The following is a 56,540-nucleotide window of genomic DNA, read 5'->3' on the forward strand; positions in this document are numbered from 1 at the left end:
CGCACCTGGACCGGGATGCCCTGCTGGGTGACGCAGTTGACCTGCAGGTTGGTGGCGCGGCTGTCCAGCCGGAGCCGCCGCGCGGTCTGGAATCCCGGCAGGACGGCGGTGCCCTTACCCGTGACGATCTTGAAGCCGAGACTCTCGGCCAGCTCGTTCCTGGAGCGCGCGCCGAGACCCGAGATGATCAGCGCCTCGTTGGGCTCGGCGACCCTCCAGACGGCCTTGAACAGCAGGACGACGACAAAGAACAGGACCAGGATTCCGCCGGCCCAGAAGACCAGCTCCGTGGTGGTCAATGAGACCTCCGAGATGAGGGGGGAGAGAAGTCAGACGATCGCGCGAGCCACGTAGACCGTGCGTGGCGGCGAATATTCGACGACGACGATGATCGTCCCTACCGGGATCTCCTCGTCGGGAACAGAAGGATGAGCATAGAACGCCTCAACGCCCCCGCGTATCGGCACGAAAACCTCACCCACGAGCCCCGGCCCGATCCTGCCGGTCACCCTGCCTTGTTTCCCGACCACCCTTACACCCCGTCGCCTTACATAGGCCGCGAACGCGAACGTTACCCCGTTTGCCCCGTCACATCAGCAGCCGACGATGACTTGTTATCGTCCGTCGTCAGGTCTCTGATGTCCACACGATTCGCCATCATCCCGGCCAACGACCGAACCGGGCACCGCGTTCCCCGCCTCCCACCCCACTCCATCGGACCGTCCCCGGGGGAAGCTCGAGCCCGCGTGACGCTCCGGTCCTCCCGTGCCGGGACGGGCCTGCCTCCGTCGGCGCGCGAAGTCAATCCGTCGGCGCCGGATGTGAATGACTCTCCGTCTCTCCCGTCCCAGCATTTATCACGGGACGCCGGCCGCGAAAGGCGCGGCGAAACGGTGGAGGCCCATCAATGACGGGAGAGAGAAATGCGTGCATCCGTTAAGGCGGCGACCGCCGTCGCGGCGGCGGCGCTGGGCGTGACGATGCTGACCGCTTTGGCGCCGTCCGCGTTCGCCGCGCGGGCCGGGAATGCCGGTCCCGGAGCGGCGCCCACGTTCACACCGAAAGGTGACCGGGCCGGTGTCCGGGGGAGCGAGAACGCCGCGCCGCTGAACGACACCCCGCTTCCCGTCGCCTGCTGGAACGAGACGGCCCGCTGGTGGTGCGTCAACGCCTACGGGGCGCCGGTCTACCTTCCGGGGGCCGCCTACCCGACCGCGTCGCTGACCGCCACCAAGACCGCGTTCGTCTGCCGGGTGGAGGGGAGCAGGAACAACACCGGCCGCCACCCGTACCGCTGGGAATGGACCCAGGCGGGCAACGGTCAGTGGGGATGGGTGCGGGACGGCGACATCGCCAGCGAGACCGACACGCTGCCCGTCTGCCTGTGACGACGCCGTCCGGCGAGCGCCCGCCCGGCGAGGGCACGGACGGACCCGCCGGCGACGCCGGGCGGCGCCCCTGACCGGGGCGCCGCCCGGTGAACCCCGCTCATATGACGCGGGACGAAAGGATTTCGATTCTCCGCGCGCCGCCCGCCACGGCGCGGCGTCGGTTATCGTGAAATTCCCCCCGGCCATGAAGGGATTCTCTTTTCGGCGGCCCGGTAATATGCGGGCGACTCGCGCCGAAACATGATGACCGAGAGGGGGCTCACGGTGCGCACATTACTGACCACGGACGACGTCCCGGCGACCGAACGCGTCGAATCGTTCCGCGCGGCGATCCTGAAGGAATCGGCGCCCGCGGAGTTGTACACGCAGAACGACACCGATTTCTGGGGACGAATGGACCGCGGTTCCCTGGGATCGCTCTTATTGACGCGAATGGACAGCGGAAGCGCGGGAGGCCGCCGGGGACTGCGCAGGGACGCCGGGCTGATCCGGCGCTCCGACCCTTCGCAGTACCAGTTCCTGCTCCTCCAGCAGGGGTCCACGTCGCTGTCGCACAACGGCCGCCAGGTGGACCTCTTCCCCGGCGACATGACGCTGATCGACAGCTCTCGCCCCTACGACGGATGGCACGAGGCGGGCGCGGGCCGGTACCTGACCGTCCAGTTCCCGCGGGAGCTGCTCCCCGCGCCGAGGGCCGCCGCCGACCGGCTCGTCGGCGGGCGGCTGCGCGGGCAGGCCGGCATGGGGGCGCTGGTGTTCACCTTCGCGACGCGGGCGGCCGGGGAGCTGGACCGCTACAGCCCCGCCGACACCGCCCGCGTCACCACCACGCTGCTCGACCTGCTCGGCGGCCTCATCTCCCACGAGCTGGAGGCCGGGGACGTCCTGCCCGCCGAGTCCCACCGGCGGGTGCTCCTCCAGCGGATCCAGGCGTACATCGTGCGGCACCTGGGCGACCGGGACCTGACGCCTGCCGCGATCGCGCAGGCGCACCACATCTCCACGCGGACGTTGCACCGGCTGTTCGAGGGCCACGGCCAGGGCGTCGCCGCGTGGATCCGCGCGCTGCGCCTGGAGCACTGCCGCCGCGACCTGGTGACCAGCGTCCACGACGGCCGGCCCGTCCACGCCGTCGCCGCCCGCTGGGGTTTCCACGCGCCCGCCCACTTCACCCGGGCCTTCCGCGGCGCGTTCGGCGTGAGCCCGCTGGAGTTCCGCCGCCGTGCCGCCGCGTCGGCGCCGTCCCCATGAGCCCGCCGTGAGCCCGCCGCCGTCGCCCGGGCCAACGGGCCGCCAATAAGGGCAAAAGACTCGGCCCGCGCTGTGCGACACGGCCCGGCCCGATTTCCCCGCGGGTGATGATCGCGGAATGATGGCTCATTTCCCGCGTGACGCGCCCGGAAGACGGGCCCGTGATCCCGTCTCAGGGGACGGCGCCGGCGAACACGGGGCCGCGCGCCCGGACGACCACCCGCCGGAAACCGGGCGCCTCGGCATGGACCGGCGGATCAGCAGGCGTCACTTCATCGACGGCGTGGCGGTGGCCGCCGCCGGCGCGGCCCTCGGCCCCCGGCACGCCGTCCCTCCGGCCGCCGGCCAGGCCGCCGCGCCGGGTCGTGCCGCGTCGCCGGGGCGCGCCGTCCCGCATGCCCTCCCCCACGCCGGACACGTCCCCTCGGCCCGGCACGCCGCGAGCCGGGCGCGGCGGCCGTCCCGTGCCAGGAACCTCCAGGGGGACACCCCCGACGCGGTGGGCGTGCCGCACGCGCTGCGCGACGGCAGGTTCTGGGAGCGGGCGGGCGCGCCGCGCCCCACCGGGGAGACCTACGACCTGGTCGTGGTCGGCGCGGGGATCAGCGGCGTCACCGCCGCCTACGCCTGGGCCGAGCGCGACCGCGGGGCCCGCGTCCTGGTCCTGGACAACTACGACGACATCGGCGGGCACGCGCGCCGCAACGAGTTCCGCCCCGCCGGAAGGTCAGGGCCCCTGGTCGGGCACGGCGGGGCGCGCTCGCTGTACGCGCCGTCGGCGTGGTCGCCCGAGGGCAGGGGGCTGCTCGCCTCGCTCGGCGTCGAGGTGCGCGGCCGGCGGCCCGACCTCTACCGGTCGCTCGGCATGCGCGAGGGCGTGTTCTGCGACCGGGAGACCTTCTCCGCCGACCGGCTCGTGGTGCCGGACGGCCCGGCGCGGCGGTGGGTGGCCGAGCTGCCCGTCGCCGCGCGGGCGCGCGAGGACCTTATCCGGCTGCTGGAGGACCCTCCCGACTGGTTCCCCGGCCTCACCGACGCGCGCAAGAAGGAGGTGCTCGCCGGGCTCACCTACACGGGTTTCCTGCGCGAGGTGTGCCGGGCCCACCCCGACGTCATCGCCTTCTGCCGGACGATGCCCAGCGCCGCGTGGGGGTACGGCGCCGACGCGCTCGGCGCGCTCGACGCCTGGGCGGAGTCGGGGCCTCACGCCTATCCCGGATTCGCGGGCCTGCGCCTGGACCGGTCGCGGCCCTCGCCGTACAACGCCGCGCGGGTGGCCAGGCGGTGGGCGGCCGAGGACGGCGACGTGCCGTGCTTCCCCGAGGGAAACCAGGCGCTGGTGCGGATGATGGTCGCGCGCCTGGTGCCCGGCTTCGCCGGGTCCGCCGCCGTGGAGGACATCACGACCACGTGGTTCGACTACGGCGCGCTGGACCGGCCCGCCAACCGGGTGCGGTTCCGCCTGTCCAGCCCGGTGGTGCTCGTGCGCAACGACGGGCCCGCGGAGACGGCGTCGTCCGCGACCGTGGGCTACTACGACGGCGGGCGGGTGCGGACGGTGCGGGCGGGCGCGGTGGTCATGGCGTGCTGGAACATGGTCATCCCCTACCTGCTGGAGGACCTGCCCGCCGAGCAGAAGGAGGCGATGCGGCAGGCGGTGAAGATGCCCTTGGTGCACGCGACGGCGCAGCTGCGCGGCTGGCGCGCGTTCCGCGAGGCGGGCGTCCACCGGGTGCGGTTCACGGGGGCGTACTGGGTGACCGCCGAGCTGGCGCCCCCGGTCAGCGCCGGGGCGTACCGATGTCCGAGCCACCCGGACGAGCCGATCGCCGTCCACCTGCTGCACACCCCGGCGCGACGGGGGCTCGCGCCGCGGGAGGCGGCGGTCGCGGGCCGCCGCGAGCTGCTCCGCACGCCGTACGCGCCGCTGGAGTTCGGCGTCAGGGAACAACTGACGCGGCTTCTCGGGCCGTTCGGGTTCGACCCGGCGCGCGACATCGAAGGGCTCACGATCAACCGCTGGGGTCACGGGTACGCCCCCGAGTACGTGCGCCCGTGGGACGCCTTCCATCCGGGCGGGCCGTTCCCCGCCGAGCTGGCGCGGCGCCGGTTCGGGCGCGTCGCGATCGCCAACTCCGACTCGGTCCCGGGGGCGGACGTCGACTCGGCCGTCCGCGCGGCCTACCGGGCGGTGGACGAGCTGGCACCGCTCAGCGGGCCCCTCGGGGCCGCCTGATCAACGTGAACGCCCACGAGGTGTCGGGTTCGACGGCCCAGCGGAAGAGCCGCCGCACCGGCGGCGTGCACAGCACGGTGGCGAGGACCACGCCGAACAGCGACATCAGCGCCACGCCGAGCGGGGTGGCGAGCTTGTGGTCGAAGGGTTCGAAGATCTTCACCACGAAGCCGTGCAGCAGGTAGGCGTACATCGTGGCCATGCCGAGGCCGGAGTACCAGGTGCGGCGGGAGGGCGTCACGGCGACGAAGGCGGCCACCAGCAGGGCCCCGGCGGCCAGCATGCCGAGGCGGATGAGGCTGCCCGTGAGGTCGCCCACGCCGATCTTGGCGTTGCCGTGCCGCCAGCGGATCCACTCGGTGGCGATGTCGGTGTGGAACGCGAGCGCGGCGAGCAGCCCGGCGAGGAGGACCGCCGCGCCGGCCACGCGCGCCCACGGCCGTTTGAGGAGCTCGAAGTGCTCGGGGCGCAGCAGCAGGCCGAGGACGTAGAACGGCAGCAGGCCGAGCGTGCGGTTCATCGACAGCTCGTCCGGCAGGTCGCTCATGCCGGACATCAGCGACAGGCCGACCGCGACGGCGAGCGGCCACCGGAGCTGCTGCCAGACCGGGGTGGACAGCCGCCACATGAACAGCGACATGAGGAACCACGTCAGGTAGTACGGGTCGAGCAGGCTGATGTCGAGCTTGCCGTACAGCACCAGGCGCGGCAGCGAGTACGCCAGCTCGAAGATCACGTACGGCACGGCGAGCCCGCTGATCAGCTTTCTGGCCTTGCCCGGTGAGAAGGTGAAGTTCCGCGACAGGTAGCCGCTCAGCGTGATGAACAGCGGCATGTGGAACGTGTAGACGTAGAAGTACGCGGCGTGCGCGAACGGGACGTCCCGCAACCCCTCGATGAGGTGTCCCGACACCACCAGGATGATCGCCAGGAACTTGGCGTTGTCCAGGTACGGGTCCCGGACGCGGCCCGTGGGCGCCGGTTCGGCCGCCTTCGTACCGGTGGCGCCGTCCCTCGGGTGCGGAGCCTCCTGGACGGCGGCGGCCTCGTAGGGCGCGGGGGTGTCGAAACCGGGAATGAAGGACGGATCCGGACGGGAGGCGGCGGTCACATCCCCCGGACCCTAGCCATGTCCCCTGGGAGCCGGGGGAACACCGGATGGCCCCCAGGCGAACACCACCCGGCCGCGACCTGAAGCACGGCTGTCCGGAAGCGCGCCTATCCCACCTCACCCTCCTTTCCGGAATTCACCTGGCAAATCACGCCGAAGGATGAGGTGAACGACATGACGGACGCCCCGCCGCCACGTTCCCGTGCCTTTCGGTGAATCGCCGGACGGGCCTCGCCACACATATCGGCGCCACGGAAAGACCTCCGTCCGGCGCGGCCGCGGGGCCTCCGCCGATACGGACCGGCCTAGGGCACCTCGTCGGCGGACAGGCCCGTCACCGCCCGGCTCGTGTCCCAGAGGGCGGCGGCGAGGGCGGCGTCGGTCATGCGGGGCGAGGCCGAGGCGGGCAGCCCGTTGGCGAAGTAGCGACCGGGGTGCTTGACGCCGTCCGGCGTGGTGGCCAGGTGGACGAGCGTGCCCGCGCCCTGCTCGGGGGAACGCGCGACGCCGGGGATCGCCATCAGCAGCTTCATGTAGAGGCTGTCCGGCGCGAACCCGGTCCTGACGATGCCCGGGTGGAAGCACGTGGCCGCGACCCCGCGCCGCGCCAGCGCGACCGTGAACAGGGCGTTGGCCTGCTTGGTGTCGCCGTACTGCAGCCAGGCGCTCCAGCGGCGCCGCGCCCGGTCCAGGTCGGCGGGGTCGAGGCGGCCGGACTTGGCCGCGCCCGAGGACGTGGTCACGACCCTGCCCCCTGAGGCGGTGACGCGGGGCAGCAGCAGGTTCGTGAGCAGGAACGGCGACAGGTGGTTGACCTGCATCATCAGCTCGTGCCCGTCACGGGTGAGCCGCCGCTCCGCGGCCATGACGCCGGCGTTGTTGGCGAGCACGTCGATGCGCTCGTAGCGGTCGAGGAGGTCGGCGGCGAGCCGGGTGACCTCTTCGAACGAGGCGAAGTCGGCCACGGCGGTGTCAGGGCGGCGTCCGGCGGCCTGGGCGACATGGCCGGCCACGGAGGTGAGGCGGGCGCGGGAGCGGCCGACCAGGACGACGTCGTGCCCGGCGCGCGCGAGGGCCTCGGCGGCGGCGGCCCCGATGCCCGCGCTGGCCCCGGTGATCACACTAATCATCTCAGCCTCCCGTACGCCGGAACTCTATCGGTGCTAGCCTTCAGACCGATCTTCCGGAGGTGCATTTCCCCATAAAACGGCAACCCTCCGAGGCAAGCAGGAGTGACCATGGGTTCTGGAAAGCGGTCCATCCGCTTCAAGATCTTTTCATTGTTGCTGCTAACCCTGCTGTCACTCAGCGCTTTATGGGGATTCGTCCTTAATCTGACGATGGGGGACGGCGTCTCGCTGGCCCGGGCCAACGCCGTCTACCAGAGCATCGGCGTCACCTCCACCGACCTCGGCCTCCAGATCCAGGCCGAGCGCCTCCTCTCCGTCGCCAAGCTCAGCGGCGCCTCCGGGAACGCCGACCGGCTCGCCGCCCAGCGCCACGCCACCGACCTGTCGCTGGCCAAGTTCCAGGCCGAGACCGTCGCCGACTCCGAGGACGCCTCGGACGCGATGCGGTCCGCGCTGGTCAGCCTCAGGGACGAGCTGCGGCGGCTCCCGTCGATCCGCTCCGGCGTCGACACCGGGCGCACCACCCGCCTGGAGATCCTCCAGTCGTACAACCGCCTCATGGACGTGCTGTTCCACCTGTACGACCGCATGGTGTCGGTGCCCGACCTCGCCATCTACGAGCAGGCCGGCGCGATGCAGGCGATGGGCAACGCGCGCGAGTACATCGCCCGCGAGAACGCGCTGCTCACCGGAGCCCTGATCGCCGGGCGCCTGTCCGACACCGAGTACGTGGCGTTCGCCGACTGGGCCGCCAACCGCCGCGCGCAGTTCGCCAAGGGCCTGGTCTCGCTGGACCCCGAGCTGCGCACGCCGTACCAGGAGGTCGCCGCCTCCCCCACGTTCAAGCGCTACGTCACCATGGAGCAGGAGGTCGTGCTGCGGGCGCGCTCCGGCGCCCCCCTGCCGTCCTCGCTGGGCCAGTGGCGGCCGATCACCGACAACCTGTCGGCGATGCTCGACCAGGTCGGCGTCAAGGCGTCCCGCACCCTCGCCGACCGCGCCGGCGAGGTCGCGACCGGCATCCTCATCCGCATCGCGATCGCCGGCGGCGTCGGCCTGATCGCCCTGATGACGTCCGTCCTCTTCTCCGTGCGCTTCGGCCGCGGCCTCGTCCGCGAGCTGGCCGCGCTGCGCAACTCCGCCCGCGAGCTCGCCGACGTACGCCTGCCGCACGTCGTCGACCGCCTGCGCCGCGGCGAGGAGGTCGACGTGGAGATCGAGGCGCCCGGCCTCATGGAGGGCGACTCCGCCGAGGTCACCGACGTCGCCCGCGCCTTCGGCTCGGTGCGGCGCACCGCCGTGGAGGCCGCGGTCGAGCAGGCCAACCTGCGCCGCGGCGTCAGCCAGGTCTTCCTCAACCTCGCCCGGCGCAAGCAGGGCCTGCTGCACCGCCAGCTCACCCTGCTGGACGCCATGCAGCGCCGCGCCACCGAGCCCGAGGTCCTGGCCGACCTGTTCCACCTCGACCACCTCACCACCCGCATGCGCCGCCACGCCGAGAGCCTCATCATCCTGTCCGGCGCGGCGCCCGGCCGCGCGTGGCGCAAGCCCGTCCCCCTCGTGGACGTCGTGCGCGCCGCCGTCTCCGAGGTCGAGAACTACACCCGGGTCAGCGTCATGGGCCTCCCCGGCGCCCACGTCAGCGGCACCGCGGTCGCCGACCTCATCCACCTGATCGCCGAGCTGATCGAGAACGCGACCATCTTCTCGCCGCCGCAGACGCGGGTGCTGGTGCGCGGCGAGGCGGTGGCCAACGGCTTCGCCGTCGAGATCGAGGATCGGGGCCTCGGGCTGAGCCCCGTGGAGTACGACGCGGTCAACGAGCGGCTCGCCCACCCGCCGGAGTTCGACCTGGCCGACAGCGACCGGCTCGGCCTGTTCGTGGTCGGGCAGCTCGCGGCGCGCCACGGCGTCAGCGTGACGCTGCGCGCCTCGCCGTACGGCGGCACGATGGCCATCGTGCTCCTGCCCAAGTCGCTGGTCGCCGACGAGGGCACGCCGATGACCATCCCCGGCGCCGAGATCGTCGCCGAGCCCGTCTTCCTGGACCAGCCGCCGCGCCACGCCGCCCCGGCGCTGGCCGCGGCCCCCGAGCCGCCGCCGTCGCCGTTCTTCACCGCGCCCGCCTCTCGCGGCTCCGACCCGTCCCTCGCCAGGCCCTCCGCCTCCGAACCGTCCCCAGTGGGCTACTCCCGTATCGAGCCGGCCGCCCCCGCGCCCTCTCCCGTCGCGAAGGACGAGAGGCCCGGCGCCCGCGCGTCCGTCTCCGCGGGCACCCACCGGGGCCTGCCGCGCCGGGTGCGCCAGGCCAACATCGCGCCCCAGCTCCGCCAGACCACCGGCCCGCTGTCCGCCCCCACCCCCGCCGACACGGCTCCCCCCGCCCCCGAGCCGGAAGAACGCTCACCCGAGCAGGCCCGCGCCCTGTTCACCGCCTTCCAGCAGGGCGGCCGCCGCGGACGCCTCGAAGCCGAAGACGACGCCGACGGCGCAGATGACGCCACGCGCCCCCTGCGCCCGGGGGATGAGCCGCTGAGCAGCGACGACGCCATCAACCCCTGGCCTGACAGAAGTTCCGGGCATGACGCACCCGTCAGCATCCGACCGGACGAGCGTGACCAACTGCGCGACCTGCGCGACCATAGTGATGGTTACGTACACCAGACGACTGGCGAGAAGGGCGACGAATGACCGGCAAAGTATCGTCGAACGGCGAACTCAACTGGCTCCTCGACGATCTGATCAGCAGGGTCGCGGCCGTGCGCCAGGCGGTCATCCTCTCCACCGACGGCCTCGTCGTGGGCGCCTCCTCCGGGTTCAGCCGCGAGGACGCCGAACACCTGTCGGCGGTGGCGTCCGGCTTCCAGAGCCTCGCCCGGGGCGCGGGCCGCCACTTCGGCGGCGGTGACGTGCGTCAGACCATCGTCGAGATGGAGTCGGCCTTCCTGTTCGTCACCGCCGCGGGCACCGGCACCTGCCTCGCCGTGCTGAGCAGCTCCGACGCCGACGTGGGCCACATCGCCTACGAGATGGCCATGCTCGTCAAGCGCGTCGGCCAGCACATCTCCACCAATCCCCGGCGGACGTTGTCATGACGACGCGGGGAGAGCAGTGGCTCGACGAGGAGGCCGGGCCGATCGTCCGGCCCTACGCGCTCATCCGCGGGCGCACGCGGTCCTCCGCGGACAATCTCGACCTGATCGCTATGGTCACCGCGACCGGTGCTCCGTACACTGGCGAGGCCGCTCTAGGCCCCGAGGAGACTCGCATCCTCGAAATGGCCGAGCGGCCGATGTCGGTGGCGGACATCGCCTCCGAGATCGACCTCCCGCTCGGCGTGGTCCGCGTCCTCCTCGGCGACCTGCACGATCAGGATCTGATCAGCGTACGGGCCCCCGCCCATAAGGGACCGCGCCCCAACGAGCGCATTCTCAAGGAAGTGATCAATGGCCTACGAGCCCTCTGAGGAGCCCGTCGCCCTCAAGATCCTGGTGGCGGGCGGGTTCGGCGTGGGCAAGACCACGCTGGTCGGGGCGATCAGCGAGATCCGCCCGCTGCGCACCGAAGAGGTCCTGTCCGACCGGGGCGTCGGCGTGGACGACCTCGACGGCGTCGAAGGCAAGACGACCACCACGGTCGCCATGGACTTCGGGCGCATCACCATCCGCGAGGGCCTGGTCGTCTACCTGTTCGGCACGCCCGGCCAGGAGCGCTTCTGGTTCATGTGGGACGAGCTGTCCTACGGCGCGCTCGGCGCCGTCGTGCTGGCCGACACGCGCCGCCTCACCGACTGCTTCCCCTCGATCGACTACTTCGAGCAGCGGGGCACGCCGTTCATCGTCGCGGTCAACTGCTTCGACGGCGCGGAACGCCACGAGGCCGAGGACGTCCGCATCGCCCTCGACCTGGACCCGGACATCCCGGTCATCATGTGTGACGTCCGCCGCCGCGCCTCCGCGAAGGTCGTGCTGGTCACCCTGGTCGAGCACGCCCTGCGCACGCTGACCCCCGCCGCCGGATAGCGGCCCCACGCGACGACCGCCCTCCCGGAACCGCTCGCCGGGAGGGCCGCGCCGTTCCCGGGTCTTCTAGGGCTCCGTGGTCCATGGGCGGAGCTTGTGGGGGTTGCGTACCGCCCAGATGTGCTTGATCCGGTCACCGGCGATCTCGAAGGCGTACACCGACACGGTGACGCCGTCCTGCTGGGCGATCAGGCCGGGCTGTCCGTTGACCGTGCGCTCCAGGATCGTCTGCTCGCGGACCCTGCCCGCCAGGAGCCTCAGGGAGCGCACGATCTGCTCGATGCCCTCGATCGGGCGCAGCGTGGTGCTGACCAGGCCGCCGCCGTCGCTGAACGCCGTGACGTCGGGGGCCAGCAGGCTGATGAGCCCCTCGACGTCCCCGGCCTCCAGGGCCTGCTTGAAGTCCCTGACGATGCGGGCCTGCCTGGCCGGCGGGGTCGGGGGCGCCTGGGTGGCGCGGATGCGGCGGCGGGCCGAGGAGGCGAGCTGGCGGCAGGCGGCCGGGGTGCGGCCGACGATCTCGGCCACTTCGGCGAAGGAGTACCGGAAGACGTCGTGCAGGATGAACGCCACCCGCTCGGCCGGGGTCATCGACTCCAGCACGACCAGGAACGCCATGTTGACTGATTCGTCCAGGGTGATCCGGTCGGCCGGGTCGGCGGCCATGCCGCCCGGCCGTCCGCCGATCCATTCGGAGGGTTCCGGCAACGGTTCGGGGATCCATTCGCCGACGTAGGTCTCTCGCCGGGCCCGTGCCGAGGACAGCACGTTGAGGCAGAGGCGGCCGGCGACCTTGGTCAGCCAGGCGCCGGGAGACTCGATGGCGTCCTGCTGCCGCCGGGACATGGCGTACCAGCGGGCGTAGGTCTCCTGGACGACGTCCTCGGCGTCGGCCAGCGAGCCCAGGAGCCGGTAGGCCAGGTTGATCAGCCCGCGCCGCTCGCTCATGATCGCGCTCAGGCTCGGGTCGAGCCGTCCGTCTCCTCGCTGCTCAGCGTCGTCGGTCATGGTGTCACCGGCCCCCCTCGGTCGCATTGTGCCCTCACTCGGTTCGACAAGGCAGCACGGCGAACTGTGAGGCCGGCGCGTCGCCTGACATTCGGATGGGCTGTTTTGTCGGTCTGGTGGGACACCATCCCGCACCGCTGAGAATCGAGAAGGGAACCTCACCATGTCCCCTACCGGACGCCACACGGCTAGCACCCTAGGCCCGATCAGCAAGGTCGTCGTCATCGGCGGCGGTTACGCCGGCACGCTGGCGGCCAACCATCTGCGGATGCGCGCCGACGTCGAGATCACGCTGGTCAATCCCCGCCCGCAGTTCGTCGAACGGATCCGGCTGCACCAACTGGTCGCCGGCACCGGCCAGGCCACCCTCGACTACGGCACGCTGCTCGGCGAAGGCATCCGGCTCGTCGTCGACAGCGCCACGCGCATCGACACCGCCGCCCGCACGGTGCGCCTGGCCTCAGGACGCACGCTGGACTACGACTACCTCGTCTACGCGGTCGGCAGCACCGGGGCCCTGCCGTCCTCGGTGCCCGGCGCCGTCGAACACGCGTGGGCCATCGCCGAACTTGAGTCCGCGCGGCGGCTGCGTGCCAGGCTGGAGGATCTGCCCCTCGACGCTCCGGTCACGGTGGTCGGCGGCGGGCTGACCGGCATCGAGACGGCCGCCGAGCTGACCGAGCAAGGACGCCGGCCCACGCTGGTGTGCGGCGGGATCCTGGCGCCGTCCCTGAGCGCGCCGGCGCGCCGGTCGACGGCCAAGTGGCTGTCCCGGCACGGTGTCACGGTGCTGCAGGAGGTCATGGTGCGCGAGGTCGGGCCGGACGCGGTCGTGTTGGGGGACGGCACGGTGCGCGACAGCGCGCTGACCATCTGGGCGGGCGGTTTCGCGGTGCCGGAGTTGGCCGCCGCCAGTGGGCTGCGCACCGACGCGGTGGGCCGGCTGCTCACCGACGAGACGCTGACCAGCCTTGACGACGAGCGCATCGTCGCGGCCGGGGACGCCGCCGCGCCGTCGGACCAGCCGCTGCGGATGAGCTCCTACGCCGCAGGGCCGCTCGGCGCACAGGCCGCCGCCACCGTGCTGAGCCGCATCGCCGGGACGGCCCCCGCGGTGATCGACCTGGGCTTCACCGGGTCGTGTGTCAGCCTCGGCCGGCGCGCCGGCCTGCGGCAGTTCGCGCGCAAGGACGACAGCACGACGAATATCTACTTCGACGGCCGCCTGGGCGCGGCCTACAAGGAGATGGTCCTCAAGTGGTCGGTGTCCAAGATCCGCCGCGAGGCCCGCAAGCCGGGCTCCATCAGCTGGATCAAGGGCGGCCCGCGCCCCGAGCAGCCGGCCTCCGCCACGCGAGTGATCACGTCCCCGTGATCGGCGGTGTGCGGCACCGCCACGACGCCGCGACATGGGAATGATGGCCGACCTCGAAATCATCTGAAACGGCGCATGTACGCCGTACTTACGTCAGGGGCGCGCCAAAGATATGCAGAAAGAGGGACGCGGGGGCGGTGTGGCCACGGCCATCCTTCCGGCATGAACTTCGTCGTATCGCTCGTCATCGGCGCGGTCACCGCCCTCGCTCCGGTCACGACCACTCCACTGTCGTGGCAGGACTGCGGGGACGGCCTGCAGTGCGCGCAGATCAAGGTGCCGGCCGACTGGACCCGCCGGTCAGGGCCGGAGGTGGCGATCGGTCTCGCCAAGCTGCCCGCCCAGGATCAGGCTCGCAAGAAGGGCGTGGTCCTGGTCGACACCGGCGGGCCCGGCGAGCAGATCGCGCTGCTCCGCCAGGCCAGGCGGTCCTTCGCCGATCTGACCCGATGGTTCGACGTGGTGATCTTCGACCCGCGCGGGTTCGGCGAATCCACCCCCATCAAGTGCCCGGTTCCGGCGCCGTTCGCCACCGAATGGGTGTTCCCCGACAAGGCGGCCTACGAGGCGTACGCCGCGAAGAACCGCGCGTTCGGGGAAGCATGCGCCGAAGAAGCCGGCGTGCTGTCGGGCAACCTCAACTCCTGGCAGATCGCGCACGACATGGAGGCGATCAGAAAGGCGCTCGGCCCAGCCAAGCTGACCTATCTGGGCAACTCGTACGGCACCGTGCTCGGACAGGCGTATGCCGAGTTGTTCCCCCGGCGGGTCGGCCGCATGTACCTCGACAGCGTCTTCGACCACACCACCCCCGACCTGCGCACGTGGCTGCGACCGCGGGCCACGGCCCTGGAGGGGGCCTTCGAACGCTTCGCCGCCTGGTGCCGCCGCACCAGCGCCTGCGCGCTGCACGACAAGGATCCGGTGGCCGTCTGGGACGAGGTGATGGCCAAGGCCCGCAGCGAGCCCATCCCCGCTCCCGAGGCCGGTCCCGAGGTCCGTATCAGCGACACCCAGATCGCCTCCCGTGCCTTCTTCACCTACGAGGACACCTGGGAGGGCCTGGCCGCCGGGCTGGCGCGCGCACAAGCCGGTGACGCCTCGTTCTTCGCCAGGGTGGAAGGCGCTCCGGACCCGGACCTGTCCCGCGTCGTCCTCTGCGCGGACCTCCCCTACCCCGGCTACGACAAGCTCAAGAAGCTGGAGGGCGAGCTGCGCCGCGACACGCCCCACATCGGCTGGCGAGCCGTCTGGCCGATCGCCAACCACTGCGCCGGCCTGCCACCGACGAGAACGTACGCGCCCCACCCCATCAAGGCGCCAGGCCTGCCGCCGGTGCTCATCGCGGGCGGCGAGTACGACGACACCACCCCGACCGCCGACGGCCGCCGCCTGGCCGCCCAACTCCCCCACGCCCGCTTCCTCCCGGCCACCGGCGGCCACGCCCTCTACCTCACCGGCCACCCCTGCGTACGCGAACACGTGCACCACTACCTGACCACAGGCAAGATGCCTCCCCAGGGCACCTCCTGCGGCCCCGCGAAGTAGCACAGCCACGTGTACGGGCCAAGCAGCGCAGCCACGTCTACGAACGAAATAGCACAGCCACCCTGCACCAGGGACGTAGCGTAACCACCGTGCACCGGAGACGTAGCGGAACCGCCGTGTACGAGCAAAGGAACGGAGCCACCGTGCACCGGGGACGTAGCGGAACGGCCGTGTATTGGCGAAAGAGCCTAACTGCCATGTCCGAGCGAAGGAGCAAAGCCGCCGTGCACCGGGCACATGGCGTCACCACAGTGTGCGGGCGAAGGAACGGAGCCGCTGTGCACGAGGGCCGTGGCGGAGTCGCTGTGCATGGGGGTCGTGGCGGAGTCGCTGTGCATGGGGGCCGTGGCGGAGCCGCTCTGTATGCCAGAGAGGGGCTGGTCGTGCTCACGGCCACGGCCGCTCTCACCGCGTTCGCCATGCTCGACGGCGAGCCGCCGCTGCCTGGCCTCCCTCTCCTGGTGGGCGCCGACCTCGCCGCGGCGCTGCCTGTGACCCTGCGTGCCCGCCTCCCCCTGACAGGAGCGCTGCTCTCGGCCGCGATCTCTCTGGCCGGCCTGGTGATACCAGGCTGGCAGGGCCGGCTGGTGACCATGGTCATGTTCGGCGCGGCGGCCTTCCGCCTGCCGCGCCGCACATGGGTGGTCATGGGCCTGTCCATCGCCTGGACCACCGGCTACGGCCTTCTGCTCCCGCAAGCCCACGGAGGGCTCTCCGTGGTCACCGACCTGGTCATCATGGGGGTCGCCCCGGTCGCGGTCGGCCAGGCCCTGCGGCTGCACGGCGAGCGGAGCGCCCAGGCGGCACGGCTCGACCACGCCGAGGCCGGCCGCGCCATGGCCGAGGAACGCGCCGCACTCGCCCGCGACGTCCACGACAGCGTCGGCCACCACCTCACCGCGATCCACATGCAGGCCACCTCCACCCGCCGAGCCCTACGCACCCGAACCCAGACCACCGACCAAGCTCCACACGGCCAGGAGCATGCCACCGACCAAGCTTCACATGGCCAAGCGCGAGCCACCGGCCCAACTCTGCGTGGGCAGTCGCAGGCTGCCGAGCGGGCGTTGGGCGTCATTGCCGAGTTGTCCTCGACTGCGTTGAAGGAGGTTCGGGGCATGCTCGACGCCCTGCGTGAGGCGCCGGTGGGACTGGACCTGGATGAGATCGAGAGTTTGGCCAGGCGGCTCTCCACTCCACAGCTGCGGATCTCGGTGCACCGCGCCACCCCCTGCCCACCGTTGCCATCCGACGTGCGCCACACGGTCTTCCGCGTCGTACAGGAAGCACTCACCAACGCCGCCCGCCACTCCGACGCCGGCCACGTGGAGGTACGGGTACGGTGCGACCACACGGCGGTGACGCTCTCGATCACCGATGACGGTCATCCCCGCGCCGGGGCCGAAGGCCGAGGCATCAGAGGCATGCGCGAACGCGTACACCAACACGGCGGCACACTGACAGCAGGCCCGAAAGAGGGCCACGGCTGGCGGGTAGAAGCCATCGTGCCGATCGCTCCTGGCCCTCAGACATCCCCCGAAGGCGAACCCTCTCCGGCATGGCGTACGACCCCACATGAAGCACCGAGCCCACAGACAGCCCGACGGCGACGGTCACGGCGTTGACCACACGCCGAAGCCACCGATCCCTGAGAGGAGAACGGCAGCATGACCATCCGCGCGGTGACCACCGACGATCAGCCAGCCGTACGGGACACGTTACGCGCGACGCTAGAAGGCCGACCCACATCGTAGTGATCGCTGAGAGAGGGACGGCGGCATGACCATTCACGTGGTGATCGCTGACGACCAAGCCTCCGAACGGCAGGCATTGCGCGTGACGCTGGACGGGTGGCCAGACGTCAAGGTGATCGGTGAGGGAGGGATGGCGGTGTGAGCATTCGGGTGGTGATCGCTGATGATCAGCCCGCCGTGCGGGAGGCGTTGCGGGTGACGTTGGGGGGTGAAGCCGATATCGAGGTGGTCGGGGAGGCGGGGGATGGCGGGGAGGCCGTGCATCAGGTGATGTGGCGGCGGCCGGATGTGGTGGTGATGGATCTGCGCATGCCGTATGTCGACGGGATCTCCGCGATTCGGCAGCTCGCGGCCATGGATACTCCGCCAAGGATGCTCGCGTTGACGACGTTCGACACCGATGAGTATCTCTTCGGGGCTCTCCAGTCGGGGGCTTCAGGGTTTCTGCTCAAGGACAGCGACCCGGAACTGCTGCTGGAGGCGGTGCGGGCGCTGCACCGGGGACACGGGCTGGTGGATCCCCAGGTCACCACCCGGTTGATCGACCGCTTCGCCAGACTGTCGCCCGCGTCCGCCGGCGACGCGCGCCAGCGGCTCACCACGCGTGAGCTTGAGGTGCTCCGGCACCTGGCGCGCGGGCTGAGCAACGCGCAGATAGCCGAGGTCCTGACCATCGAGGAAGGCACGGTCAAGACCCACGTCGCGAACCTCCTCCGCAAACTCAGCCTGCCCACCCGCGTACGCGCCGTCATCTACGCCTACGAACACGGCCTGGCCCCCCACCATTCAGACCCCTGACCTGACCCGCCCCCCGACCATTCCTCTCCTCTCAGTCGCCTCCCTGCCGGACGGGCAACCGGGAGATCCTCACCCACCGAGGCCGGACGAGCAACCGGGAGATCCTGGCCCGCCGAGGCCGGACGGGCAATCTGGAGGTTCTGGCCCCGCCGAGGCTGGACGGGCAATCTGGAGGTTCTGGCTCGTCGGGTGTCGGTGTGTTGGTGGTGATCACTTGGGTTGTGAGGGGTGGGGCGGTATCGGGGGGCCCGGGGGTGTCATACGACGGCGACGGCGTCGACTTCGACGAGGAAGCCTGGGCCCAGGCCGGCTACCACGTGGACCGTGATGGCCGGGGGCGGGTCGGCTCGGTTCCATACCTCCTGGAAGGCGGCTACGCCCTCGTCGAAGGTGTGGCCCTGCACGACGGCGATGCGCCAGTGGACGATGTTGGCCAGGGTCCCGCCCTCGCTGTCCAGGATGGTCGCGAGGTTGCGGAACACCTGCCGGGCCTGCTCCCCGACCGTGGGGCCGACGACCTTGCCGTCGGGGCCGACGCCGTTCTGTCCGCCGATGTAGATGGTCTTGGCCGGTTGTTCGACCACGACGGCCTGACTGAAGGCCGGGCTGCGGTGCATCCCGGGAGGGTTGATGTGCCGGACACCCATGTATGACTCTCCTCTGACGAAGACACCGGCACCACCGGTGTCACCGCTGACAAAGACACCGATACGGCCGATGTCACCTTGACAAGTACGCCGATACGACCGACGTCACTGCCGACAAGTACACCGAGACGACCGGTGTCACTGCCGACGAGGACACCGAGACGACCGGTATCGCTCCCGACGAGGACACCAATACGGCCGGCGTTCCCCCATGAGGACACCGATACGGCTGGCTTCCCCCTATGAGGACACCAGTAATACAGGTGTCATCGTGACACCAGTTATAGTGGTGTCATGCGCGCGAAAGCAACCGGACGGACGCTGCACGATCCCAAGGGAGGGTCGTTCTGGTTCGATGCCGGCGCTGCCTGTCTGGACTTCGCCCACAGTGGCGGCGAGGGGCCCTACGCGGTGTTCGAGACCCTCCATGAGCCTGCCGACCTGAGCGAATGGCTGGCTCAGCCGCCGATCGCCGCGGTCATGACCGTCCCTGTGACGGCTCGCGAGCTGTCCGCGGCCAAGGTCCTCCGGCAGGCCATCTGGGTCGCGGCGCACGCCCGGGCGGCACATCGCCCCCTCCCCGCCGAAGCGATCGCCGCCATCAACCGGGCCGCGTCCGCGGCGCCATTGGCACCCCAGCTCGCCGACGACGGCGCCACCGCAAGATGGGCGCCGCCGGTGCGGGCCACGCACGCGCTGTCGACGCTGGCGCGCGAGATGATCGAACTCCTGTCCGGACCGCTCTCCGGCCGCATCCGTGAATGCGCGAGCGACAACTGCCCCTTGGTCTTCGTCGACACGTCCCGCCCCGGCGCCCGCCGCTGGTGCGCGATGGAACGCTGCGGCAACCGCCACAAACTCCGAGCCCTCCGCGCTCGCCGCGCCACCGACCCCTGACGCGGCCGCAAGCGCGGCGTCCCGTCCCTTCGATACGTGCAGCCCCACCCGCTACGGGGCGATGAGCGGTTCAGCCTGGTACACCCGGCGCAGGCCCACCTCACAGGTTTTCCAGGCTTCAAGGTGACGAAGGCGCGTTCGCCGACCGCGCGCAAGCGCGTGTGGGCGCGATCGACCTCCTGCTGCGTCCCTGACAGGCTGGGGCGATGCCGGTACCGCTTGGACGGCGCGCGGATCGTTTCACCTGCACCCTGCCAGCCCTCGTCGGCGAAGACGACCGCGTGGTCGCACGTGATAAACCCGGTGACGTCGGCGGTCATCCCCACGAGAATGGCCGACGTGGAGGAGGTCGAGGTCGTCGTCGCCCATCGGGAGCGTGCGACCCTGCGCATCGGTGACGTGTTCCTGAAGGTCGACGCGGATCAGACGCGCACCGATGTCGAGGTCGAGGCGATGGCCTTGGCGCCGATCCCGACTCCGGAGGTTCTGTGGCGGAATCCGCCCGTGCTCGCGCTGGCCGCCCTCCCAGGGACGGCACTCGGCCGCCTCGGCGAGCCGTCGACCGCGTCGCCGACGGCGTGGGCCGCGGCGGGTGCCGCCGCACGGATGCTGCACGATGCGCCACTGCCGCCATGGCCCGGTCGAAGCCTCGACGAGGTCGCGTCGCGCCTCGACGACGAATGCGAGTGGCTCGTCACGAACGGCGTCCTTCCCACCGACCTGGTCACACGCAACCGCCGGGTCGCCGAGGCCGCGCTCCGGCCGTGGACGCCGGTATTCACCCACGGCGACCTGCAGATCACCCATGTGTTCATCGACGGGGACAAGATCACCGGTGTTATCGACTGGTCCGAGGCGAGCCAGGGCGATGCCCTGTACGACCTCGCCATCCTGACGCTCGGACACGAGGAGCACCTTGGCGACGTCGTGGCCGGCTACGGCGCCGACGTCGATCTCGACGTGATCCGCGCGTGGTGGTCGCTCCGAAGCCTGCTGGTGGTTCGCTGGCTCGTCGAGCACGGCTTCGACCCGTTCGCGCCGGGCTGTGAGATCGACGTGCTGAGATCCCGGCTGTGACGCTGCACGAGCCCGAGGGCCACGAGCACCGTTCTGCCGCATCGAGCGGGCCATCTCCTGAAGCGTGACCTCCGCGCCCCCGGCCACCGGCCCGGCCACTGGCTGCGCCCGGACCGGCTAACGCGCCCACGAGGAACGAACTCAGGGACGGGCGAGGTTCCTTGACTTGAGGTTCGCGAGGAAAGCGGACCAGGCTTCGATGCCGACGCTCAGCGCGGGGCCGTCAAGGTACTTGCTGTCGCGTATCGCGACGGCCTTGGGTAACGAGGCCACTTCTACACAGGCTCCACCATTGCCACTGCTGTAGGAAGACTTACGCCACACCACTCTGTTCACTTCCATGTCTCTGCCACCTTTGCCATCAGTTCCATTGATTGCTTCGCGGGCAGCGCTTCGGCGCGCAGCGACTCCCACAGGCATTTCAAAGCCGCCACGTCGGGAGCACGGTCGACGACATCGCCGCTCAGCGCATTGTCCACGTAGACGACCTCGATTCCGTCGAATGTGGTGACGACGAGGGGTCCGGCGAGCCCAGGATAGGCACCGGCGTTTTGCGGCACAATCTGTATGACGACTTTGGGGCGCTGCGCGAGATCCAGCAGATGCGTGATCTGGTCGTACATCACCTGCGGGCCACCGATCGGACGACGCAGGACTCCCTCGTCCAGGACCGCGACCACCATCGGCGGTGTCGCGGAGTTCAGGACGCGCTGTCGCGCCATGCGAGCCTCTACCTGGTCGTCCACATCGAATAGGCGACCGGAGTGGTGGATCACCTCCCGTGCGTAGGGCTCGATTTGCAGCAGGCCCGGAACGAGAAGCGGTTCGAACCAGAGAAGCGAGGTCGCCTTCGCCTCGATCGTCAGCCATCTGCCCACCCATTCCGGCGGCATTCCCTTGCACACCAGGTCCGCCGCCAGGCGGCCGAGGATTCCTCCGGTGTCGAGGACCTGGTCGCAGCGGTCGGCGAAGTCGGGCTTGGGGACTCTGCGGCTGGTCTCGACCATCGCGACGAAGGACGGCGAGTAGCCGACGATCGCGGTCGCGAGTTGTGCCTGGCTCAGCCCGGCGGCCTCGCGGGCCTGCCGGAGTTCCCTGGCGAAGAATTCGAGCGGTGTCATTCGATTGCCGTTCATGATCCCTCACAAAGCCTCACGGGGGTGAGGCCGTCCGCACGGTTTCCCGTACGCGCGGCGCCTTATGGCGGAGCCTACGACGCTGGTTATAAATCTGGGGCGCGGAAACGAAAATTCCCCGAAGGACGACCGGACAACCGCGACAAAGACCTGATTATCGAGCAAGAAAGCGTCGGCCATCCCCTCTCGCGATATGACGGCCAATCGATGCGATCGACTTTCCACGCTTAGTCGGCAAAATCCGCCGTCCACCCAGAACTGACCAAATCCAGCCAGGAGGTGCGCTTCGATGCGCGAAGCCGAGCGGGCGGCGGTTCCGAGTCCGCCTACCGCCATTTCCACCCCATCCGCCGATTTCAAAGGAGTGCCGGCGATGACCGCGACACCGGACGGCCCACGGACCGCCTGCTGGGATCTGCCACCCAGCCCCGCGGTGGTCGGCAGGGCTCGTGACCTGGTCAGAGAGGTCCTCACCACCTGGGGCGCGGCTCATCTCCGCCACGACGTGGTGCTGGTGATGGACGAGCTCCTCGTCAACGCCATCACCCATGGAGAGCCCCCGATCAGGCTCTCGGTCTGGCTCGCGTCCGCCGTCCTGTGCGTCCGGGTGACCGACCACGGTGACGCCATGCCCCGCCGTCTGCGTCTCTCCCCTGACGCGCTGCACGGGCGCGGCCTCGAGCTGATCGACGCGCTGGCCACCGCCCATGGCGTGACACCGCTACGGGACGGGCCCGGTAAGACGGTCTGGGCGCGGTGGGATCTGTCCTGATGGCGGGGCCGTCACAGGGCCCGGAGGCCCTTGAGCACCTCGTGAAGGAGGGAAGGGTCGTGGGCCAGGGCGGCGGGGGCCGGGGAGTGGACGGTGAGGAGGTCGTGGGAGCACAGGTCGGACAGGAGGAGGCGGACGACGCCGAGAGGGAGGTTCACGTCGGCGGCCAGCTCGACCAGGCGTCTCGGTCTGCGGGTGAGGTGGAGGATGCGGTGGTGTTCCGGGCCGAGACCGGTCGGCGGGAAGACGCCGGGCGGGGGCGCGGCGCGGGTCGCGGACGCTTCGCGGGCCGGGGCCGGGACGCCGGTCGTGTGCGCCCGGCCGTTCGGGGTGTCGCCGCCGGTCGCGGCCATGCCGCCGGTCGCGGTGATGATCGCGAGCAGGTCGAAGTCGGAGGCGGCGGGCGGCGTTCTGCCTCCGGTGAGCGCGTACGGGCGCAGTACCGGGCCGTCGTCAATCCAGTCCATCTCGTCGTCGTCCATGACGATCCGCCCCTTGAGCGTGGGATGCTGTGCGTCCATCACGCCACGCCCCTCGGACGGGGGGTGAGGTGGTGCGGCTGCTCCATCGGGCCATGTTCCTCGGGTGGGTGGTGTGGCTCGGCCATCACGTCATGCCTCTTGGTTGGGTGGTGAGGTGGCGGCCCATGCGGGCGACGAGGTGGGCCATCTCGTAGGCGATGAGGCCGGCGTCCGCGCGCATGCCGCTGAGGACGGCGAGGCAGCTGCCGTCGCCGGCCGCCGAGACGAACAGCAGCGCCGCCTCCATCTCCACGATGGTCTGGCGGACGGCGCCGCCCTCGAAGCGCATGGCGGTGCCCTTGGCGAGGCTCTGGAAGGCGGCCGCGACGGCCGAGAGGTGCTCGGCGTCCTCGCGGAGCAGCCCCCCGGAGGCGGCCACGCGCAGGCCGTCGTTGGACAGGATGATCGCGTGCCGCACGTCCGTCACCCGCGCCACGAAGTCGTCCAGCAACCAGTTGAGCTCTGTGGACATCTCACACCTCCTCGCCGTCTTGTTCGCCGGCGGCACGTCCGCGCCGCCAGCCGGATTGCAGGGAACTCAGCAATGCCCTGGCCTCCTCGGGGGATCGTTCCTCCGGTGTCCCAGGCCGCTCCCACTGGGGCTGGGCCGCGGGGCTCTTCTTGCGGACCCGCCGGGGCAGCCCCCCTCCTGGGGATCCCGTGGAGCCCGCAGAGCCCGAGGAGTCCGGCGAATCCGAGGACTCCGAGGGGGAGGAGGGATCCGGAGCCGCGTCGCCGGGCTTGGGCGCCTTCCCGGGCAGGTGGGCGGGGCCGGACGCCTGCGTCTCTGGGTCGGGAAGCGGGGTCGGGTCGGACGTCTCGGCGCCTGGGTCGGGAGCGGGAAGCCGGGCGGGGACGGACGTCCGGGCGTCGGGGGTGGGGACGGGGGTGAGGGCGCGTATCGGAGGGCGCGTGGTGTCGGCGCGGTGGACCGTGGTCAGGGAGTCGGGGAGGAGGACGATCGCCGTGGTGCCGCCGTAGGCGGAGGCGCGCAGCTCGACCCGGATGTCGTGCCGGGCCGCCAGGCGGGCGACGACGTGCAGGCCGAGCCGGTCGGTCTCGGTGGGGTCGAACTCGGGAGGGCTGGACAGCTTGGCGTTCAGCGCCCACTGCTCCTCGTCGGTGAGGCCGAGCCCGCGGTCCTCGATCTCCACCGCCAGGCCGCGCGCGACCAGCTCGCCGCGCACGGTGACGTCGGTGGCGGCCGGGGAGAACCTGGTGGCGTTCTCGACGAGCTCGGCGCACAGGTGGATGACGTCGGCGGCGGCGTCGCGGGCGATGGTGACGTTCGGCATGGGCAGCACGCGCACCCGCGTGTAGTCCTCGACCTCGGCCACGGCGGCGCGCAGGGCGTCGATGGCGGCCACGTCGTCGCGGTAGGTGCGCCCGGGGTTGCCGCCCGCGAGGACGACCAGGCCCTCGGCGTGCCGGCGCATGCGGGTGGTGAGGTGGTCGACGCGGAACAGTTCGCGCAGGATGTCGGGGTCCTCCACCGAGCGCTGCAGGCCGTCGAGCACCTTGAGCTGGGCTTGGAGCAGCGTCTGGTTGCGCCGCGCGAGGTTGCGCAGGACCTTGCCCGAGGTGTCGCGGACGCGGGCCTGCTCGGCGGCGCTGTGCACGGCGGTGCGCTGGACGGTGCCGAACGCCGTGCCGACGTCGCGCACCTCGGTGGTGGTGGAGCGCACGGTGATCGGCGGCGCCTCGGCGTCGGCGTCGACCTGCTCGCCGCGCCGCAGGCGGTCGATGAGGCGCGGCAGCCGTACGCCGGCCAGGTCGGTGGCCGAGTTCCTCAGCTCCCTGAGCTCCCTGCTCAGGCCGCTGCCCACGCGGACGGCGACGATGAGCGAGGTGACGACGGCGAGCAGGCCGAGCACGCCGGCGATCCCGGCGCGGACGAAGCTGCCGACGGCCATCGGCCGGGCGGCGGCGACGAGCGTCTCGCCCGCCTGGGTGAGCGTCCTCTGGTAGGAGCCGTCCACCTCGTCGGTGATCGACCGCAGCTGCTCGTGGGAGTATTCGAGGCCGGGCCCGGCCAGCAGCGCGTCCTCCATGGCGGTGAGCCGGTGGAAGGACCCGGAGGCCGCCAGGGTGGCGAACGGCTCGCGGACGCCGGCCGGCAGCTCGGTGAGCGCCTGGTCGAACAGGAAGCGGCGGGTGGTGACGAGGCGGGCGAACAGCCGCCGCTCGGTGGGGTGCATCGTCCGGCCGGCGATCAGGGCCCCGGAGGCGAGCGCGCGTTCCCGGGTGAGGAACTCCTTGGAGTAGGCCATCGCGATGAGGCCGCGCGTGCGCTGTTGGATCGACACGTCGTTGACGACGCTCATGCTGGTGACGAGCCGCTGCATGGCGTCGGAGAACTTGGCGAACTCCCGGGTGAGCGCGGGCAGGTCCACCGAGCCGACGTCGACGGCGGAGCGGGTGGCGTCGAGCCGGTCCATCGCGGCCATCGCGTCGGCGAAGCCGGTCCGCATGGCGGGGGTGGAGAGGGCTTGCTGGGCGTCGGGGCCGAGGGCGAGCCGCCGCATGCGCTCGCGGTACTCGTCGGTGCGCTGCCGCTGCTCGATCAGCGCGTCACGGTTGCGCTGGGAGCGGGCGCCGAGGTACTCGGCGGAGAGCACGTGCTCGTGCTGCAGGGCGATGGTGAGGTCCTCGGCGGGCCTGCCGATGTTGTCGTAGAGGGCCGAGACCGAGAGCAGGTTGGCGGACTCCCGCGTCGTGACCGCGGCCCCGAAGATCCACAGGGCGGCGAGGGAGAGGAGCGGGATCACGAGAAGGGCGGTGATCTTGAATCGGATGGACCTGCTCGATGCCATGACACCTCATCGGTCGGCGGGGTGCCGTGACGGACCGGCAGCCGAGGGTGAAGATCGCCGAAGAGACTAGCATCGTGACGGGTGCTCTTCTTGATGAATCTGTGATATTTGGTGAATTAATCCCTTCGGGGGCTAGTGTCGGCTTAGTACGGCTGTGGCATGAGCTGTGCCTCTTGCGGTGTTTTCCAGGCCGGTCCGCGCACCGCTCACCGACTCCAGCCAGACCATCCGGACGAGCCGCACCAGCGGGACCTGAACGACCGCGATGTCCACCGCGAACAGCGCCCACTGCACGAGCCCCACCATGTCCTGGTGGCCCGGCAGCGACACGTAGATCAGCGCCGCCAGGCCGCCGCCCGCGCCGAGCGCCAGCCACTCCAGCGGCCGGGCCGCCGCCGTCCAGCGCGCGTCCTCGCCGAAGCGGCGCACCATCAGCGCCGAGGCCCCGGCCATGCACATCAGGGCCGCCGCCACGAGCACGTCCGCCACGACGGTGCCGGGCAGGACGGCGGCGCCGGCCAGCGCGCCCGCCCAGCCGAGCATCAGGCGCTCCGGCCACCCCGAGACGGGCGCCCGCACGGCCCGCAGGCCCGCCAGCAACGGCAGCACCGCGAGCCCGAACAGGGCCAGCGCGATCGCGGTGTACCCGCCGTGCTCCAGGGCCGCGTACCGGCCGATCGTCAGGTCGACGCGGTCGTACGGCGCGTCGAGCTGGCCGGCCGCGAGCATGGCCGCCCCGGCCAGCATGCCGGAGGCGGCGATCAAGGGGTAAAGCCTTCTGAGGGGCAGCATGTGATCCAGACTGCCCCGAAACGGCTCCGCGAACATCAGGTGCCGCCCCTGATCCGACCCCTGAGAACGCCTCAGGGTCACTCGGGGACGCACCCCCGGGTCGCCTCGGCGTACCGCGCCCTGACCTCGGGCCGGGGCTCGGCCTCGTAGGTCCGCGGCGACCCCGTCGCCCAGGCCGGCGGCTCCGCCGACCCCGTGAGCAGCCAGGCCGCCTGCCGCGCGGCCCCGTCGGCGACGTGCTCCCCCGGCTCCGGCACCAGCACGGGACGCCCGAACACCGACGGCGCAACGCGGCGCACCGCCTCGGACCTGGCGCCGCCGCCGATGAGCAGCACCCGGGCCGGGTCGAGGCCGAGCGCGTCCAGGGCGTCGGCGAGCCCGCACAGCATGCCCTCCACCGCCGCGCGGGCGAAGTGGGCGGAGGTGGAGTTGGCGAGCCGCAGCCCGTGCACCGAGCCGGTGGCGCCGGGCCGGTTCGGCGTCCGCTCCCCCTCCAGGTACGGCACCAGGACCAGGCCGTCCGCCCCGGGCGGCGCCTGGAGCGCCAGGTCGGACAGTCCCGCCGGGGTGACGCCGAGGACGCCGGCCGCCGCGTCCAGCACGCGGGCGGCGTTGAGGGTGGCGACCAGGGGGAGGAAGCGCCCGGTCGCGTCGGCGAAGCCCGCCACAGCGCCGGACTCGTCCGACGAGGGCCGGTCGGCGACCGCGAACGCCGTCCCCGAGGTGCCGATGGAGATCACCACGTCGCCGGGCCGGGCGCCGACGCCGAGCGCGGCGGCCATGTTGTCCCCGGTGCCCGCCGCGAGCCGTACGCCCTCGCCGCGACCCGCGCTCGCCGCGGCCTCGGCCCGGCCGGCCTCGCCGGTGGGCCCCAGCACGTGGGGCACGTGCGCGCGGTGGCCGAGTGCCCGTTCCAGCAGGTCGAAGCGGTAGAAACCAGTGGCGGGCGACCAGTAGCCCGTGCCCGAGGCGTCGCCGCGGTCGGTGGTGAGGGCCTCGACGCCGTGCGCTCCGGCCAGGCGCCAGGTCAGCCAGTCGTGGGGCAGGCACACGGCCGCCGTGCGGGCCGCGTCGCCGGGCTCGTGCTCGGCCAGCCAGCGCAGCTTGGTCACGGTGAACGACGCCACGGGCACGCTGCCCACGGCTGTGGCCCACGCCCGCGGCCCGCCCAGCTCGGCGACCAGGTCGCGGGCGGCGCCGGCGGACCGGGTGTCGTTCCAGAGCAGCGCGTCCCTGACGACCTCGCCGCGCTCGTCGAGGCAGACCATGCCGTGCTGCTGGGCCGCCACGGCGAGCGCGTCCACGTCGCCGAGGCCGCCCGCGTCCTCGACGGCCCGGGACAGCGCGGCCCACCAGCGTCCGGGGTCGACCTCTGTGCCGGGCGGGTGCGGCGCGCGGCCCTCGCGGACCAGGGCCCCGGTCTCGGCGTCCCTGACGACGACCTTGCAGCTCTGCGTCGAGGAGTCGACCCCCGCGACGCGGGCCACCCCCTCGCCGGCCTTCCTGGGTACGTACGTGTCCACGGCCCTCCCGAGTCAGTCCATGGTACGGACGGCCGACGCCGGCCACCTCGCCGCCAGGACCTCGTCCTCGGCAATAGTTGAACCCTCAAATGACTCGGGCTAGAATTGGTTGAGAGTTCAACAAATGGGGGAGACCGCCATGCCCGTCCACCGCCTCAACCACGCCGTCCTGTACGTGCGCGACGTCGAGCGCAGCGTCGCCTTCTACGAGCGGGCCCTCGGCTTCCGCGTCGTCATGGGCTTCCCCGGCGCCGCCTTCCTCCAGGCGCCCGGGTCCAGCAACGACCACGACCTCGGGCTCTTCCAGATCGGCAAGGCCGCGGGCCCCTCCCAGGCGGGCGCCGCCACCGTCGGCCTGTACCACCTGGCCTGGGAGGTCGACACCCTGGACGACCTGGAGGAGATCGCCGTACGGCTGCGCGAGATGGGCGCGCTGGTCGGCGCCTCGGACCACTCCACCACCAAGGCCCTGTACGCCAAGGACCCCGACGGGCTGGAGTTCGAGGTCTCCTGGCTGGTCCCGGCGTCGCTGATCACCGAGGAGACGATCGCCGGGCGCTCCAGCATCCAGCCGCTGGACATCGCCCGCGAGAAGGAGCGCTACGGCGCGACCACCCGGGGCGGGATCGGCGTCTCCGTCGCCGGCTGAGCCCCGTCAGGGCTCGCCGAGTTCCTTGACGGCCTCCTCGACCGTCTCGCGCGACTGCAGGTGACGCTCCAGGCCGCTGATCCGCATCCGCCGCCGCAGATGGAGAGGGACGGCGGCCAGCAGGAGCCGTCCCTTGGCCGAGGTCACCTGGTTGAACGCGTAGATGAGCGCGCCCAGCCCCGCGGAGTCGCAGAAGCGCACCTCGTGGAGGTCGATGACGACACGGGGGCCCTCCTGGTCGGAGGACCATGCCCCGTCGATGTGGGCGTAGAACATCGGCGTGCCCTCGAAGTCGAGCTCGCCCACGACGCTGAGCACCGTGCAATGCTCCAGCCGCTCAACACGGATTTCCACATGAGGCCCGTGCTGTGACGCTGGCATGGAGGTGCGTCCCTTCTTCCGACGTAGCTTTTCGGCGGATCTGTGCATGGTATGCCGCGATCCATCCTGAATGGCCACTTAGAGATTCTCACACCTCACCGGTCGCGGGTGAGCCCTCCTCGCTCAAGAGCCCTGCCCGGGACGCCAGCAGCGCGTCCACCGCGTCCGGATCCCCCAGCAGCGCCCAGGCCCGCACCGGATCGCCGAACAGGTTGACGAAGTGGTCGGCCACGAACGGATCCCGGGCCGCGGCGCCGAACAGGCGCAGCACGTGGTCGGGGGGCGTGCCGAGGAACGCGTTCGTCCAGTCGGTCACCGGGCCCGCGACCTTCCACATCTCCGTGGCCAGCGACCGGGCGAACTCCTCGTCGTACGGGCCGCCCCCGGCGATGGCGTCGGCGGTGACCCAGGCGCAGTGCGACCCGAGGTTGGCGCCCTGCCCGGTGATCGGGTCGTTGGTGATCCACGCGTCCCCGATGGCCAGCGCGATCCGCCCGCTCGGCAGCGTCGCGAAGGGCCTGCGGACCACCGGGGTCACCCCGCCCTGCAGCACGTCGTCCGGGCCGAGCAGGTCGAACGCGCCGGGCTCGATCCGCTCGGCGAGGCGGGGGGCGTGCTCGGCCAGCGTCTTCTCCAGCAGGTGCAGGAACAGGCCGGGGTTCTCGCGGTAGGAGAGCTTGGTCGCCGGCTCGATCGGGCCGCCCGGGATCGCCTCGACGAGGATCCCGGTGACCATCCCGCCGTGCGCCACCATCGGCAACGAGAACACCTCGCCGGCGCCGGGCGACACGTTGTAGCTGAAGAAGCCGTTCAACGTCACCCCCGTGTACAGGCCGGCGAGCAGCGAGCGCCGCGGGCGGTCGTAGGGGGAGCGGCGGCCGTCGCGGGGGAACAGCTCGGCCACCGAGCGGCGGCCCGCCGCCACGACCATCAGCTCGTGCCCGGCCGACCAGGCGTCCACCTCGCGCGCCCCCGGCGGCTCCGGTGTCGGCACGACCCGCCCGCCGCGCGCGGTGTAGTCGTCGTACAGGGCCGGCAGCAGGACGCGGAAGTCGGCCGCGTGGAACGGATCGGCCAGCGTCCCGCGGAACTCCAGCGGCGGCGTGCCGCCGACGTGGACGCGGGCGCCGCTGACCAGGCTGCCCTCCAGCCGGCCGTGGACGCTGCCGAGGATCTCCTCGCGCTCCTGGGCGCGCCGCATGCGCGCGACCGTGTTCGGCAGCCGGCCGGCGCGCAGCTCGTCGGCCGTCTTCTCGGCGTACAAGGTCACCTCGACGCCGAGCTGCTGCAGGCGCAGGGCCAGCGTCAGCCCCGAGATCCCGGTGCCGACGATGCCGATGCCACTGCTCGTCATCTTCCGTCTCCTTCCTTTGCCGTCGATTGAGGAGCAGGTCTCTTGGCATGCGGTCAACGAAAGCTTGGCGTACGGTCGGCGTCGCCGTCGTGGCTGGTCGGCGCGTAACGGCCGGGCGCTTTCCCGGTGGACGGGACCACCGGATCATGCCCGGCACACTTTGTTCGATCTTTGGGCCCGCGGGAGGACACCGTTGCCCGGCCTGGCCGTTCTACTGGTGAGTGCCAGAAACGTCCCAGGAAGGATGCGCATGAGCATTCCCGACGGCCCGGACGGTCCACCCGTCCCGGTGCCCGCGGGCGCCACCAACACCGGGGACGGCGTCGTCCACGGCATCGGCCCCGTCACGGTGGACGCCTACATCGACTTCCAGTGCCCGTTCTGCAAGCAGTTCGCGCTCACCTCGGGCCCGACCCTGGACAAGCTGGTGGAGAGCCGCGCGATCACGCTGGTGTACCACCCGATGGCCTTCCTGGACGCGGCGTCCACCAACCGGTACTCGTCGCGGGCGGCGTCGGCCTCGGGGTGCGCCGCCGACCACGGCGGGTTCGTGCCGTACCACTACGCGCTATTCGTCGAGCAGCCCCCCGAGGGCGGGCCCGGCCTCACCGACGACGAGCTGATCGCGCTCGGCCCGGCGGCCGGGGTCGAGGACCCGAGCTTCGCGGTGTGCGTGCGCGCGCACCGGTACGTGGACTGGGCGGCGGCGGTGACGGCGGCGGCCGCGCGGCGCGGGGTGAACGCGACGCCGACGGTCTTCGTCCAGGGCGTGCCCGTTCCGGCCAACCCTCAGATGATCGCCTCGGCGGTCGCCGCGGTCACCGCCTGACCGTCGCCGCGGTCACCGCCTGACCGTCGCCGCGGCGACGCCTGATCCTCGCCGCGGCGCGGCCGTGCGATCTCCGCCTAGGCCGTGCGGTCGCGCCGTCACCGGGGCGCGCTCATCCGTTGAGCAGCGCGTTCACCTCTGCCATGCGCTCGAAGTGGCGGGTCCAGTCCGGCCGGTCGGTCATGAGGACGGCCCGCTCGGCGCCCGCCTCGGCGTAGGCGGCGAGCTGTTCCGCGGCCTCGCGCGCGTCCCCGCTCACCGGGATCTCGCGCGCCTCCTCCGGCGGCACGCCGTAACCCTGGGCCACCGCCGCCGCGACCGCCTCGCGCTCGGCCCGGCCCCCGCCGAGGACCGCGGGGACGCCGACCGTGACCACCGGCGCGGGCCTCCCCTTCTCGGCGGCCTCCTCGCGCAGCCGCGCGACCTGGCGGGCGAGCGTCCTCGGCGCGATCGCCGAGGGGAACCAGCCGTCCCCGTACTCCAGCGCCCGGCGCAGCGCCACCTTCCCGTTCCCCCCGACCAGGATCGGCGGCACGGCGGCGGACGGCGTGAGCGTGGCCTTCGGGCGGCCGGGCTCGTGCGGCAGCACGGTCGCCTCGCCCGCCAGCAGGCCGGGCAGCGCGGCGAGCGCGGCGTCGGTGCGCGCCCCGCGCTCGGCGAACGGCACGCCCGCCGCCTCCCACCCGGCGGTGCCGTGCGGCACCCCGCCGGAACCGACGCCGAGCAGCACCCGTCCGCCGGAGACGTGCTGCAACGAGCCGATCTGCTTGGCGGCCCAGGCCAGCGGGCGCATGGCGATCACCATCACGCTGAAGCCCAGCTTGACGCGCGAGGTGGCCCCCGCGGCGGCGGCGAGCGCGATCGTGCTGTCGATGATGGGCACCACGGGGATCAGGTGGTCGGCGGCCCAGACCGACTCCAGCCCCAGCTCGTCGGCCAGGACGGCGTGCGCCCGGACGTCGCCGAGCTCGGCGAACCCGGGGCCGCGGCCGGTGGTGGGCAGGCCGACTCCGATGTGGAGGGACATTCAGCGCTCCTTCGGTACGGACGTGGCGGGGGAATCGGAGGAGATATCGGACACGGTGAGCAGGGTCTTGCCGAGCACGGCGCGCGCCTCGATGGCGGCGTGGGCGTCGGCGGCCTTCTCCAGCGGGAACGTCTGGCCGATCACGGGCCGCAGGCGTCCGGCGACGGCCTCCTCCAGCGCCGCCCCGGCCATGGCCGTGATATCGGCGGGCGAGGCGAACAGCTGCCAGCCGGTGATCAGGATGAGGCCGCGCGCGAACACCTCGGCGACGGTCGCGTGCGTCACCGTCCCGCCCGCCGCGCCGTACACCAGGAAGCGCCCGCGCGGGGGCAGCAGCTCGAACGCGGCGCGCCCGACGGCCCCGCCCACGCCGTCGAACACGACCTGGACGCCGGCGTCGCCGACGGCCTCGCGCACCCGGCCGTCCCAGCCGTCCTCGGCGTAGTTCACGGTGACCTCGGCGCCCAGCTCGGCGGCGAGGGCGAGCTTGCCCGCCGAGCCGGCCGCGGCGACCACCCGGGCCCCGGCGTTGACGGCGAGCTGGACGAGCAGGCTTCCGACCCCGCCGGCCGCCGACTCGACCAGCGCCCACTCGCCGGGCCTGAGCGCCGCCGCCCGGGCGAGGCCCATCGCGGTGCGGCCGTCCGCCAGCAGGGCGACGGCCTGGGCGAGTTCCAGCCCCGGGGGCACGGGGATCAGGCCGTCCACGCCCGCCGCGACCCGCTCGGCGTAACCGCCCGAGCCGCCGAGCGAGGTCACCACGCGCGTCCCCACGAGCCCCGGGTCGGCGCCGGGTCCCACGGCCACGACCGTGCCGCCCACCCCGTTGCCCGGGATGATCGGCAGCCGGGGCAGCGGCACCGGCGCCGACCCCGATCTGACCTGGGTCTCGATGAACGGGATGCCGATCACGGCCACCTCGATCACCACCTGGCCCGCGCCGGGGACCGGCTCGGGGGCCTCCCCCGGCACGAGCACATCAGGGCCGCCGAACTCCCGCAGCCATACCGCACGCATGACCGCTCCTCTCCACGAGATCCTCTATCGGAGTGAATCGCTCCGACTAACATAACGGAGCAATTCACTCCGTTCGCATATAATTCCCGGGTGAGCGCGACGAGACAGCCGGCCGGGGAGCCGCCCCGGCGGCGGGGCCGTCAGGCCGAGGCGGAGCGCAACGACCGCCTCGTGCTGGAGGCCGCGCGCACCGTCTTCGCCGAGCAGGGCGCGGGCGCCCCCATGGCCGCGCTCGCCGAGGAGGCCGGCGTCGGCATCGCCACCTTCTACCGCAGGTACGGCAGCAAGGAGGAGCTGCTCCAGCGGCTGTGCCTGCTGTCCATGCGCGAGTCGATCGCCGCCGCGCGTGAGGCGCTCGCCGGCGACGGCGATGGATGGTCGGTCATCGCCCACTACGTCCGCAGATGCGTCGCCGCCCGGGTCGGCGCGCTCGCCCCCGCCGCCGGCACGATCGCCGTCACCGACGAGATGACGGCCGCCGCCGAGCTCGGCCGCGAGCTGATCGAGGAGCTCGCCGCGCGGGGCCGCGCGGACGGCAGCGTGCGCGGCGACCTGGTCCCGCTGGACGTCTCCTATCTGGTCGAGCACCTCAGCCGGATCCCCCGCCGCGCCCCCGAGCAGGTCGGCGTCTGCCAGCGTCTGCTCGCCATCGCCCTCGACGGACTGCGCGCCCCCGCCCGGGTTTCCGACCTGCCCGGAACCCCTCCGACCTGGGAGAACTACGGCGCCCGCTGGTACGGCGGCGAGGACTGACGGCCCCCGCCGATCACCCCGGCGTTATGGCACACCGGTATGACCATCGCCATTGATCGATCTGACTCGCCTTGTCATGCTCTGTATGACCCCAAACGATCAGCTGAGGGAAGCGCATCATGAAGCCTAAGTACGGGCTGAGCGCGCTCGTGGCACTCGCGTTGCTCGGCATGATGACTCCAACGCAGGCGGCGTCCCGCTCCGCCCCCGCCTGCGCCCCCGGCACAACGGTCGCCACCGACACCGGACAGGTGTGCGGGACGACCGGCGACGGCGTCCGCTCCTGGCTCGGCGTCCCCTACGCGGAACCCCCCGTGGGGGACCTGCGCTGGACGCCCGCCAAACGGCACGCGCCGTGGACCGACGTCCTGCAGGCCACCGAGCGCGGCAGCGCCTGTCCCCAGGCGGGCGTGCTCGGCACCCCCTCGGAGAACGAGGACTGCCTCAAGCTCACCATCGTCACCCCGGCCGACACCGGCGCGGGAGGGCTCCCCGTCATGGTCGAGTTCCACGGCGGCGGCTTCCGCTTCGGCGCGCCCGGCCCCGGCGCCTACCTGGCCCAGGCCGGGAACGTCGTGCACGTCGGCGTCGACTACCGGCTCGGCATCTTCGGATTCCTGTCGCACAAGGCGCTCGGCCCGCACGCGGGCAACTACGCGCTGAGCGACCAGCAGGAGGCCCTGCGCTGGGTGCGCCGCAACATCGCGCGCTTCGGCGGCGACCCGCGCAACGTCACGATCTTCGGAGCGAGCGCCGGCGGATCGAGCGTCTGCGCGCACACCGCCTCGCCCCTGGCCGCCGGACTGTTCCAGAAGGGCATCGTGCAGAGCGGCGAGTACAACTCGCTGCGCGGCGGCGACACGACCTGGCAGATCCAGGACTGCAAGTCCGCCCTGCCCACGCAGGCCGAGGCCCAGGCGCAGGGCGCGCGCTTCGCCACCGCCCTGAAGTGCGAGCAGAGCGCCGACGTGGCCGCCTGCCTGCGCGCGCTGCCCGTCAAGACGCTGCTCGACCAGTCCTCCGACGGCCTCGCCCCCGACCGCGGGACGCTCGCGCCCATCGTGGACGGCAGGATCCTGACCATGTCCCCCGCGGAGGCGTTCGTGAAGGGGAAGGTCAACAGGGTCGCGCTGATGCACGGGGTGGGACGGGACGAGGTGCAGCTCGCGCCCGCCACGACCCCCGAGCAGTACGAGGCGCTGGTGAAGCAGCAGTACGGATCCCTCGCGCCCGAGGTGTTCGCCCGCTACCCGTTGAACAGGTACCCCGAGCCCGCGCCGTTCATCGCCTACCGGACGATCGTCGCGGACAGCAACTCGGTCTGCCCCGCGCTGCTCAACGACGAGCGGCTGTCGCGCTGGATCCCGGTGTTCGCGTTCCAGGTGGACAACGCCGACGCCCCGCCGCTGTTCTTCCTCGACCAGACCAAGCCCAACGGCGCGTACCACGTCAGCGAGGTGCCGTTCCTGTACGGCCCGCCCCGCTCCGACGTCAGCGCCAACCAGCGCACCTTCGGCACCCAGATCGTCGCGCAGTGGACGGGTTTCGCCCGCACCGGCAACCCGACCGTGGACGGCACCCCACTGTGGCCCCGGTACACCCACGGGGACCCGGCCGTCATGTCACTGGTACCCGCCGGTGACAGCGTGGCCACGCGCGAGATCGCCAGGCAGCACAACTGCGCGTTCTGGAACAAGCACGCGCCCTACGTCGACTAGGAGGGGACATGAACCGCAGACGGCTCTCCCGCGCGGGAGTGGCGCTCGTCGCGCTCTGTCTCGCCGTGTTAACCGCACCGTCCGCGACCGGATCGGTGACGGCCGCCGCGCCGCCGTCCGACACGCCGTCCGAGTTCGGGCACGGCGGCCGGGGCGACTGGCCGATGTGGCAGAAGGACCCGCGCGGCCTGCGCCACAACCCCGACGAGCGCAAGATCACCCCGCAGAACGTGAGCGGCCTCGAACTGAAGTGGGCGTTCGCCTACCCAAAGGCGGCAGGCTTCCCCCGCAGCCAGCCCGCCGTCGTCGGCGACACCGTGTACCTCGGCTCGCCCGACGGCAAGCTGTACGCCCGCGACGCCGCCACCGGCGCGGCCAAGTGGGAGTTCGACCTGACCACCGTCGGCGAGGGCCGCACCTCGGTGCAGGACGGCCCGGCCGTGGCCAGGGGCAAGGTGTACTTCGGCGACACCCGCGGCTACTTCTACGCCGTCGACCAGCGCACCGGCAAGCTGGCCTGGTCGCAGCGCCTCGACGACACCATCACGGCCATCGTGACCAGCTCCCCGCTGGTCTACGGCGACCGGGTGTACGTCGGGGTGTCCAGCGGTGAGAACATCCTCGGCAAGGAGCACGCCTGCTGCACCTTCCGCGGCCACCTCAACGCCCTGGACGCCGACACCGGCAAGCAGATCTGGCGCTTCTACACCACGCCCAAGCCCGAGCAGGACGGCACGTGGCCGAACGGCCAGCCGAAGTACGGGCCGTCCGGGGCCGGGGTGTGGAGCTCGCCCGCCATCGACCCGGTCACCCGCACCGTCTACGTCGGCACCGGCCAGAACTACACCGGCAGCGCCGGGCACTACGACTCGGTGCTCGCCATCAACGCCGACACCGGCCGTCCCCGCTGGACGCGCAGGATGACCGACGTGGACACCTGGCGCATCGAGTGCTCGCTGCCCACGCCCGAGGACCGCCAGTACTGCCCGAACTTCCCCGACGGCACCGCGCTGGACTTCGACCTCGGCGCCTCGCCGAACATCATCAGGGCCCACGGCCGCACGCTGATCGGCATCGGCCAGAAGGCCGGCGTCTTCCACGTCCTCGACGCCCGCACCGGCAAGATCGTCTGGCAGCGGCAGCTCTCCACGCCGATGCCCGGCGGCGGCCTGTCCGGCGTGCAGTGGGGCACCAGCTTCGACGGCGAGCGGCTGTACGTCTCCACGTACATGGCCAACCCCGGCACCCTGTTCGCGCTGGACCCGCTGACCGGCCACCTGCTGTGGCAGACCCCGAACCCGTCCGACGGCTGCACCACCGGCGGCGCGGCGCAGTTCCCGAACGTCTGCCGCCTCGGCCACGGCCCGGCCGTGAGCACCACGCCCGGCCTGGTCTGGCTCGGCAGCATGGACGGCAAGCTGCGCGCCTACTCCGCGCGCTCCGGCGAGGTGCTGTGGGCGTACGACACCATCCAGGAGGTCCAGGGTGTGAACGGACTGCCCGGACGCGGTGGCGCGGTGTCGGGCGGCGGCGGCGCCGTGGTCTCGCACGGCATGGTGTACGTCCAGTCCGGCTACTTCTTCACCCCCTACCCGAACCCGAACGGCTCGGTCTTCCTCGCCTTCGGCCTGAAGTCCTGAGGCGTCGAGGTTCTGCAGCCCTGAGGTCCTGAGTTCCGTGGTACCCCGCGGGCCGGGCGCGCCGTGACCGTCGTCACCGGGTGCGCCCGGCCCAGCGCGCGAGCGCGGGCACGGGCAGCGCGCAGGCCACGAAGACGGCCGCCACCAGCAGCCACCCGCCCGCCGCGAACGTCGTCAGCGCCAGCGTGAACACGGCGGGCGCGAACATCTGCACCGTCGCCGTGGCCGCCTCCGACGCCCCCTGGTAGGCGCCCCGCGCGTCCTCGCGCATCAGGGCCACCGACAGGCCCCAGCTCCCGCCGACGTAGCCCAGCTCACCGGCCAGGTGGAACAGCGCCGCCGCCATCACCACCGCGATCCCCCACACGCCCGCCGCTCCGCCTGTGGTGGCGAGCAGGACGCAGCTCACGGCGAGGAGGACGCCCGCCCAGACGACGGTGCGCGCCGCGCGGGCGACCGTCCCGGTGAACCGGGTCACGAAGATCTGCAGCGCGGCGATCCCCGCCGAGCCGGCGAACACCGCCACGCCGCTCAGCCACAGCGGCAGCCGGGTGGATCCGGCGATCCACAGCGGCAGCCCGGTCGAGACCATGGCCCAGCACAGCGACAGCAGCGACGTCACGCCCATGACGACCAGGTAGGGACGGTCGCGCAGCACCAGCCCCGCCCCTGGCCGGCCCTCGCGCGCCGGGCGCGCGGGCGTGGCGGGGACCGCGAGCGTCAGCGCGGCCAGCAGCGCGAAGCTCGCGGCGTTCGCCACGACGGCCACGGCGTAGGCCGAGGCGTCGTCGGCCGCCAGCACCGCCGAGCCGGCCGCGGCGCCGAGCGCGTACCCCACGTGCTGGGCGACGCGCTGCCGTGCCAGCGCCGCGACGCGCGCCTCGGTCCCGGGCACCAGCGCGGCGACCAGCGCGGTGCGCACGGCGGTCGCGCCGTTGGCGGGGGCCACGAACACGGCGGTGACCAGCACGAACGTCCACGTGTCCGCGGGAAGCGCGTAACAGGCCATCGCCACGCCGCGCACGACCGTGACCGACACCAGGACCAGGCGGGCGTCGAACCGGTCGGCCAGGGCGCCGAGCGGGATCGCCGTGGCGAGGCCGAGCCCGCCCGCGACGGCCATGGCCAGGCCGACCGTGACGGGCGGCATGTGCAGGACGCGGGTGAAGTAGAGCGCCCAGATGGTGAACCACAGCCCGTCCCCGAGCGCGGAGACGCCCCGCCCCCACAGCAGGCGTCGCAGCCCCGCCGCCGCGCGCACCTCGTCCCGGCGCTCGTACCCCCGGCTCGGCGCTACGACCATGACACATCCACCTTTCAGGATTACCTTAAAGGTGAAAGTAACCGCCGACCTGTCCGTCAAACACCCATCCTTCAGGATTCCGTGAAACTTGCTAGGCTCCGAAGGGGAGAGGGGGTGCGCGATGACCGGATGGGTCGACTCACGCGAGCCCGTCCTCGCGTCCGTCCTCGCGCTGACCCGCGAACTGGCCGACCCCGTGCGGCTCACCGCACTCCAGCTCCTGTCCGCCGAAGGGCCCCACACCCTCACCCAGCTCGCCGACGCGCTCGGCGTGTCCGCGCCGCGCCTCGGCAACCATCTCGCGCGGCTGCGGGAGAGCGGGCTGGTCACGGTCACGCGCACCGGCAGGCACGCCGTCTACCAGGTCGCCTCCCCCGGCGTCGCCGACGTGCTCGCCGCCCTGGCCAGGTACGCGCACGCCGACCTCGCCGCGACCCCCGGGTGGCGGGCGACCGCGCGCGACCTCGCCCACACCTGCTACGACCACGCGGCCGGGCTGCTCGGCGTCACCCTGTTCGCCACGCTCGTCGAGCGGGGCGCCCTGCTGCCGCCCGACGGCCGCGAGAGCGCGCTCGCCCTCGGACGCGATCCGTCCCCGTTCGCCGCGCTGGGCGTGGACCTGGACGCGGTGCGCCCCGGGCGCCGCAAGCTCGCCACCGCCTGCCTGGACCGCACCCACCGCCTGCCCCACCTCGGCGGCGTCCTCGGCAAGGCCGTGCTCGACGCGTTCGTCGCGCGCGGGCTCGTGACACCGGCGGAGGGCACGCGCGAGCTCGCCGTCACCCCGCGCGGCGCGGCCGAACTGCCGTCCCTGCTGCCCGGTTTCACCGCGCCGTGACGCCGCGGGACCCCCATCCGGTTATCCGTCTTTCACCGCATAACCGCCCATAACTCTATTTCCGGTTTTCATCCCGGCGTCCGGGCCCGCGAACCGCGCGGAAGTCAGGTAAACATGACCGGTGCCGGTCTATGTTGGCCGTTCAGGAATTCCGTACGGTCGAGGAGATGAGGAAAGTCAGGGTCAGAGAGTATGTCCGCCGGTTGAGCAATGGCCGGCTGGTCACCGTCAGAGCCCATATACGCCGGTTGCCCACCCGCACCGTCATCACCGCGGGTGCGGTTCTCACGGCGCTCGCCATAGTCGTGCTCGTCGTCTCCGCGCTGCTGCCCGACTCCACGCCCGAGCCGTCCGACGTGGCCGCGCGTTCCCAGACCACCGCCGCGCCCGCCCCGGTGACCCGCGCCTACCTGGCCGCCGAGCTGCGGCGCCTGCGCGAGGGCGCCGGGCTGTCCGCCGCCAACGCCGGACGGCGCGCGGGCATCGACGAGCAACGGGTGACCCGCATCGAGAGCGGCGGCGTCCGCCCCACCGCCCGCGACGTCTCCGCGCTGTGCGAGGCGTACGAGCTGTCCCCCGAGGAACGCAACCGGCTGATGTTCGTGCAGTACCAGCTCGACCGGTGATCTTCGCTGGACGGGAGATGCCGCCGCGGCACTCCCGGGACGGCGGGGGCGCAGGGGCGACGGCCGACCGGCGGGCGCGGCGCGCGTCCGCCGGTTTCGCGTTTTAGTGTGGCTGGAGTAGGCCGGATTCTGCCCATAAAGTGGTGAACCCACCTCGACGCCAGGAGAAAGCATCTAGGGTTTCCGAGTTCGGCACCCGCGCCCCGGGCCGGCCCTCCGACTCGTCGGTGGTGGACCGGCAGCCGACCGTGATCGTGACGGTTTGCGCAATCTCCGGACATACAGCCTGACATATCAATATTCCACCCGGATTCTGGAGAGGGTAACCATGGTGCACGGCAACCCGAACCTTCGCGCCGACGACGCCGACCGTGACCAGGTCACCGCCCTCCTCAGCGAGGCGTACGGAACCGGCCGGCTCACCCGCGCCGAACTGGACGACCGCCTCGAACGCACCCAGACCGCCCGCTACCGCGGCGACCTCCAGGACCTGGTCAGAGACCTCCAGGCCACCCCTTACCCGCCGTCCCACCCCCAGACCCAGCACACCCCCTGGCAACAGACCCCGCAGATGCCGGACCTCCACTCCCAGGGCTCCTACTCGCCGGGCCCGTACCCGCCGGGCTCCTATTCGCCAGGCCCGCACGCTCAGGGGCCGTACTCATCCGGGGCGTACGCACAGACGCCGTACGCACAAGGACCGTACGGCCAGAGCGCGACCCCCCAGGGGCTGTACTCCCAGGGGCCCTACTCGCAGGGGCCGCTCTCCCCGCAGGGGTCCCACCTGCCGCCCGGGAGCGGTCCCGGCCACCAAGGCGACCCCGGCTACCAGGGCGAGTCCCTCCCGCCGCACCAGTTGCAGCAGATCCTGGACCAGCAGATCACCCACCGCCTCGCCATGGGCTGGCGCCTGGAGAGCCGCCACGGCTGGCAGGCCGTGCTGACCTACGGCGAGCCGCTGAATCCCGGAGTCCACATCGCCCACGCCGCGATCACCCTTCTGACGTGCCTCGTCTGGGCCATCGTCTGGGCCATCCACGCCAGCAGATCCGGCATCCAACGCCGCGAACTGATCTCCATAGACGCCCACGGCAACATCCACGTCCAGCCGCTCCCCAAGTGACCTCCGGCACCTCGGCCACCCCCGGGAACGGTCCTCGCCTCTTCGAGCCGTCCTGGCCACGCGACGCGGAATAGGCCTGTCCCGTGCCCGGCATACGGGATGCCGCGCACGGGACGGGTGACGCCTGGCGCTTGTAGCGGGTTACTTGTAGTACTGCACCCAGTACTCGACGGTGTGCCGCTTGTTAACGGAGAAGCTCGCGTAGTACTTCTCGTGCCCGGCGTTGTGGATGCGGGCGTAGATGTACTGGCCGTTGCAGGCTCCGCGGGCCTCCTTGGCGACCCCATCGCCGTTGCCCCAGCGGCGCCGGTATATGAGCGTGATGTTCAACCGCGCACCCTTCCGCGACTGGTCCCAGCAGCGGGCCTTGACCTGCATTATCCGAACACCCGACGGCCGCTTCCAGATACCGGTGTCCTGGGACCGCAACGGGCCCAGCGCTTCGTGCCGCTGCGTGTGCCAGCTGGCCCGTGCCGCCGTGCTCGCGTGGGTGGATCCCTCGGCGTGCGCGGCCGATGCCGGTTGGGCGAGGGGCGCCGCGGCCGCGGGGGTCGCCGTTCCCGCAGGAATGATCGAGAACGCTGCCGCCGCGACTGCGACGCCGACTTTCAGCGTGGTCTTCATGTCCCTTTCCCTTCGTCTCTTGTCCGAGCCTTCGGTCCCTTCGCGTCTGTCGGAGCCGGCCTGGCTTCGGCCGTGTCCGCCGCTTGGGTTCCGGCTCACCTCTCGACCATGCGGGTGGCGGCACGAGCAGCGCTTTCACAGCGCTTTAGCGCCAGGTCAGGTGTTCCGGCGCGCCTCGGCGGCGGTCCTGAGGTCGGCCAGCCAGGCGTCCAGGCCCGGGGCGAGGTAGCGGATCGCGGTGTCCGGGTCCGCCTCGATCTGGTCGCCGGTCCAGCTCTCCTCGGTGCGGACGAGGACGCCGCCCTTGACCTTCACGAAGTTCCAGACGTGGACGCCCCGGTCGATACGCAACCCCTCGCCGATCGCGGGCCCGGTCCAGCGGACGCAGGAGTTCTGCTTGATCTGCTGGACCGTGGAGGTGATGACCAGGGTGGTGGCGGGCGTCGTGGGCGTGGCGGGCGCCGGAATGGTCCACCGGAACCGCGACCCGGCCCGCAGCGGCCCCGGGTCCAGCCGCTTCATGCCGGTGACGGACGCCTGCCAGGAGGGCCAGCCCTCGACGTCGGTGTGCAGCTTCCAGACGGTGCTCAGCGGCGCCTTGATGAAGGTCTCGGTCCGATGGTGAAGCTTGGCGGCGGGATCGATGCCCTCGCCGCGACAGGTCAGCGAATCCGGGGTGAGGTGACCGGCCGTCGCCCTCTGACCGGCGGTGGCCGCACCGGCCGGTAGGGCGACGGCGCCGAGGAGCCCGGCCGTGACCAGCGGGATCGCGACGAGAGCGGAGCGCCGCCGGTCACGGCGGAGGGCGCGCGCGGCGCCGGCCGGGCTCCGCGGGTTCGGCGACGTGGTCGGGCTGGTGTCCGTCATGGCTGTTCTCCTCGTTCTCCGACTTGGCGTTAGCGGTACTCGCTTCTGTTAGAAGCTATAACAAGCTGGCCGCACGAGGCAATAGCGAAAGCGAGACCCTCTAACTGCGCCAGGCTTCGTCAGACAACGTGTCGCATCATCCGGCCTGCGATTACTACACCGCGTGCGAGGTGCCACGTGGTCTGTGACACGTAGCATCGGCGGGCACCTAAGGAAGTGGTCTCATGACGAATATCCCCGGGTCCCCCTGCTGCGCGACGTCCGAATCGAGCAGCTCCCGGCGCAGTGTGCTCAAGGCCGTCGGTGCGCTCGGCGGGGCGGGTGTGGCCTCGCTGGCCGGCGCCATGCTCACCCCCGCCGCGGCCGGCGCGGCATCGGCCCAGGCAGCGCCGGGCAAGCAGGACTGGTCCGGCACGAACGTGGTGCTGCTGGGCACCGGCGGTGGCCCGATACCCATGACGGACCGGCAGATGACCTCGCAGGTCGTGGTGGTCGACGGTGCGGCGTACGTGGTCGACTGCGGGAGCGGCGTGGTCCGGCAGATGTACGCGGCCGGCGTGACCCACGGGATGCTGCGGGCGCTGTTCGTGACCCACTTCCACGCCGACCACTTCAGCGACTACCTGCCGCTGATGCTGTTCGGACGACCGCTGCCCGGACAGGAGTACGGCTACGCCGGTCAGCTCCACGTCTACGGCCCGCCGTCGCTGGGCCTGCCGCCCGGGGTGCCGATGCCGGGGGTGGAGCTGATCCAACCGGACAACCCGCACCCGGGCATGACCGACGTCCACAACGGAGTGCTGGCCGCGTTCGCCACCACGACGAACAGCCAGGGCATCAAGGCCGCGTTCGGACCGGACATCCGGGACCTCATCGTGCCCCACGACCTCTCGGTGAACGCGACGGCCGATCTGCCGTCACCGCCCCGGATGCGTCCTTTCACCGTGTACGAGGACGACCGCGTGCGCGTCAGTGCCACGCTGGTCAACCACTACTGGCCCTTCCCGGCGTTCGGCTTCCGGTTCGACACCGACCACGGCAGCGTCACGTTCTCGGGCGACACCACGCCGAGCGACAACCTCGTGGAGCTGGCCCGGAACACCGACGTGCTGGTACACGAGATCATGGACGGCCAGGGCATGCTGGATCACGGCATGGCGGAATTCATGGTGAAGGGTCTGCGCGGCTGCCACACCGACATCACCCAGATCGGTGGCGTCGCCACGCGGGCCGGAGCGCGCACCCTCGCCCTGTCGCACATCGTGCCGCTCACGCTCGCCTCGCCCACGCCGCCGAAGATCCCGGCCGGGCACTGGCGGTCGACGATCAAGCGGGACTACGACGGCACCGTCGTGATCGGAGAAGACCTGCAGCGCGTGCGCGTGGGCCGGCGATCGGGACGATGAGGTTCACCGGCTGAACCACGCGGCAAAGGCCGGACGGGAGTGACGCCCGTCCGGCCTCCACGGGTCAGCGCAGCGGGCCGTAGAAGTCGCGCAGGTCGGCGGCCAGCACGTCGGGCACGATGTGCGCGGCGTAGTGGCCGCCGCGGTCGTAGGACCTCCAGTGCACGAGGTTGGTGTGGTCGCGCTCGGCGAACGTGCGCATGGACACGAAGTCCCCGGCGAACATCGCGAGGCCCATGGGCACGGTCGTCGGCTCCTTGGGGTGCTCGGCGTGGGCGTCCTCGTAGTAGAACCGGGTGGCCGAGGTCGCGGTGCCGGTCACCCAGTAGAGCATCGTGTTGGTGAGGACGAAGTCGGCGCTGACGTCCACGGTGTCGCCGAAGAGCTGGGAGTTCCAGCCCAGCAGCCCGACCGGCGAGTCGACGATGGCGTAGGACAGCGTCTGCGGCTGCTGGGAGTGCAGGATGTTGAACGACATCTTGTTCTCGTTGAACCACTGGAGCACCTCCAGCGCCTTGTGCTCCTCCGGGGTCATCCTCGCGAACTCGGCCGGGTCGCCCGAGGGGAACGAGAAGATCTGGGTGACGTGTACGCCCACGACGTGCTCGGGGTCGATCCGCCCGACCTCGGGTGAGACGAACGACCCGCCGTCGTTGCCCACCGCGCCGTAGCGGTCGTAGCCGAGCCGCCGCATCAGCTCCGCCCATGCCCGCGCGGTGCGGTAGCGATTCCACCCCTTCTGGGTCGTGGGCCCGGAAAAGCCGAACCCGGGCAGCGACGGGACGACCACGTGGAACGCCTGCGCCGGGTCCTCGGGGTCGGTGAGAAGGTCGATGATCCGCAGGTACTCCACGATCGAACCCGGCCAGCCGTGCGTGAGGACCAGCGGCAGGGCGTTCTCGTGCCGCGAGCGCACGTGCAGGAAGTGGATGTTCTGGCCGTCGATCTCGGTGGTGAACTGCGGATACCGGTTGATCGCGGCCTCGTGCGCCCGCCAGTCGTATCCGTCGCGCCAGTACTCGGCGAGCTCCTTCACATAGGCGACCGGAACGCCGTAGTCCCAGCCGGCGTCCGGCAGCTCGTCCGGCCAGAGGGTGCGGCCGAGCCGGTCACGCAGGTCGTCCAGCACGGCCTGGGGAACGTCGATGCGGAAGGGCCTGATCTCGGTGTTCTCGCTCATGGGAAGAACGCTACGCACCCTTCCGGTCAACCTCTGTCCTATAGTCCTGGCAGGCTGGGACCCATGTTGGAGACCTCGGCGCGGCTGCTGCGCCTCCTCTCGTTGCTGCAGGCCAGGCGGGACTGGACGGGCGCGGACCTCGCCGGGCGGCTGGAGGTCAGCGAGCGCACCGTCCGCCGCGACGTCGACCGGCTACGCGAGCTCGGCTACCCCGTGAACGCCACGCGCGGCACCGACGGCGGCTACCGCCTGGGCGCGGGCAGCGCCATGCCGCCCCTGCTGCTCGACGACGAGGAGGCCGTGGCCGTCGCCGTCGGGCTGCGCACCGCCGCGGGCGGCGCCGTCGCCGGCATCGAGGAGACCTCGGTCCGCGCCCTGGCCAAGCTCGAACAGGTGCTTCCGTCCCGGCTGCGCCACCGGGTCAACGCCCTGCAGACCTACACCGAGCCCGTCCCGCCCGACCGCCCCGGCCCCGTGGTGGACCCGGGCGTGCTCAGCACGCTCGCGGCGGCCTGCCGCGACCGCGAGCGGCTCCGGTTCGACTACGCGGCCCACGACGGCACGACCGGCGTGCGGACCGTCGAGCCGCACCGGCTGGTGTCCTGGGGACGCCGCTGGTACCTCGTCGCCTGGGACGCCGACCGCGAGGACTGGCGCAGCTTCCGCGTCGACCGCCTCTCCCCGCGCACGCCCACCGGTCCCCGCTTCCCGCCCCGCGACCCCCCGGAGGGCGGCGCCGCGGCCCACGTCGCGCGGGGAGCCTCCGCGGCGGCCTGGCGGTACCGCGCGCGGGTCGTCGTCCACGCCCCCGCCGAGGCCGTCACCGAACGGATCAACCCGGCGGTCGGCGTCGTCGAGGCGATCGACGCGCACACCTGCGTGCTGCACACCGGCGCCGACACCCCGCACACCCTCGCCGTTCACCTGGGGCTGCTCGACCTGGACTTCGAGGTCACCGAGCCGCCTGAGCTGGTCGACCACATCCGCGCCCTCGCCGGCCGCTACGCCCGCGCCGTGCCCTCCTGACCACTGGGAGACGAAACACGGCCGGGCCCGCGAACCGACGGCGGGATTCGGCACTCTCATCTGACATGGAGACTTTCAGGAAGCGGACGGCGTTCGGCGCTCTGGCCCGTGCCGCGACGGTCACCGCGACGGTGGCCGCCGCGCTCACCGTGGGGGCGGTCACCGCCGACGCCGCGACGATCCCGAAGTTCAAGCCGCCCAAGGTGTTCGGCACGACCTTCCAGCCGGACCCGCGCCACGACTTCACCAAGCACATCTCGCCGCGGCACGACGGCATCCTGCGCGGCTGGGTCACGCACTACAGCGGCGGGGTGGCGGAGTACGAGCCGATCAAGTGGGTGAAGGACAAGTCCGGCAACACCCAGGGCTGGTTCACCGGCCCGCCGGAGGGCGACAACCGGGCGTACGCCTCGCCGGTCTCGTCGAAGGTGGCCTTCTACAGCGCCCTCGGGTGCCGGGACCAGAGCGAGCTGACCGTGAACCGGCAGGGCCTCGGCAACAAGCGGTGCTCGCGCAGCGTCCTGATCTCGCGCATGAAGGCGTATCCGCGCCCGGCGCTGATCACCGTCCACCAGGGGAAGATCGTGAAGTTCCAGGAGATCTACACCCCCTGACCGGTTCCCTTGGCGCGGCGGCTCATGAGCCGCCGCCGGGGCCCTCGCGGAGTTCCGGCACGGCGCCGGCGATCTCGGCGGGCGGGGGGCCCGGGTGCAGGATGCCGAGCCGCTGGGTCGCCCGCGTCATGGCCACGTACAGGTCGCTGCGGCCGCGCGGCGCGGCGGCCAGGATCGCGGCCGGGTCGGCGATCAGCACCGCGTCGAACTCCAGCCCTTTGGCCTGCCCGACCCCGAGGACGACGACGGGGGCCGTCAGATCGGGGTCGGGGCCGAAGGCCGTCCCGGGGACCGCGGCGCGGACGGCGGCGGCCAGTTCGCCGAGCCGGCCGTCCGGGACGATCACGGCCAGCCGTCCACCGCGCGGCGCCGCCGCCTCGCGGGCCGCGTGGCGGGCCAGCGATGCGGGCAGGTCACGGGCGTTGGCACGCCACGGGGGCACGCCCGTCCTGCGCACCGACCGCGGGGGCGCCGCCTCGGGCCCGAGGTCCGCGACGAGACCGGCGGCGGCGTCCATGATCTCCGCCGGGGTGCGGTAGTTCACCGACAGCCGGGCCAGGCGCCACCGGTCGCCCGCGTACGGGCGCAGCACCTCGTCCCACGACGTCGCGCCGGCCGCGTCGGAGGTCTGGGCCAGGTCCCCGACCAGCGTCATCGACCTGCCGGGGCAGCGCCGCATCACCATCCGCCACGCCATCGCCGACAGCTCCTGCGCCTCGTCCACGATCACGTGCCCGAAGGTCCAGGTACGGTCCACGGCCGCCCGCTCGGCGACGGTCGCGTCCCCGGACCGCTCGTGCCGCTCGGCGAGCCGCCGGGCGTCCAGCAGGTCCCCGGCCGTGAGGACCTCCCCGTCGCCCTCGTCCGCGGCGGCGATGTCCAGGACGCCCTGGGCGTAGGCGTCCCGCCGGGCACGGTCCCGCGCCGCCCGCGCCCGCCGCGCCCGGTCGTCCACGCCGAGCAGCTCGGCCGCCTCGTCCAGCAGCGGCACGTCCGCCGTGCTCCAACCCCCCGGCGCCCGGACCAGGGACGCCCGCTCGGCCTCGTCCAGCCCCGGCGCGGCGGCGGCGAGCCCGCGCGGGTCGGAGAACAGGTCCTCCAGCAGGCCCCGCGGCGTCAGCGCGGGCCACAGCGCGTCCAGCGCCTCCCGCACGGCGGGATCCGACGCGAGGGCCCGGCGGAGGTCACGGACGTCGTCCTCGCCGCCGATCTCCTGCGGGGGCGTCTCCTCCGGCAGGCCCAGGGCGGCGAGGTCGGCCCGCACGGCGCGGTCCACGTCGGCCTCGGCGAGGATGCCCGCCACGTCCGCCTCGATGCGTTCGGCCAGCTCACGGGTCTGCTCGGCGACGCGGCGCGCGAGGTGGCCGACGAGCGTGGCGGCGAACCGGGGGCGGGCCTGGTTGTGCGGCAGGCGGGAGTCGCGCGCCCGCGCCGCGGCCCGGGCGACGACCTCGGGCTCCAGGACGAGGGTCTCATCGCCGAACTCGACGCGGACCTCGGCGCCGGGCGGCGCCTGACGTGCGCGCACGGCCGCGGCCAGCACCTCGGCCATCACCGCCCGGCCCTTCACCTCCGCCGTCGCCGCCGGCTCGGCGCGGTCCGCGCGGACGCCGGGGAACAGCTCGGCGACGGTGGCCGACAGCACGCCGGTCTCGCCCAGGCCGGGCAGCACCTGGCCGATGTAGCGGAGGAACGTGGGATTCGGCCCGATGACCAGCACGCCCTGGGACGCCAGCCGGGGACGTTCGTAGAGCAGATAGGCGGCGCGGTGCAGCGCCACCGCCGTCTTGCCGGTCCCGGGTCCGCCCTGCACCACCAGCACTCCGCGATGGTCGGAGCGGATGACCGCGTCCTGCTCGGCCCGCAGCGTCGCCACGATGTCGGGCATCCGTCCGGTACGCCCGGCGTTCAGCGCCGCGAGCAGCGCCGCCTCCCCGGCCAGGGTCCCGGTGTCGCCGTCCTCGCCGAGGGTCTCGTCGTCCACGCTCACCACGCGGCGTCCCCGGGTGAGGATGTGACGCCGCCGCCGCACGTCCCGCGGGGCGGCCGGGGTGGCCACGTAGAAGGGGCGGGCGGCGGGGGCGCGCCAGTCCACGAGCAGCGGGTCGCCGTCGCCGGACTCCGGCCACAGCCCGATCCTGCCGATGTAGCGCCGCTCGCCGCCGCCGAGGTCGAGGCGGCCGAAGCACAGCCGGTTCTCGGCCGCGTCGAGCCTGGCCAGCCTCCGGGTGTGCTCGCCGAAGGCGACGTCCCTTTCGGTGCGCGCCTGGGCCGTGCCGCCCGCGTCGTGCGACACCTCGGCCAGCCGGGCCCGCGTCTGGGCGCGCAGCGCGTCGAGCCGCCGGTAGAGCCGCGTCACGTACGCCTGCTCGTGCGCGATCTGGTCGGGGTGTTCCGGGTCTTGTGAGGTCACCGTCTTGTCGCCTTGTCCTGGGAGCGGTTTCCAAAGCCCGTCCAGCGTGCGGCGGCAAGTCAGAAAATATCAGTCTTGTTCTTGCGAGGCGCGTGAGCCGCCCGGCGTCGCGGCAGGTCAGAAGCCTGACAACTCATATCCGCGCCGGGCGGCCCTGCGCCGTCACCTGCCGTCGGCCGGCACCTCCAGCGTGCCGAGGCGGCGCGCGGGGTCGGACGCCATCTGGTCCAGCACCGCGCGGAACCCGCCGGCGACCCTCTCGGCCGTGCCGTGGTCGAGAAGACGCCGCTGGTACTGCAGGATCACCCGGCCGGCCTCGACCACCAGGGTCAGCGGGTAGCCGTTGCCGCCGATCGAGTCCACCCCGGTCACCTCGACTCCTCCCGCGCCCGCCTCCGCGTCGTCCTCGCGGTTCCACAGGTAGGACTGGAACGCCACGAGGGTGTCGAAGAGCGCGTCGAACCCCGCCGCCCGCTGGATCTCGCCCAGGCTGTGGTGGTGATGGTCCAGCAGCGCGATCTGCCTGCCCTGCAAGCCCGTCAGCAGCTCGGCCACCGTCGTGCCCGGCGCGCACCGCACGCGTACCGGGATGGTGTTGATGAACAGGCCCACCATCGCGTCCACCCCGGGCAGCGTCCCCGGCCTGCCGGAGACGACGGCGCCGAACACGACGTCCTCCCGCCCCGTCAGCGCCGAGACCAGCACGGCCCACGCCCCCTGCACCAGCGTGTTCAGCGTCACGCCCAGCTCGGCGCTCCGCCGGCCGTACGCCTGGACGTCCGCCGCGGACACCGGGAGCACGACCTCGCCGATGCCGCCTCCGCCGGCCGTGGCGTGCCGGGCGGTGAGCGACGGCAGCACGGTGGTGGGGCCGTCCAGCCCGGCGAGCTCCTCGGCCCACGCCTTGGCGCTCGCCGCACGGTCCTGACGGGACAGCCAGGCCAGGAAGTCGCGGTACGGCCGGGCGGGCGCCAGCGCGGCGGCGTCGCCGTCCGCCGCGTACAGCTTGACGAGGTCCCGCCCCAGCACGTGCTCCGACCAGCCGTCGACCAGCACATGGTGGACGGTGAGCACGAGCGCCGCGCGCCCCGGGCCCAGCCGGACCAGGGTCATGCGGAGCAGCGGCGCCGTGCCGGGCGCGAACCTGGCCGCCTCGTCCTCGGCGAGGAACCGCCGGAACGCCTCGTCCCGCGCCGCCTCGGCGAGGTCACCCAGATCCAGTTGCTTCCAGGGCAGTTCGACGCCGTCCACCACGATCTGCACGGTGTCGCCGAGCTCGTCCTCGACGAACGCGACCCGCAGGTTCGGGTGACGCTTCAGGAGTGCCTGAGCCGCGGCCCGCATCCGCGCCGCGTCCACCTCGCCGGACAGGTGGTAGACCGTCTGCAGGTGGTAGGCGTCGTGACCGCTGTCGTTCAGCATCGACTCGAACAGCATGCCGGCCTGCAACGGCGTAACCGGCCACACATCCGAAATATGCGGATAGTCCTGCCCCCAGTAGTCCATGTCCTCCTGGCTGACATCGACCAACGGCCCGGACCCGTCCGCGAGCCCGTCACCGCCCAGGTCGCCGTCATCCCCACGCGAGTTCCCGGCCGCCGTGTCGTTGAGGGGCACGCTCCCCACGGTCGCCTCTCCGGCGACCACGGCCGCGTCCCCGATGGCCCCGGGCTCCGTGTCCGTGACGCTCGCGGCCAGGTCGGCCAGGGTGCGCGACTGGAGTACCTGCTTGGCGGTGATGTGCAGGCCGGAGGCGCGGGCGCGGCCGGTGAGCTGGATCGCGCGGATGCTGTCGCCGCCGAGCGCGATGAACTCGTCGTCCAGCCCGACCCGCTCCACCTCCAGCACCTGCGCCAGTACCCGCGCCAAGGTCTTCTCCACCGCCGAGCGCGGCGCGCGATACCCCGCGTCCTTCCCGCCGAGCTGCGGGTCGGGTAACCCGCCGCGGTCCAGCTTGCCGTTGGGCGTCAACGGCAGACGTTCCATCACCACGAAAGCGGCGGGGACCATGAACGCCGGCAACCGGGTGGCCGCGTACGCCCGCAGGGTCTCGACGTCCACCTCGGTGCCGGGATCAGGGGCGGCGGTGGTCGCGGTGGCGGGGACGATGTAGGCCGCCAGGCGGCCCTGGCGGGCCATCACTGCGACCTGAGCCACCAACGGGTGGGCGCGCAGCACCGCCTCGATCTCGCCCAGCTCCACCCGGAGCCCGTTGATCTTGACCTGGAAATCCGCCCGCCCCAGTAACTCGACCAGCCCATCGGCCCCGAACCGCGCCACATCCCCGGTCCGGTACAGCCGCTCCCCCGCCACCGGCCCACACGACCAGTCGTCGACGAAACGCTCGGCGGTCTGCTCCGGCCGGCCCAGATACCCCCGCGCCAACCCCACCCCCGCCAGATACAGCTCCCCGGCCACACCTGGGGGCACCGGCTGCAGCAACCCGTCCAGGATGTACACCCGCTGATTGGCCATCGGCCGCCCGTAGGGAATGCTCCGCCAGCCCGGATCCACCCGATCCACCTCGAAGATCGTCGAATGGATCGACGCCTCGGTCGCCCCGCCCATCACCACGAACCGCACCTGCGCCGCCCAGGCCCGCACCCGGTCCGGTAACGACACCGGCACCCAATCCCCACCCAGCAACGCCAACCGCAACCCCACCCCGGAGCGCGGACCCGCCTGTTCGACGTGGTCGGCCAGCAGGCCGAGCAGCGCCGGGGCCGAGTTCCAGATGGTGATGTGCTCCCGGGTCACGAGATCGGCCCAGTGGGCGGGGTCCTTGGCGTGGGCGGCCCGCGGGATGACCACCCGGCCGCCCGCGATGGTCAGCCCCAGGAACTCGTACACCGACATGTCGAAACTCGGCGAGGACAACGCCAGCACCGCGTCCCACGGCCCCACCTGGAACCGCGTGTTCAGATCGGCCAGGTTGTTCATCACCCCCCGATGCCGCAACGCGATCGGCTTGGGCTCCCCCGTCGACCCGGAAGTATGGATGATGTAACACAAGTCCTCAGGACCAGAGGTGGGCCCCAGGTCGTCATCCGGCTGAGCGGCCAGTAACGCCGCGTCCCGATCCAGCAGCAACAACCGCCCGCCATCACCACCGGCACCCGCACGAGTCGGACGACCGGCGCCGTCCACGACGCCCGTACCCGCCGCTTCGGCGGTCGCACCGGCACCGGTGTCAGAGTCGTCGCCGGTGTCAGGCAGGTTGGCGGTCAGGCCTTCGCGGCTGATCATCACCGCACACGCGGTGCCGTTCACCATCGTGGCGATGCGCTGGGCAGGATAGTCCGGGTCCAACGGGACATACGCCCCGCCGGCCTTCAGCACCCCCAGAACCGCGACCAGCAGGTCCACCGAACGATCCAGGCACACCCCCACCCGCACATCCGGCCCCACACCACGCTCACGCAGATAACGGGCCAGACGGTTGGCCGCGGCGTTCACCTGCCGATAGCTGTGCCTGTCCTGGCCCTGCACCACCGCGACCGCATCAGGCGCACGCCGCACCTGCGCCTCGAACCCCTCGTGCAGACACACCTCAGACGGCAGGTCACAGGCGGTGGCATTCCATGCGACCAGCATCCGCTCCAGCTCGGCGTCGCCCAGCAACCGCAGCCGCGCCACCGCACGTTCCGGAGAACGCCACGCGTCCTCCACCAAGGTCGCCACATGCCCCAGCAGCCGCGCCGCCGTCCCGGCATCGAACAACCCCGGGTCGTACCAGAGCTCCACCGCCACGCCCCCGCGCGCACCGGAACCCGTACGAACCACCAGTTCCAGCTCATGCCCCGGCCCCGAGGCCACCGCCCCATCCCGCCCGGCGAACCGGATGGCCACCGGCCACCCCCCGGACCCGTCATCACCCTCGGCCGAGACGATGACCCGGCCACCACGCATCAGCTCACGCAGCGACGGCTCACCGGTCAACACGAACCCCACCCGCGCAGCCGACCCCGCGACCGCCGGATCGACACGCTCCACCGCTCCAGCGGAATCGGGAACAGTACGCCCCTCCTCCCCCGCACCCTCGGCGTCATCCCGGCGATGCAGAGCGACGTGATCCTGACCGGTATAGCGGGACAGCACGGCCGCGAAACCGGCCGTCAGCGCATCACGCCAGGACGCCCCTAAGAGCGAAATGTCCACACCGAGTTCGCCGCGCACCACGTCCGAACATCGGGGCGTCACGCCAGGACGGCGAGAGCGGTCGGTGGGCAAGAGCACCAGAGGCCAGGAGAACGGGGTGGTGTCCTGGCGGGTGTCGGTGGTCACTGGCCGGCTCCTCGTCCGTGACGGTCATCGCTTCCATCGAACGGCAGCGGATGCCGTACACACAATCTCCGCACGTCCGCGCGCACCGCGGCCGCCACCGCCGGATCGGTCCTGAACTCGGTGTCGGACGACGCGGTGGTGGCCGTGAGCACCGTGTGCACGAGGCGCGCGCATTCGCGCATCTCCCGCGGGCCCATGCCCCGCTGGGCCAGGATGTTGGTCCCGAGCCGCAGCCCGCTGGTCACCAGCGGCGGCCGGACGTCCCCGGGGACGCGGTTGCGGTTGGCGAGGATGCCGCATTCCTCCAGAGCGCGCTCGGCGACGACCCCGGTCAGCCCGCGCGGGGTGAGGTCGATCACGACCATGTGGTTGTCCGTGCCACCGGTCAGGACGTCGTACCCGAGCCCGGACAGCTCCTCGGCGAGCGTCCGCGCGTCCTCCACGATCAGCCGTGCCACCCGTCGGAACCCCGGGCCGGACGCGATCGCGAACGCGCGGGCCATCGCCGCGACCGTCGCGGGGCTCGGCGTCCCCTGCGACTGCGGGAAGACGGCCCGCTGCAACAGCCGGGCCAGCGGCGTGCGCCCGTCCGGCCCCGGGCACTCGTGCTCGCGCCCGCTGAGGATGAGCCCGCCCCGCGGCCCGGCGAGCTGCTTGTACGTGCTGGTCGTCGTGACGTGGGCGACGTCGATCGGGCTCGGGTGCTCTCCGGCGACCACCAGGCCGGCGAGATGCGAGATGTCCGCCAGCAGGTACGCCCCCACCGAGTCGGCGATCCCACGGAACCGCTCGAAGTCGATCACACGCGGATAGGCGCTGGCCCCGGCGATCATCACCTGAGGCCGATGCTCCGCGGCCAGTTCCGCCGCCTGGCCGTAGTCGATGAACCCGGAGCGATCCAGCCCATAGTGCACGGCACGGTAATGACGCCCGGTCACCGACGCCCGGGACCCATGGGTCAGATGCCCGCCGGAGTCCAGGTCGAGAGCCAGCAGCGTCCCTCCGGGCGGCAGCAGCGCCGCCAGCACCGCCAGGTTCGCCGACGAGCACGAATGCGGCTGCACGTTGGCGTACCGGGCGCCGAACAGCTCCTTGGCCCGCTCGACCGCCAGCGTCTCCACCTGGTCGAACTGTGCGGACCCGGGGTGGTACCGGGCGCCCGGATACCCCTCCACCGTCAGGTTGGACAGCACCGCCCCACCGGCCGCCAGCACCGACAGGTCCGCGACGCTGGCCGATGCGATCATCGCCAGCGTCATGGCCTGCTGGCCCGCCTCGGCGTCCAGCAGCCCGGCCAGTTCGGGGTCGTCGCGGCGCAGGGACTCCATGCCGATGCGCAGCAGCTCCGCCTGCTCGCTCACCGTCCCGATCAGGACGGCCGGCTCATCCTCCGCGGAACCGGCGTCCATGCGTGCGGTCTCCACCGCCGCGGTGTTCATCCGACCGGCCATCTCCGGCACCCCATCTCACACATTGAGAACGACATGGAAAGGCGAATAACATTCGGCCCGCCACCGCAGGAGAAGCTTACGTCGGGACCATTGGATCGCACGAGCCCGCCGCCGGAAAGTTCCCCGGAAATCCGCCCCCGCTTTCAGCAACGAGAACGCCCGGCATCCTCCCAGCTCAGCCCGGGTCCCCCAGCACAACAAAGACCACGAAACCGACGAATGTACAAATAACTTGCAGCCGGGAAGTCCCCCCTCGAATACAACGATGAGCCCGAGCCCCCATTATGCGCAATACCACGTAACCGAAATCGGGCCCCGTGTGCCGCCACCGCCGGGCACCGGGCGTCCGGCCGGCCGGAGGGCGCCGCGGCGGCGTACGGCCGTGACCGACGCGTTCCCCGCGTCACCGCGGATCATGGCGCCCGGGTCCGGCCGGTGTCCGTGGCCGCCTGGTCGCCACCCGTGCGCGCGCACACCGACCGGCTACCACCGACCTGACCACGAGGCCGAGCAGTCGACGCCACGTGCGGGCGTCACCGAAGAACCCCGGACGTGACAAGCATGTCGCCACGCCTTCCTAAAGCACTGAACGCCACGCGAAACTGGTGCAATATTCATACTCTCCTCATTATCGACACACCGGCAAAGGTCCAATCGGACACGTACTCCGGCGAACTCCATAGCGCCGAACGAGTCATTAGCCGGTATGTGAGAGTTCCTGGAACAGAGCAGGACGGCGGAGTACGGTGGCTGTCATGCCTGGAAAAGTGCATCTTGCTTTAGTGGCCGCGTTGACCGTGGGCGCGGCGGGTCTCGCTTTCGCCGGAACGGCCCAGGCGATGCTGGGTCAACCGGCGGCCGAGGCCATCATCAGGAATGTCGACGGTGCGAGCGTCGGCTCACTCCGCATCGAACACCGGGATTCCGGCACGCCCAGGATCACGGTAGCCGTCCGGGGCCTTCCCGCCGGATATCACGGCTTCCACATTCACACGACGGGCATCTGCGATCCCCGCTCGACCGACCCGAACACCGGCAGCCCGTTCTTCAGCGCGGGCGGCCACTTCAACCTCGGCACCGGCTCACACCCTGACCATTCCGGCGACCTGCCGCCTCTCCTGGTGGGCGCGGACGGCACCGGCAGCGCGTCCTTCCTCACCGACCGGTTCCGTGCCAAGCAGCTCCTCGACCCCGACGGCAGCGCCGTCATCATCCACGCCCGCCCCGACAACCAGGCCAACATCCCCGACCGCTACCGCGGCGCGGACGACAAGCCCGGCCCCGACGCCGACAGCCTGAAGACCGGCGACGCCGGCGCCCGTCTCGCCTGCGGCGTGATCAAGAACCGCTGACGCCATCCGTCCGGCAACGCGTTTCGACAGGTCGTGCCGCTCGATATCCCTCCTTCAATCGCGCCGACCTTCACGGATCCGTTCGCCACGACCACCGCCGAAATCGCCTCTTCAACGCCCTGACCTGTGGAGGCATAAATCCCAGCCTGGACAGTGCACAGGGCCCGCCCAGGTATCGAAGACCTCCACAGGTCGGCGGCGAGAACGCGAATCGATGCACCCGGAAAACCTCGGATCAAAAAGAGGAAATCGGCCCACGAGAG

At 71.8% G+C, this 56,540-nt stretch carries 50 protein-coding genes (1 of these 50 cut by a window edge); 26 read left to right on the forward strand and 24 right to left on the reverse strand.

Translation table 11 applies throughout. The annotated features are described in order from the left end of the window. A protein-coding gene (locus tag BJ981_RS07185) for an SPFH domain-containing protein (protein ID WP_239139313.1) crosses the window boundary here: on the reverse strand, positions 1-299 show its 5' portion. Its footprint begins 1,216 nt before the window's first position; 299 of the gene's 1,515 nt are visible here — the first part of the coding sequence; its start codon is at positions 297-299; the stop codon falls past the left edge of the window. A gap of 30 nt (positions 300-329) precedes the next feature. Continuing rightward, positions 330-509 (reverse strand): NfeD C-terminal domain-containing protein, encoded by a 180-nt coding sequence (locus tag BJ981_RS07190; RefSeq protein ID WP_221314669.1) that lies wholly within the window; start codon positions 507-509, stop codon positions 330-332. A 414-nt stretch (positions 510-923) separates the two neighbouring features. Between BJ981_RS07190 and BJ981_RS07195 the strand changes: the two genes are divergently transcribed. The 3 genes from BJ981_RS07195 (at position 924) to BJ981_RS07205 (ending at position 4,878) form a co-directional block, all read left to right on the forward strand. Further along, on the forward strand, positions 924-1,388 hold the full coding sequence (locus BJ981_RS07195; RefSeq protein ID WP_184609156.1) for a hypothetical protein: 465 nt from the start codon (positions 924-926) through the stop codon (positions 1,386-1,388). A 246-nt stretch (positions 1,389-1,634) separates the two neighbouring features. After that, positions 1,635-2,642, forward strand: a complete 1,008-nt coding sequence (locus BJ981_RS07200; protein ID WP_239139323.1) for a helix-turn-helix domain-containing protein — start codon at positions 1,635-1,637, stop codon at positions 2,640-2,642. A gap of 244 nt (positions 2,643-2,886) precedes the next feature. Continuing rightward, positions 2,887-4,878: an FAD-dependent oxidoreductase gene (locus BJ981_RS07205; RefSeq protein WP_184609160.1), complete on the forward strand. Its 1,992-nt coding sequence runs from the start codon at positions 2,887-2,889 to the stop codon at positions 4,876-4,878. Here the strand turns inward: BJ981_RS07205 and BJ981_RS07210 are convergent. Together BJ981_RS07210 and BJ981_RS07215 are read right to left on the reverse strand one after the other, a co-directional pair. Then, the gene (locus BJ981_RS07210; protein ID WP_239139312.1) at positions 4,853-5,989 is read right to left on the reverse strand and encodes an acyltransferase family protein; all 1,137 of its coding nucleotides are present in this window, start codon (positions 5,987-5,989) and stop codon (positions 4,853-4,855) included. The genes BJ981_RS07205 and BJ981_RS07210 overlap by 26 nt on opposite strands. A 305-nt stretch (positions 5,990-6,294) precedes the next feature. Then, on the reverse strand, positions 6,295-7,119 hold the full coding sequence (locus BJ981_RS07215) for an SDR family NAD(P)-dependent oxidoreductase (RefSeq protein ID WP_184609162.1): 825 nt from the start codon (positions 7,117-7,119) through the stop codon (positions 6,295-6,297). Between the two features lie 210 nt (positions 7,120-7,329). Between BJ981_RS07215 and BJ981_RS07220 the strand changes: the two genes are divergently transcribed. From BJ981_RS07220 to BJ981_RS07235, 4 genes are read left to right on the forward strand one after another with little or no spacing between them, the layout of a single operon-like run. After that, positions 7,330-9,810 (forward strand): sensor histidine kinase, encoded by a 2,481-nt coding sequence (locus BJ981_RS07220; RefSeq protein ID WP_184609164.1) that lies wholly within the window; start codon positions 7,330-7,332, stop codon positions 9,808-9,810. After that, a complete protein-coding gene (locus BJ981_RS07225; protein ID WP_184609166.1) occupies positions 9,807-10,214 on the forward strand; it encodes a roadblock/LC7 domain-containing protein in 408 nt (135 codons plus the stop codon). The genes BJ981_RS07220 and BJ981_RS07225 overlap by 4 nt, the downstream gene beginning before the upstream one ends. Further along, positions 10,211-10,585: a DUF742 domain-containing protein gene (locus tag BJ981_RS07230; protein ID WP_184609167.1), complete on the forward strand. Its 375-nt coding sequence runs from the start codon at positions 10,211-10,213 to the stop codon at positions 10,583-10,585. Before BJ981_RS07225 ends, BJ981_RS07230 begins: the two co-directional genes overlap by 4 nt. After that, positions 10,566-11,141 carry a GTP-binding protein gene (locus BJ981_RS07235; protein WP_184609169.1) on the forward strand — a complete coding sequence of 192 codons (576 nt, stop codon included), beginning with the start codon at positions 10,566-10,568 and terminating at the stop codon, positions 11,139-11,141. The genes BJ981_RS07230 and BJ981_RS07235 overlap by 20 nt, the downstream gene beginning before the upstream one ends. 66 nt (positions 11,142-11,207) lie before the next feature. Here BJ981_RS07235 and sigJ read toward each other — a convergent pair whose 3' ends face one another. Continuing rightward, on the reverse strand, positions 11,208-12,149 hold the full coding sequence (sigJ, locus tag BJ981_RS07240) for an RNA polymerase sigma factor SigJ (RefSeq protein ID WP_184609172.1): 942 nt from the start codon (positions 12,147-12,149) through the stop codon (positions 11,208-11,210). Between the two features lie 163 nt (positions 12,150-12,312). Here sigJ and BJ981_RS07245 point away from each other — a divergent pair, with 163 nt between their 5' ends. From BJ981_RS07245 to BJ981_RS07265, 4 genes are all read left to right on the forward strand, one after another. After that, positions 12,313-13,524: an NAD(P)/FAD-dependent oxidoreductase gene (locus tag BJ981_RS07245; protein WP_184609174.1), complete on the forward strand. Its 1,212-nt coding sequence runs from the start codon at positions 12,313-12,315 to the stop codon at positions 13,522-13,524. Positions 13,525-13,686: 162 nt separating this feature from the next. Beyond that, positions 13,687-15,072 carry an alpha/beta hydrolase gene (locus tag BJ981_RS07250; RefSeq protein ID WP_184609175.1) on the forward strand — a complete coding sequence of 462 codons (1,386 nt, stop codon included), beginning with the start codon at positions 13,687-13,689 and terminating at the stop codon, positions 15,070-15,072. Positions 15,073-15,455: 383 nt separating this feature from the next. Further along, positions 15,456-16,697, forward strand: a complete 1,242-nt coding sequence (locus BJ981_RS39065) for a sensor histidine kinase (RefSeq protein ID WP_184609177.1) — start codon at positions 15,456-15,458, stop codon at positions 16,695-16,697. Positions 16,698-16,964: 267 nt separating this feature from the next. Beyond that, complete coding sequence (locus BJ981_RS07265; protein ID WP_184609180.1) at positions 16,965-17,624, forward strand: response regulator; 660 nt, start codon at positions 16,965-16,967, stop codon at positions 17,622-17,624. Positions 17,625-17,881: 257 nt separating this feature from the next. On the opposite strand, the gene BJ981_RS07270 is transcribed toward BJ981_RS07265, so the two are convergent. Further along, a complete protein-coding gene (locus tag BJ981_RS07270; RefSeq protein ID WP_184609182.1) occupies positions 17,882-18,271 on the reverse strand; it encodes a RidA family protein in 390 nt (129 codons plus the stop codon). 294 nt (positions 18,272-18,565) lie between these two features. On the opposite strand from BJ981_RS07270, the gene BJ981_RS07275 reads away from it, so the two are divergent. After that, a complete protein-coding gene (locus BJ981_RS07275; protein ID WP_184609184.1) occupies positions 18,566-19,168 on the forward strand; it encodes a CGNR zinc finger domain-containing protein in 603 nt (200 codons plus the stop codon). 330 nt (positions 19,169-19,498) lie between these two features. Continuing rightward, positions 19,499-20,245 carry a phosphotransferase family protein gene (locus tag BJ981_RS07280; protein ID WP_204070323.1) on the forward strand — a complete coding sequence of 249 codons (747 nt, stop codon included), beginning with the start codon at positions 19,499-19,501 and terminating at the stop codon, positions 20,243-20,245. A 141-nt stretch (positions 20,246-20,386) separates the two neighbouring features. On the opposite strand, the gene BJ981_RS07285 is transcribed toward BJ981_RS07280, so the two are convergent. Further along, positions 20,387-20,587: a DUF397 domain-containing protein gene (locus BJ981_RS07285; protein ID WP_184609187.1), complete on the reverse strand. Its 201-nt coding sequence runs from the start codon at positions 20,585-20,587 to the stop codon at positions 20,387-20,389. Beyond that, positions 20,578-21,381 (reverse strand): helix-turn-helix domain-containing protein, encoded by an 804-nt coding sequence (locus BJ981_RS07290; protein ID WP_184609189.1) that lies wholly within the window; start codon positions 21,379-21,381, stop codon positions 20,578-20,580. Before BJ981_RS07290 ends, BJ981_RS07285 begins: the two co-directional genes overlap by 10 nt. A gap of 373 nt (positions 21,382-21,754) precedes the next feature. Here BJ981_RS07290 and BJ981_RS07295 point away from each other — a divergent pair, with 373 nt between their 5' ends. Then, on the forward strand, positions 21,755-22,153 hold the full coding sequence (locus BJ981_RS07295) for an ATP-binding protein (RefSeq protein WP_184609191.1): 399 nt from the start codon (positions 21,755-21,757) through the stop codon (positions 22,151-22,153). Positions 22,154-22,164: 11 nt separating this feature from the next. Here BJ981_RS07295 and BJ981_RS07300 read toward each other — a convergent pair whose 3' ends face one another. The 5 genes from BJ981_RS07300 to xylB all read right to left on the reverse strand — a co-directional run bounded on the left by BJ981_RS07300 (position 22,165) and on the right by xylB (position 27,766). After that, positions 22,165-22,674, reverse strand: coding sequence for a DUF742 domain-containing protein (locus tag BJ981_RS07300; protein WP_239139311.1), 510 nt, complete (start codon positions 22,672-22,674; stop codon positions 22,165-22,167). Between the two features lie 85 nt (positions 22,675-22,759). Beyond that, positions 22,760-23,146, reverse strand: a complete 387-nt coding sequence (locus BJ981_RS07305; protein WP_184609193.1) for a roadblock/LC7 domain-containing protein — start codon at positions 23,144-23,146, stop codon at positions 22,760-22,762. A gap of 1 nt (position 23,147) precedes the next feature. Then, on the reverse strand, positions 23,148-25,487 hold the full coding sequence (locus tag BJ981_RS07310) for a sensor histidine kinase (protein ID WP_184609195.1): 2,340 nt from the start codon (positions 25,485-25,487) through the stop codon (positions 23,148-23,150). A gap of 132 nt (positions 25,488-25,619) precedes the next feature. Beyond that, positions 25,620-26,279 carry a DUF998 domain-containing protein gene (locus tag BJ981_RS07315; protein WP_184609197.1) on the reverse strand — a complete coding sequence of 220 codons (660 nt, stop codon included), beginning with the start codon at positions 26,277-26,279 and terminating at the stop codon, positions 25,620-25,622. Between the two features lie 77 nt (positions 26,280-26,356). After that, positions 26,357-27,766, reverse strand: coding sequence for a xylulokinase (gene xylB, locus BJ981_RS07320; protein WP_184615764.1), 1,410 nt, complete (start codon positions 27,764-27,766; stop codon positions 26,357-26,359). Between the two features lie 160 nt (positions 27,767-27,926). Between xylB and BJ981_RS07325 the strand changes: the two genes are divergently transcribed. Next, complete coding sequence (locus BJ981_RS07325; RefSeq protein WP_239139310.1) at positions 27,927-28,451, forward strand: VOC family protein; 525 nt, start codon at positions 27,927-27,929, stop codon at positions 28,449-28,451. Between the two features lie 6 nt (positions 28,452-28,457). Here BJ981_RS07325 and BJ981_RS07330 read toward each other — a convergent pair whose 3' ends face one another. Together BJ981_RS07330 and BJ981_RS07335 are read right to left on the reverse strand one after the other, a co-directional pair. Then, complete coding sequence (locus BJ981_RS07330; RefSeq protein WP_311745342.1) at positions 28,458-28,880, reverse strand: STAS domain-containing protein; 423 nt, start codon at positions 28,878-28,880, stop codon at positions 28,458-28,460. A gap of 40 nt (positions 28,881-28,920) precedes the next feature. Further along, positions 28,921-30,186 (reverse strand): styrene monooxygenase/indole monooxygenase family protein, encoded by a 1,266-nt coding sequence (locus BJ981_RS07335; protein WP_184609200.1) that lies wholly within the window; start codon positions 30,184-30,186, stop codon positions 28,921-28,923. A gap of 250 nt (positions 30,187-30,436) precedes the next feature. On the opposite strand from BJ981_RS07335, the gene BJ981_RS07340 reads away from it, so the two are divergent. Continuing rightward, entirely contained in the window at positions 30,437-31,015 is a 579-nt protein-coding gene (locus tag BJ981_RS07340; RefSeq protein ID WP_184609202.1) for a DsbA family protein, read from the forward strand. Between the two features lie 112 nt (positions 31,016-31,127). On the opposite strand, the gene BJ981_RS07345 is transcribed toward BJ981_RS07340, so the two are convergent. Together BJ981_RS07345 and BJ981_RS07350 are read right to left on the reverse strand one after the other, a co-directional pair. Then, a complete protein-coding gene (locus tag BJ981_RS07345; RefSeq protein WP_184609204.1) occupies positions 31,128-32,042 on the reverse strand; it encodes an LLM class flavin-dependent oxidoreductase in 915 nt (304 codons plus the stop codon). Then, the gene (locus BJ981_RS07350; RefSeq protein WP_184609206.1) at positions 32,043-33,059 is read right to left on the reverse strand and encodes a zinc-binding dehydrogenase; all 1,017 of its coding nucleotides are present in this window, start codon (positions 33,057-33,059) and stop codon (positions 32,043-32,045) included. 90 nt (positions 33,060-33,149) lie between these two features. On the opposite strand from BJ981_RS07350, the gene BJ981_RS07355 reads away from it, so the two are divergent. The 3 genes from BJ981_RS07355 to BJ981_RS07365 all read left to right on the forward strand — a co-directional run bounded on the left by BJ981_RS07355 (position 33,150) and on the right by BJ981_RS07365 (position 37,170). Beyond that, entirely contained in the window at positions 33,150-33,812 is a 663-nt protein-coding gene (locus tag BJ981_RS07355; RefSeq protein WP_204070321.1) for a TetR/AcrR family transcriptional regulator, read from the forward strand. 119 nt (positions 33,813-33,931) lie between these two features. After that, a complete protein-coding gene (locus tag BJ981_RS07360; RefSeq protein ID WP_184609207.1) occupies positions 33,932-35,530 on the forward strand; it encodes a carboxylesterase/lipase family protein in 1,599 nt (532 codons plus the stop codon). 8 nt (positions 35,531-35,538) lie between these two features. Beyond that, positions 35,539-37,170 (forward strand): outer membrane protein assembly factor BamB family protein, encoded by a 1,632-nt coding sequence (locus BJ981_RS07365; RefSeq protein WP_184609208.1) that lies wholly within the window; start codon positions 35,539-35,541, stop codon positions 37,168-37,170. Positions 37,171-37,243: 73 nt separating this feature from the next. On the opposite strand, the gene BJ981_RS07370 is transcribed toward BJ981_RS07365, so the two are convergent. Then, positions 37,244-38,473, reverse strand: coding sequence for an MFS transporter (locus BJ981_RS07370; protein WP_184609209.1), 1,230 nt, complete (start codon positions 38,471-38,473; stop codon positions 37,244-37,246). A 121-nt stretch (positions 38,474-38,594) separates the two neighbouring features. Between BJ981_RS07370 and BJ981_RS07375 the strand changes: the two genes are divergently transcribed. The 3 genes from BJ981_RS07375 to BJ981_RS07385 all read left to right on the forward strand — a co-directional run bounded on the left by BJ981_RS07375 (position 38,595) and on the right by BJ981_RS07385 (position 41,060). Beyond that, entirely contained in the window at positions 38,595-39,311 is a 717-nt protein-coding gene (locus BJ981_RS07375) for an ArsR/SmtB family transcription factor (RefSeq protein WP_184609210.1), read from the forward strand. A gap of 203 nt (positions 39,312-39,514) precedes the next feature. Continuing rightward, entirely contained in the window at positions 39,515-39,937 is a 423-nt protein-coding gene (locus BJ981_RS07380; protein WP_184609211.1) for a helix-turn-helix domain-containing protein, read from the forward strand. 328 nt (positions 39,938-40,265) lie between these two features. Continuing rightward, positions 40,266-41,060, forward strand: coding sequence for a DUF1707 SHOCT-like domain-containing protein (locus BJ981_RS07385; protein WP_184609212.1), 795 nt, complete (start codon positions 40,266-40,268; stop codon positions 41,058-41,060). Between the two features lie 141 nt (positions 41,061-41,201). Here the strand turns inward: BJ981_RS07385 and BJ981_RS07390 are convergent, their stop codons facing one another. Beyond that, positions 41,202-41,684 (reverse strand): hypothetical protein, encoded by a 483-nt coding sequence (locus BJ981_RS07390; protein WP_184609213.1) that lies wholly within the window; start codon positions 41,682-41,684, stop codon positions 41,202-41,204. 156 nt (positions 41,685-41,840) lie between these two features. Continuing rightward, a complete protein-coding gene (locus BJ981_RS07395; protein ID WP_184609214.1) occupies positions 41,841-42,551 on the reverse strand; it encodes an SRPBCC family protein in 711 nt (236 codons plus the stop codon). Between the two features lie 224 nt (positions 42,552-42,775). Here BJ981_RS07395 and BJ981_RS07400 point away from each other — a divergent pair, with 224 nt between their 5' ends. Next, the gene (locus tag BJ981_RS07400; protein ID WP_184609215.1) at positions 42,776-43,957 is read left to right on the forward strand and encodes an MBL fold metallo-hydrolase; all 1,182 of its coding nucleotides are present in this window, start codon (positions 42,776-42,778) and stop codon (positions 43,955-43,957) included. A gap of 64 nt (positions 43,958-44,021) precedes the next feature. Here the strand turns inward: BJ981_RS07400 and BJ981_RS07405 are convergent, their stop codons facing one another. Beyond that, entirely contained in the window at positions 44,022-45,137 is a 1,116-nt protein-coding gene (locus BJ981_RS07405) for an epoxide hydrolase family protein (protein ID WP_184609216.1), read from the reverse strand. Between the two features lie 63 nt (positions 45,138-45,200). Between BJ981_RS07405 and BJ981_RS07410 the strand changes: the two genes are divergently transcribed. Both BJ981_RS07410 and BJ981_RS07415 read left to right on the forward strand, forming a co-directional pair. Then, complete coding sequence (locus tag BJ981_RS07410) at positions 45,201-46,163, forward strand: helix-turn-helix transcriptional regulator (protein WP_184609217.1); 963 nt, start codon at positions 45,201-45,203, stop codon at positions 46,161-46,163. Between the two features lie 65 nt (positions 46,164-46,228). Next, positions 46,229-46,777 carry a hypothetical protein gene (locus BJ981_RS07415; protein ID WP_239139309.1) on the forward strand — a complete coding sequence of 183 codons (549 nt, stop codon included), beginning with the start codon at positions 46,229-46,231 and terminating at the stop codon, positions 46,775-46,777. Positions 46,778-46,799: 22 nt separating this feature from the next. On the opposite strand, the gene BJ981_RS07420 is transcribed toward BJ981_RS07415, so the two are convergent. The 3 genes from BJ981_RS07420 to glyA form a co-directional block, all read right to left on the reverse strand. Beyond that, positions 46,800-49,190: a HelD family protein gene (locus BJ981_RS07420; protein WP_184609218.1), complete on the reverse strand. Its 2,391-nt coding sequence runs from the start codon at positions 49,188-49,190 to the stop codon at positions 46,800-46,802. Between the two features lie 162 nt (positions 49,191-49,352). Further along, positions 49,353-53,141, reverse strand: coding sequence for a non-ribosomal peptide synthetase (locus tag BJ981_RS07425; RefSeq protein ID WP_184609219.1), 3,789 nt, complete (start codon positions 53,139-53,141; stop codon positions 49,353-49,355). A gap of 329 nt (positions 53,142-53,470) precedes the next feature. Further along, positions 53,471-54,802, reverse strand: a complete 1,332-nt coding sequence (gene glyA / locus BJ981_RS07430; protein ID WP_204070329.1) for a serine hydroxymethyltransferase — start codon at positions 54,800-54,802, stop codon at positions 53,471-53,473. An 878-nt stretch (positions 54,803-55,680) separates the two neighbouring features. On the opposite strand from glyA, the gene BJ981_RS07435 reads away from it, so the two are divergent. Next, complete coding sequence (locus tag BJ981_RS07435; RefSeq protein WP_184609220.1) at positions 55,681-56,277, forward strand: superoxide dismutase family protein; 597 nt, start codon at positions 55,681-55,683, stop codon at positions 56,275-56,277. Positions 56,278-56,540: the final 263 nt, after the last annotated feature.

Origin of the sequence: Sphaerisporangium krabiense (assembly GCF_014200435.1) — a bacterium.
GTDB classification, from domain to species: Bacteria; Actinomycetota; Actinomycetes; order Streptosporangiales; family Streptosporangiaceae; genus Sphaerisporangium; species Sphaerisporangium krabiense.

Coding starts and splice junctions, on each gene's coding strand:
- BJ981_RS07245 (WP_184609174.1), top strand. CDS start 12,313: ATGTCCCCTACCGGACGCCACACGGCTAGCACCCTAGGCCCGATCAGC.
- BJ981_RS07360 (WP_184609207.1), top strand. CDS start 33,932: ATGAAGCCTAAGTACGGGCTGAGCGCGCTCGTGGCACTCGCGTTGCTC.
- sigJ (WP_184609172.1), bottom strand. CDS start 12,149: ATGACCGACGACGCTGAGCAGCGAGGAGACGGACGGCTCGACCCGAGC.
- BJ981_RS07270 (WP_184609182.1), bottom strand. CDS start 18,271: ATGGGTGTCCGGCACATCAACCCTCCCGGGATGCACCGCAGCCCGGCC.
- BJ981_RS07290 (WP_184609189.1), bottom strand. CDS start 21,381: ATGAACGGCAATCGAATGACACCGCTCGAATTCTTCGCCAGGGAACTC.
- BJ981_RS07365 (WP_184609208.1), top strand. CDS start 35,539: ATGAACCGCAGACGGCTCTCCCGCGCGGGAGTGGCGCTCGTCGCGCTC.
- BJ981_RS07285 (WP_184609187.1), bottom strand. CDS start 20,587: ATGGAAGTGAACAGAGTGGTGTGGCGTAAGTCTTCCTACAGCAGTGGC.
- BJ981_RS07415 (WP_239139309.1), top strand. CDS start 46,229: ATGGAGACTTTCAGGAAGCGGACGGCGTTCGGCGCTCTGGCCCGTGCC.
- BJ981_RS07280 (WP_204070323.1), top strand. CDS start 19,499: ATGGCCGACGTGGAGGAGGTCGAGGTCGTCGTCGCCCATCGGGAGCGT.
- BJ981_RS07305 (WP_184609193.1), bottom strand. CDS start 23,146: ATGTCCACAGAGCTCAACTGGTTGCTGGACGACTTCGTGGCGCGGGTG.
- BJ981_RS07295 (WP_184609191.1), top strand. CDS start 21,755: ATGACCGCGACACCGGACGGCCCACGGACCGCCTGCTGGGATCTGCCA.
- BJ981_RS07375 (WP_184609210.1), top strand. CDS start 38,595: ATGACCGGATGGGTCGACTCACGCGAGCCCGTCCTCGCGTCCGTCCTC.
- glyA (WP_204070329.1), bottom strand. CDS start 54,802: ATGGAGTCCCTGCGCCGCGACGACCCCGAACTGGCCGGGCTGCTGGAC.
- BJ981_RS07400 (WP_184609215.1), top strand. CDS start 42,776: ATGACGAATATCCCCGGGTCCCCCTGCTGCGCGACGTCCGAATCGAGC.
- BJ981_RS07310 (WP_184609195.1), bottom strand. CDS start 25,487: ATGGCATCGAGCAGGTCCATCCGATTCAAGATCACCGCCCTTCTCGTG.
- BJ981_RS07275 (WP_184609184.1), top strand. CDS start 18,566: ATGCGCGCGAAAGCAACCGGACGGACGCTGCACGATCCCAAGGGAGGG.
- BJ981_RS07235 (WP_184609169.1), top strand. CDS start 10,566: ATGGCCTACGAGCCCTCTGAGGAGCCCGTCGCCCTCAAGATCCTGGTG.
- BJ981_RS07230 (WP_184609167.1), top strand. CDS start 10,211: ATGACGACGCGGGGAGAGCAGTGGCTCGACGAGGAGGCCGGGCCGATC.
- BJ981_RS07350 (WP_184609206.1), bottom strand. CDS start 33,059: ATGCGTGCGGTATGGCTGCGGGAGTTCGGCGGCCCTGATGTGCTCGTG.
- BJ981_RS07300 (WP_239139311.1), bottom strand. CDS start 22,674: ATGGACGCACAGCATCCCACGCTCAAGGGGCGGATCGTCATGGACGAC.
- BJ981_RS07345 (WP_184609204.1), bottom strand. CDS start 32,042: ATGTCCCTCCACATCGGAGTCGGCCTGCCCACCACCGGCCGCGGCCCC.
- BJ981_RS07385 (WP_184609212.1), top strand. CDS start 40,266: ATGGTGCACGGCAACCCGAACCTTCGCGCCGACGACGCCGACCGTGAC.
- BJ981_RS07335 (WP_184609200.1), bottom strand. CDS start 30,186: ATGACGAGCAGTGGCATCGGCATCGTCGGCACCGGGATCTCGGGGCTG.
- BJ981_RS07205 (WP_184609160.1), top strand. CDS start 2,887: ATGGACCGGCGGATCAGCAGGCGTCACTTCATCGACGGCGTGGCGGTG.
- BJ981_RS07390 (WP_184609213.1), bottom strand. CDS start 41,684: ATGAAGACCACGCTGAAAGTCGGCGTCGCAGTCGCGGCGGCAGCGTTC.
- BJ981_RS07405 (WP_184609216.1), bottom strand. CDS start 45,137: ATGAGCGAGAACACCGAGATCAGGCCCTTCCGCATCGACGTTCCCCAG.
- BJ981_RS07195 (WP_184609156.1), top strand. CDS start 924: ATGCGTGCATCCGTTAAGGCGGCGACCGCCGTCGCGGCGGCGGCGCTG.
- BJ981_RS07215 (WP_184609162.1), bottom strand. CDS start 7,119: ATGATTAGTGTGATCACCGGGGCCAGCGCGGGCATCGGGGCCGCCGCC.
- BJ981_RS07325 (WP_239139310.1), top strand. CDS start 27,927: ATGGGGGAGACCGCCATGCCCGTCCACCGCCTCAACCACGCCGTCCTG.
- BJ981_RS07250 (WP_184609175.1), top strand. CDS start 13,687: ATGAACTTCGTCGTATCGCTCGTCATCGGCGCGGTCACCGCCCTCGCT.
- BJ981_RS07315 (WP_184609197.1), bottom strand. CDS start 26,279: ATGCTGCCCCTCAGAAGGCTTTACCCCTTGATCGCCGCCTCCGGCATG.
- BJ981_RS07435 (WP_184609220.1), top strand. CDS start 55,681: ATGCCTGGAAAAGTGCATCTTGCTTTAGTGGCCGCGTTGACCGTGGGC.
- BJ981_RS07225 (WP_184609166.1), top strand. CDS start 9,807: ATGACCGGCAAAGTATCGTCGAACGGCGAACTCAACTGGCTCCTCGAC.
- BJ981_RS07200 (WP_239139323.1), top strand. CDS start 1,635: ATGACCGAGAGGGGGCTCACGGTGCGCACATTACTGACCACGGACGAC.
- BJ981_RS07220 (WP_184609164.1), top strand. CDS start 7,330: ATGGGGGACGGCGTCTCGCTGGCCCGGGCCAACGCCGTCTACCAGAGC.
- BJ981_RS07410 (WP_184609217.1), top strand. CDS start 45,201: ATGTTGGAGACCTCGGCGCGGCTGCTGCGCCTCCTCTCGTTGCTGCAG.
- BJ981_RS07370 (WP_184609209.1), bottom strand. CDS start 38,473: ATGGTCGTAGCGCCGAGCCGGGGGTACGAGCGCCGGGACGAGGTGCGC.
- BJ981_RS07395 (WP_184609214.1), bottom strand. CDS start 42,551: ATGACGGACACCAGCCCGACCACGTCGCCGAACCCGCGGAGCCCGGCC.
- BJ981_RS07330 (WP_311745342.1), bottom strand. CDS start 28,880: ATGCACAGATCCGCCGAAAAGCTACGTCGGAAGAAGGGACGCACCTCC.
- BJ981_RS07340 (WP_184609202.1), top strand. CDS start 30,437: ATGAGCATTCCCGACGGCCCGGACGGTCCACCCGTCCCGGTGCCCGCG.